Origin of the sequence: Paenibacillus vandeheii (assembly GCF_030433635.1) — a bacterium.
GTDB lineage: Bacteria > Bacillota > Bacilli > Paenibacillales > Paenibacillaceae > Paenibacillus > Paenibacillus vandeheii.
Genome location: NZ_JAROCD010000018.1, coordinates 1 through 57,671, shown reverse-complemented (window position 1 = coordinate 57,671; position 57,671 = coordinate 1). Strand labels below are relative to the sequence as shown.

Genomic DNA, 57,671 nt, shown 5'->3' with positions numbered 1-57,671 from the left:
GCATCCTGTGTATTAATTCTGCTGGCAAACTCGCCATCATCCACCTGCTGGGATTGCTCCTGAATCTTCTCGTTATCCTGCAAGTAGGCAGGTACAACGCTCCATTCCGAAGCCCGGGTATGACCTGCCTCATTACCGCACCAGCGAACATCCGGCCCACATACCGAGATTACAGCCTCTGGCTGCAGCTCCCGAATCAGTGCATAATAGGAATCCCAATCGTAGACCTGCCTTTTCCCATTCGGCCCCTCTCCGCATGCGCCATCGAACCACACGCAGAAAATTTCACCATATTGGGTTAACAGCTCACGCAACTGATTTTTGAAAAACTCGTTGTATCGCTCCGAATCTCCGTAGGATGCTTCGTGACGATCCCAGGGAGACAGATAGATGCCGAACTTCAACCCATCTTCCCGGCAGGCATCGGCAACCTCTTTCACCAGATCACCCGCACCATTTCGCCAAGGGCTGGCGGCTACCGTATGATCCGTATATTGGCTTGGCCATAAACAAAACCCATCGTGGTGCTTGCATGTGAAAATTAATCCTGTCATACCGGCGGACTTGCACGCCTGAACCCATTGCCGGGCACTCAGATGAGAAGGGTTAAAGATAGCGGGATCTTCATTCCCCGTTCCCCACTCCTGATCTGTAAACGTATTCACAGTAAAATGAATAAATGCATAGAACTCCATCTCCTGCCATCTCAGCTGGTGTTCTGATGGCACGACCTGCGCTGCCGCCTTCACCCAATCGGTGGTATTCACTGGATTTTTTTCTCCTCTCATGCCGGTTCTCTGCCCGCTCTCCGACAAATGCCATAAAGGACCGGCAGAGCAAAGCATCTCCAGCGGTCCTTAATATGTTCATCTCTCGTTGAAAGTCAGCTTCCTAAATGCAATTCGATCCCTATTCCACGAATACTCTGCCCATCTCAGCGGAACGGTCCACGACCCTTGCCGCCGTCCCAACACCCTGCTCGCCACATCCATTGCCTTTTCATGCTTGCCTGCAAACCATGCCGCCATAATCTTCATGAATGGGTCTCCTTTCGGAAAATGATGGGTGAGCCATTGGAGTGGGTCACTTGTTATTTTTGTTATCATAATAATGTTATTGTTTTATTCATAAACAGTCTAAGACGTTATGAATGAAACGTCAATACACAAAAAAGACACCCTAAGGGTGCCTCTCTCTTGATCCATATCGAATATTATATGTTCATTTTCGCTTTGCCTTTGTCATTCGGTTAAACATAATCAGTGCAGCAATCAACATGGCAACAATTGCGATATTACTTGCTGCATCATGCGACATGCCGAACAGAACGCCCAGGTTGGTAACCAGGCCTCTGACAATTAGCGCAACCGCAATCAGTAGAATGGGGCTCCAAAAATTATATCTTCTCATCCTTCGCAACACTCCTGACCAGATTGTTCAGAAATTCCGGATCTCATAACACAATCATAACAGTCGTCATGTTCAGTTACAACAGATCAGACGATCCTGCGTTACACTTGTTTGAATTCGATCCAGTCGATCTGCAGACCCGGTTTGGTGAAGTCCAGCTTCAATTCGTACGCCCCTGCTTCCAACTCCACTTTGACAAGTTTCTGTCTGATCCATTTACCTTCGGTACCATTGGTTTGAATGGTCGTCATCAATTGATCATTGAGAATGACATTACATGCGCTTTGAGCCAGTTCCGGCTCAGGAGACATGATCTGTACAATAATCCGGTATTGACCTGCTTCATCCACTTTCATGTAGACAGGCTCGCCCACAGCTGGTTTGACCTGTGCATTGTCAGCCAGCACTTGTGCCTGTTCTGTGGAAAGTGATGCATTCGCTTGGAATGAAGCGACATTCTCTACAATCTCATGTTTTCTGGAGAAGACAGGCGCATTCATGATAAATTCACAAATATTCATGGCTGAGCGCTGAAGCTCTCCGCGTGTCAATGTCCCATTTTCCAGAGATTCGATCGTGTTGTCATCCCAGCCGTTAATTTCCGCACCATAGTTAGGTACAACCATGTACAGATCGTTTTGAGCGCGAACCATCCAATTGGTGTTTTTCCGATCTGCTGGTCCACCATCAACACCGTCGTTCATAATAGCCCACCAGTCAGTCATCACGATACCTCGGAAGCCCCACTCTCCACGAAGAATGGTCGTGTTCAGATCGTAGTTGGAGGCCGCCCAATGTCCATTAATCGGATTGTAGGAAGTCATGATCGAATTCGCACCGCCTTCTTTCACGGCAATTTCGAACCCTTTCAGATAGATCTCACGCAAGGCACGTTCGGATACTACTGCATCCACTTTACTGCGATGTTTCTCCTGATTGTTGCAGGCGAAATGTTTCAGCGTAGCATTAGAGCCACCCTTCATGATTCCTTTCGTGCAAGCAGCAGCAAATACACCAGAAATTAGCGGATCTTCTGAAAAATATTCAAAGTTACGTCCATTCATCGGACTCCGGCGAATATTCAATCCAGGCCCGAGCAGTGCATCCACCTGATTTCTCAGCAATTCCTGGCCTTCCATCACATACAGCTCTTCAACGAGTTCTGCATTCCATGTTGCTGCCAGCAAAGTTCCAATAGAAACCTGTGTAGCCTTCTCCCCGCTATCCATACGAATACCGGATGGGCCATCTGCAGTACATGCAACAGGGATTCCGTAATTAAACAGACTGTCACTCACGCCGCCAAATGCGGAAGCTGTGCCCGATGTAACGAGTGGGCTGCTCATACCTTCGCCTCGCACGATGGCTGCCAGATCCTGATCACTCAGTTGGGCAATAAAAGCTTCCAGGCTGACTTTGCCATCCTTCACATCTCTCAGCTTGTAGCCCTGATTGCCGGTTTGCTCCAGCGTTTGCGGCAGGCTTTGTTCAATCCGTTCAGCCATGGATATCTGGCGCGTTGGTACATCTGCAAAGATCAGCTCGTAAGATCCATCTACTTTGCGAGCACCCGGCTTCATTCTCGTAAAGCTTTCAGTCGGTGCCATGGCCTCCTGAAGCTGTTCTACGAGTTGAATCGTTTCTACGACGTAACCATCTTGGCCATCAATGCTGATGTGTTCCACATTTTTGACACTGGTTCCCACGTACAAACGATATGTTCCTGCCTCAAGTACATATGCCGATGCATATCCTGTTACGCCAGCATCATCATAGGAAGCCATGGAATCTACAGGGAAGCTCACAGTCAGGCGCTGAGACTCACCCGGCTGAAGCAGATTGGTTTTTCCGAATGCTACCAAGGCTTTCGCAGGTTTCCCCAATTGACCTTGTGGGGCTTCATAATAGATCTGCACCACTTCTTTACCGGCATAGGTTGTGCCCGTATTGGTTACGGTTACATTCACCTTAATGCTGTTTTCTCCATCTTGGGAGATCCATTTTGCGTCTTCAGCCTTGGTTGTGAACGTGGTATAGGACAAGCCATATCCGAATTCAAATTGTACTTTTTCAGGTCGAAACGTTTCGAAATAACGGTAGCCTACGTAGATATCTTCCTGATACAGGTTCTTGAACTCATTACCGTAATTGCTTGTGGAAGGATAATCTTCAATGGAATACGCAATCGTATCCGTTAATTTGCCGCTTGGTGTAACGTCCCCTGCCAGTACATCAGCTATCGCATTACCACCCTCCATACCGCCATGCCACGAGTAAATGACACTTTGGATCGGATGAACGTAACTTTCATCATTCAACCAGCTCATGTCCATGATGTTCGAGACATTTAGTACCACAATCGTTTGTTCAAAATGATTCGTAACCTGCTTCAGCATCGCTTTCTCATCTTCCGTCAACCGATAGCTGCCTGGTGCATCCACGTTATCCTGATCTTCGCCTGCTGTACGTCCAATGACCACAATTGCTTTGCTAGATTTACTTCTGGCTTGGGATACCAATTCATCGGTCAAAGGCATTTCCTGCTGATTCCAAGGCTCTGCCGCCCATACTTTTCCACCATCATCGAACGGGTTTTCCTCAATCCATTTTTCATAGACAGCTGCCAATTCTTCATTGACCGTAAGACCTTTTTTGCTACGCAGACCGTCGAGCAAATTGGTTGTATACGCCACATGAACGCTGCCGCCCGAGCCTGTTCCACTGCGATAATAGTTGACTTGAATCCGTCCAAATACTGAAACGTTTTCGTCTTTTTGAATCGGAAGAGCTTGTCCTTCGTTTTTCAAAAGCACTGCGCCTTCCGCAGCAACCGTGCGGCTAAACTCTGCAAACCCTTCCAATGGAACTCCGATTTGATGTGTGCTCAATGATTTCCCTCCTGTTTGTCATCTCCATCTCCACGAATCGCTATGTATATAAAATGAATTTATGAAACTCACACTTGGGCCACTCCGATGACAGAACAACCTTCCGATCACTGTTACCCCCAGATTTCCTTAATACCTTTTTTTAAAGGTTGAAATCCGGTGATAAAGGTGAAGCGTATGCTTCCGATGTAGCTTTCTTTCAGAAAGCTTTTAGCTTCGCTTCTTCAGGTTATTTCCGTCCTCTCCGTTATCGTGTAACTCTTCTTTGGTTCATTTTATAAAAATAAAGATATCGTTAATCTGGTAGATTCACTTGTATCTAGATTCATATTAACAGATTCTACAGTAGAAAATAAATCAGGTTAAACGTTTTTTCTCACAGTAGGCCTGATTTTGTAATTATCCAACTTAAAAAGCCACGAACGTAACCGTTCGTGACTTTTCTTTCTGGCTCGGCCCGCGCATCAGGTCGTTAATTTGGCATAGACAAGGAAGAACACCATGTTCTCTCCCACAATTGCATAGTTAGGTACCCGATAGACCAGATCTACAACGATAAACGCGGCCATGATTCCCAGCATAAGCACCAAGTGACGCGGACGGAGCCGCAGATGAGCATGTCTGTATCGGTGGAACACCAGGGAAGTGGACGTAAAATACAACAGAACGGAGCCAAACACAAAGGCCAACATGAAACCATAATGAAGTTCGTTCAGATATAAAAGTTGAATGGAAGCGGCAATCATGCTCATGGATATATAAATGAACAGATGGCCGTAGATAATGGCTTGCCCGGCGGTCTGAATCTCCTTACTGACTTTCTTCTCAACGTTATCAAAATACTGCCACCACATCGCAATCACGAATATGGATGTAAACGCGGCGAACAAAACAGATTGTACATCCCAGTGATCCATTTGCAGCACGGCAATGATACTGACGACCGATTCACCGAGCAGGATGAGTGTAAACAGAGCGAAACGTTCCAATAGATGATGGGTGTGTATCGGCACCTTCACCAGATTTTTGCGTCCAATCAGTGGAAGGATGATATCCACAGCAATTCCCACGTACAAAATCGCATATCGCAGCCATGAATCGAAGAACAGGGAACCTGTTGAGATCAATATGCCGATGATGAAGCATAAGCCCAAATAACGGGCAGCCTTTTGCTGATGTTCGCTTTTGGAATTATGAATCAACAAATATTGAATGGCTGTCAGTGCCCTCGAACCAATATAACCCGCAAAGAAGGGGAGATAATATTGATCAAAATCAACCGAAAGGCTCGCCGTCATCACCAGAACGGAAAGGAGCTGAAGGATGAGAAATACGCGATGGATGAAGATATCCTGACCGTAACGGTTAATAAATAGAGTCTGACCGACCCATGCCCACCAGACAGGAATGAAAATCAATACGAATTTCATCAGATATTCAAACGGAATAACGCCGTGTTCGGCATGCAGCAGGACATGACCTGCTTTGGAGACCGCTGCTACAAAGAGCAAATCATAGAACAGCTCCAGCCAGGTAACCTTTTTCTCCATCATCCTTCAATGCTCCTTTAGTTGAACTTATATCAAAGTGATTAATTCTCTACAACTCGATCAATTGATTTACACAGGTTACTTCACAGTCAGGACTACTTAATGCTCAATGGGATCAACGCTTCACTACAGATGCCACAGGTTCCAGGTTTCTTACTTGGATGGGCTGCAAGTTGCCTTCGATTTGAGCACGGTATGGCTCAAACCATTCGGGCAGCATGAGTTTCTGTCCAAGCGACTCCGCAGGCTCATCTTTCGCGAATCCAGGAGGATCGGTAGCAATTTCGAACAGGATTCCGCCTGCTTCTCTGAAATAGATTGCGTTAAAATATTGACGGTCCCGAACCGGGGTTGGTTGATAGCCATACTGTTGCACAGCTTCTCTCCACTGTTCATGCTCTGCAAAATCTTTGGCACGCCACGCAATATGATGGACCGTACCTGCTCCACCCATACCCAGAGGCATCCGAGTGACAGGAACATCAACGACATTACCGATATCACCGTTGGACCGGAAACGTACATATTCCTCGTCCTCATTCACTTTGGTGAATCCCAGTATTTTAGCCAGCGCATCCATCGTTCTCTGCGGATTGACGCTGAACAGTACTGCACCTCCAAATCCTTTGATGGCTTTATCCGCTGGAATGCCTTCATGCACCCAGGTGCTGGCTGCACCCTCCTCACGTTCAACAAGCTCAAGACGCAAGCCTTCGCTGTCTTCGAATTGCAGCAGCTCTTCGTTAAAACGATTTGTTTTGGTTACCTCAATGTTATACTGCTCCAGCCGATCCTGCCAGAAGCCAATAGTCCCAGGCGGAATCACATATGAGGTAATACCAACCTGGCCGCCACCAATTTTACCTCGCGGTGATCCCGCTGATGGAAAGAATGTAATGATGGTGCCCGGACTGCCGTTCTCATCCCCAAAGTACAGATGGTACACGTCTGGTGCATCGAAGTTGATCGTTTTTTTCACAAGACGAAGTCCCAGAACTCCAGCATAAAAGTCGACATTAGTCTGCGGATCGCCCGCGAAAGCTGTAATATGGTGAATACCTGCTGTTTGAATTGTCATTATCATTTCCTCCTTGGTTTAACGAACATTTTGAATGGGAATGGTTATTTGATGATAATCTTATAGGCGCTTTATTTATATTTATGGTCTTTTATATTATCTTTAAATTAAGATATTAGATCGAACTGAGTTAGTTATTACTTTGTTGGGCCTGTTTCTGTTTCAGTTTATCCGGAGTAACGTCGTCGCCGTTCGGATCATAGATGGTTGCATTCAGCAGAATATCATTGATCGAACCACGAAAGGTTTGCAGATATTCCTGACGCAGACGAGTTTGTTCCACTTTCTCCATCTCCGTTAATCCTGCACCTTTGGCTTTTCTTGAAAGTTCATTAATTCTGGTCAATGTTGGGATCATCATCTGGATCTCTCCTCCTAAAGTGAATTTAAGATATTTGTAATCGGTTAGTCATAGATGTATTTTATATTCAAATTAAATATCTTAATTTAAAGATAAATGATTTGCGATGAATTGTCAACCGTTTTATCCCATTTAAAATAGAATGGAAAAAAGGGCCTACTCCGCAGTATGCACCTTGCACCTTTGAGTAAGCCCTTCTTATATTCAGATGTATTAACCCAACTTCTGACCACAGTTTGGACAGAAATTGGCCCCTTCATTCTTTGCGCCACAGTTCGGACAGAAGTTCGGCTTTTTGTTATCCCCGGACGAAGATGGTGCACCTGCATCGCTGTTTTGATTTGCCGTAGACTTTTGATCCGAATTCTGATTCTGAGATGGGTTAGCATTATTGTTTTGATTCTGATTCATGTTCTTCATCATTTCATTCGCCATGTTCATGCCCATCATCATGCCCGCCATATCCGAAGCAGCGCCGCCGCCCTTAACTTTACCGGATGAGATGCCGTCAGTCATGCTAACCTGCTGATACTTTTGCAAATTACCGATCATTTCATGTGAAGCCGTCTTCGTAATCATATCCTGGATTTCCTGCGGATAATTGAAGCTCATCACTTGGAAGCCTGTGATTCCGATCCCGATATCCATCATTTGCATATCCAGATCTTCCTGAATGCCTTTCGCAATATCTGAAGCATTCGCCTGTAGGTTGAACATGTCCTTGCCCTCACGACTAATCCACTTCATCAACAGCTGATCCAACACAGACGTAATTCGAATTTTGACATCCTCGACCAGATAACTTTGCTTAATACCCGCGATTTTATCGATCAGTGTGACATAGTCGCTCACTTTAAAATTAAACGTACCATTCGCACGAATCGGCATCCCGCCTGGAAGTTGAGGAGTCGGAATCAATACCGGACTTTGCGTACCCCACCGAACCGTAAACTCCTTCGTATTTACAAACAGCACTTCGACTCGCATGCCACTGTTAAATCCGAACTTGAATCCTTTTAAAGTAGACAGGAACGGAATAATTTCGGAATCGATATTAAACGATCCTTCGTCCTCGAAAATCCCTTCCACCTTACCGTTATTCAGGAAGATCGCATCCTGACCCGAACGGATAATCAGTTTACTTCCTTTCTTGATCTCACGGTTACTCCACTTCCAGAAAATCATATCATCTCTGAACTCTTCCCATTCCACCACATTCGAAAATTGATTTTTGAAAAATCCCATACTTGTTCCCATCCCTTCTATAGTAAGCATTTTGCAGCATCGTGATATAATCTAAATTGTTGTTTTTCCGCTAGAAAGATCCTCTACTACCACTGTGCGAATGACCGCCTCGGCTAGTACCTCCGCCTCCGCCGCCTCCGCCACCATTATTGTTGTTCTTCTCAATTTTGCGTTTGGTTACGGTAGTACGAATATACCGATCCTGACGATCGATTACGCTTGAAGTACTTGAATCCTCGTAGGTCGCTCGGTTCACTGTCACACGTCCGCCAGAACGGTAAGTCATAATCCCAACAACAACGCCTCCAATCACTACAGATACTCCTAATTGAAACCAGCCGTTAAATAAAATATTGTTCGGATTCACACCGGGTTCATACCCCATATATTCGTAGGAAAGTTTAATATACTTCTCAAAAGCGAGCTTGTAATCCCCATTCGATAATTCTGGGGTAATCTTGCTTCGTATTGATTGCAGCCGACCATTGTCCAAATAATCTTCGGCTTTATAGAATCCTGCTAAATATACTTCCCGATTATTCATGTCCATCGTCAGAATGACCGCGTTCCCGTGTGCTTTATCGTAACCAAGAGCATGCTCATCATAGAAATCCTCGGTAAGCAGCTGTACATCCTGATTCTCCGTATTATTCGTTGTCAGAATAACAAAGTCCGTCTGCCTTTCGGCTCCATACTCATTCGCCAGTGCATTCAGTTCACTTTTCTCCTGCTCATTCAACAGATTAGCTTCATCGTATATCAGGTTTTTGCTGTCGGCTGCCGATGCCACTGACATTGGAATCAATGGAGAAACGAGAGTAATCACTAATAAAATGAGCGTCGCCATCCATGCCAGATGTTTTCTTTTGCTCACAGGAATCCACCTCCCATCATCCAGGAGACCAGTTTCAATGACAACAAAGAAACGGCTGAAATTCCTGCGAACCATCCGGCAACTTTAGCTTTACTAATGGGCGGTTTTCCCACCACTTTACCTGTCTGACCATTCATGGCGAAAGTATACTGCGAACGGTTGTAGTCATAGTAAACCATCCATACCGGGAGCAGCACATAGTCTGCATTTTTTAACGTGGTATCAATCTGTTTGTCCGTGTAGCTGACACTGTTATAGCCTGAAACCGTTGAAGCAATATAAGAATCGATATAAGAGCTCGTTTTTTCCTTGGCACGCGGGTATAGTTCCTCATCGGTATAACTATATTTTTCCGCAATATACCCGGCGAGATACGGGGTTTTGAAAAGCTTTAACTGGTTATACGGAAAAGGTTCCAGCTTATCCATCAGTTCATCTTTCATTTTTTCCGAAGCATCAATGGGCAGATTCACATAATTAAGCCGGATTCTCCGGTAAATATCGAAATGCTGCGTTTCCGTGTAATGGTAGTCACCCTGCGTGTAAGTCCTGATTTTTGTGCCACGGCCATGAACTTCGATTTTGTTATGTAACTCATATAACCAGAAAGGCACGTATATCCCGGTAATGCTCTTGACCCGGTCAGCCGTCATGAATCCGCTAGGTGTCAGCAAGCCGTTTCTGCACCACTTTTTGAACGCCTGCTTGGCCTCATCCTTACTGATTGAAAAGGGAATGACCATGGCCGGTGCCAGATCTCCCGTCAGTCGATCACTCAGAACAACGGCAGCTCCACAGAAGCTGCATGTCGTTGCACTTGTCTCCGGCTCAGTCACAATATCCGCGCCGCAGCTGTTACAGTGATACTCCTTGACCTCATTCTCCGTGAACACTTGTTTCTTCAGCGGATCGGGGAGCTGTTCGATATTATCCTGTCGTCCGCAGCTGGGGCAGGATAATGCTCCAGTTGCACTATCAAAAAGCATTCCACTGCCGCAGTTGGGACACTTGTATTCGATTACCGGCATTTGCTCACCTCAATGTTTAACGAAATGTATGACACTATATATATGTCTTTATTTATCTTCCAATTTCTTCTGTATTGCTGCAAGCTCTTCCTCTGGACTCGGCGTCACCTGTGCATTATTACCCGCTTTGGCATTCATTTGTTGCTCCAACTGTGCAATTAACACATCCAGATCATCTTCGTGTGCCCCAGCACGCAGTTCAGCCAAAGCCTCAGCTTCGTTAAGCGCCTGATTCGCTTTGTCTTCCATAGCCTTGAAAGCAGCGTTCGCATTGGAAGCCGAGGCGTTCCGTTCATTGGCCTGTTGTTGCGCTTGGGCAGCCGCCATCCTGCCCTTCAGCTCCGCATGCCGTGATTCCAATTGCCCCATATCCGCAACCAGCTTCTCATGCATATGCTTCATCATTTTGGCTTTGGCAGAAGCCCGGTCATAGGCAGCTTGTAATTCATTCCGTTTCTCAGCCTGCTCTGCCTTCTTTTCGAGAAAACCCCGTGCTTTGTCTTCATCACCAGACTCCGCGGATTTCTCTGCATATCGCTGTAATTTCTTAAGCTCTGCGTTGCATTCGTCCAAAGCCCTCTTCGCCCTGCTCTCATCCGAGAGAACCGCAGCCGTCTCTGCCTTTACCTGACCCAGATCACTGCTCAAGCTCCGCATGTATTCATTGACGGTCTTCTCCGGATCTTGCGCCCGAGCCAGCATATGGTTAACATTCGCTTTCATCACGTCCCTAAACCTCGATAAGATTCCCACAACAAGTTCCTCCTTCGAATAGTTTACATTTACCCTATAATACATGAAATTTGTAAGGTACGTTTCACTTTTAACGATTGTCAGTTTAAGTCATTATCATTAAAAGTAGAGCAATAAAAGAAAAGGCGAGCACTTATGGCGCCGCCTTATTAACTAAACCTCTTTCGATATCATTGTATTCCTTTTCGCGTCATTCACAGTTCTTCTATAAATTCGATACTTTCTTCTGCAATTAGATCAGGATCAGCATCATGTACGTAGTGACCGTTATGTAATAACAGATAGCGCCCATTCTTCACAGTCTCAACATAATTCACTAAGTAATTTTGCCAGTTCTCGACAGGTAATTCCTCTCCATTAGATATAAAAAAATACATGGGTACATCCGGAATACCTCGTTCTAAAACTTGGGCTGCATTATTTTTAATCATTTTAACTTCTTCATTCATGTTCAGTGTTTGTGTTTTCTTATAAAATAATGCTTTATAGACTGCCTCCTCTTGGGAGGACAACCGCTTCTCTTCAATTGCGGCGGACGAATTAACGATGGCTGGGAAAAAGCGAGTTATTCCGACACGAGCCCCCAGGCCTGTAAGGCTCATCATACCTGCTGAAGGTAGAGGATACTCTTCATAAACTTCTGGAATAGCAGGATCAAGACCAATGATAGCCTCAACTTCGTTTGGATACATTTGTGCCCAATATAGTGCTTCTATACCCGACATAGAATGCGGAAACAACACATAGGGCGGTATCTCTCCCGCTAACGTGAGAGCTGTTCTGGTTTCTTCCAACATCGTATCGATATCACGTGAGACCTTTGCCGTTTCACTGAATCCGTAGCCTGCCTTCTCAACAACAGCAATCTTGTATTGATCCGACAATCTGGAATAGAGCGCCTTGAAATCCAACACAGGCGAAGAGGTCCCCCCACCTGACATAAAGACCAATGTACGTTCTCCGGAACCTTCCGTATAGACATGCATTTGGTGATTGTTAACATCAACCATTACACCTGGAGGTGATAGTATAGCCGATTCTTTCTTTGTTTCAATTGTATGATTCGTGAAACTAATCGCTATGAACAAAAGTAGGATACCCAATAAAACCGAGGCACCATAACCCATTCGTTTAAGTACAATTTTCATTACATTCCCCCCAACATTCTGTTCCATTTCCAATTATTATAGCATGTGTTCATAGTTGTATACTTACTAGGATTTGACAGGAAAGCTCTCTACCGCTGTGAAGAAGACATCCAGCAGATCAACGTCAAAATTAGTATGAACGTATTCGGCAATCTGCGCCAGTTGTTCTTCCCGCTAATATCCCGGACACAGACTGCTTTTCGCCGCTTCCGTAAACCTGAAAATCGGCATTAATTCCTCAAATATATAGAAAGTTCGTTGTAACCGCTATTAAGTCATGAATACTGCGCGGCATAGCTTTTGACCTTCCGTTAATTGCATATCCATTAACTTGGTGCTTGTCGAATCACTTGACGTTTGTCCAATAGCTTGAAGCTAGTCCAATCAGACAGCGTTTATTCATACAAAAAAGGGGTTGTCCCCGTCACAGTGGACAACCCTTTTCAACAACGCCAAGTCAACATCCTCATGCCATCCTTGGCTTTTTATCTCCTTCTTAGCCCTTGATCGCGCCCGCGATCATGCTCTTCTGCACCTGTTTGTTCAGAAGTAAATAAATAATAAGGGTTGGCAAAGTGGTTATCATGAGTCCCGCTCCGATAATCCCCCACTGCGTAATGTACGTCCCCACCATGGACATCATACCCACCGTGAGCGTCTGATACGCCTCATTATTAATAAACGTGACTGCAAACATCAACTCGTTCCAGCAGGCGAGAAAGGTAAAGATGGCAACCGTAGACACCGCAGGACGAACAAGTGGCATAATAATGGAGAAAAATGTTTTGTATACTCCACAGCCATCGATAACCGCTGCTTCTTCCAGTTCGCGGGGAACCCCCTTAAAAAAGCTGCCCAAAATAAACACAGCCATCGGAATGCCAAACGCAACATAAGGAATGATGAGCGACCAATACGTATTCAGTAATCCTACATTTTTCAATATAATAAACAAAGGCAGCAACGTCGCATGGATGGGAACCATAATACCCAGAAGGATCAGGGTCATCGTGAGCCCGCTCCATTTCCAGTTCATCCTCGTAATCGCGTATCCCGTCATAGAGGCGAGAATTAATACAAGAATAATGGAGATGATCGTCACCAACACGCTGTTAAAAAAATAACTCAACACATGTCCGTCCGATAACGCCCGGCTGTAGTTGCTCCACAGAAATGTTTTGGGAAAAGCTGCAACATCACCGCTGAATATCTCGCTATTATCTTTGAGGGAGAAGAAAGCAAGCCAGACGAGTGGATACATCTGGATGACGGCCACGATCATCAAAAACAGATGCAACAGGATTTTTCCCCACGGTTTTGGTTTCGGGGACGACAGTACCACTTCAACCGTACTCAGTGTTCTCACCCCCTACTCGGTCTTAAACCATTTATTGATAATTACAGTGCAGATCAGACATTCCAGAATGATAAAGACAGATATTGCACTTCCATAGCCATACCTGTACATTCCAAAAATCGTCGTATACATCAACGTGCTTGGCACTTCGGTCGTAAACAGCGGCCCCCCGCCCGTCAGTACATAGATCAGATCGAACACTTTAAAGGCCCCAATGACCGAAAAAATAAGACATACTTTGAGTATGGGCCTCATCAGCGGAATCGTAATCGAACATGCGGTTCGCAGGCGGGAAGCACCATCCATTTTGGCCGCCTCCACAATATCCTGCGAAATGGACTTCGCGCCTGCGTACATCAGCAGCATGTGATAACCGACATACTGCCACAGAGTTGGCACAAAGGAGGCTGTAAGGGCCGTGTCCTTCTGTCCAAGCCAGTCCTGGGCCAGATGAGACAGCCCTATACTCTCCAGCAAAGCATTCAGAAGTCCATAGTCGGCGTTATAGATTTTGGACCATAACTGTGCAATGACAACGGTTGAGATCAGAACAGGTATAAAGTAGACCGTACGATAAAACCCTTCTCCCTTTACATTTGAAGCCAGTACAAGCGCTAACACCAGCGAGATCGGCAGCTGGATGAACACCGATGCCCCCGCGAACAGCAGCGAATTTTTAATCGAATTCAATACTCGTGGGTCTTTAAACATTTCAACATAATTATCCAGTCCGACAAACACACCTTTGCCAATGCCGTTCCAATCCAGCAGACTATAATAACCGGAGACAAAAATCGGAATGAGTACAATACCGCAGAAGAGTATAAGTGTTGGCAAAACAAATATCGCAATCGTCGTTTTATTGGAAAATACCGCGTTCATGATCATCCTCCTCTCCAAGTTGCAGTCAGGGTGCAGCCCTGACTGCAATCTTGTTTTGGGTTTCCATGGATTAGAGACTTAATTCCGTTGGTTTCAGCTGTGCCATCTGTTCGCAGAATTCTTCGGGAGTCACATCTCCCGCCAATAGCTGTGCAATCAGGTTTTTATGCGCCTCTGCCGATTCCGCGGGTAAAATGTTGTCCCACCAGGCAATGAATGAAGTCGCCGTTTTCATGATTTCCGCACTGGATTGATCGAGCGCGGATAATCCCGATGTATCCAGATCGTCCGTGTTCCAGCTAGGGAGCCCTGCCCCTGCCAGATAGCCTTGCGTACCCAGCTGCTCACTCAAATACTGGAGAAACTCAACCGCTTCTTGGGGATGCTCGGTGTTTTTGCTAATGTAGAAGCCATCCACCGCTCCACCGAAAATCTCTGTACTCGTTCCTTTTCCATCTTCAAATACAGGAAAAGGAATGACCTGAACGTTGCCCTTGGTTGCCGAGGATGGATCTTCAATACCCGCATTGACCCAGTTGGCCTGGAACATCATTGCTCCATTACCTGCATTGAACGCACCTAACATTTCATCATAACCCATGCTGAACATGCTGCTGTTAAATGCCCCGACTTTGGCCAGTTCCTGCATCTTCGCAGCCGCCGCAATAAAATCCGGCGAATTCCATTTTGCAGGGTCCTTGAACGCTTCAATGACCGCTTCATTCCCTGCCTGCCGCATCGCAATGATGTCATACCAGTACATGCCTGGCCAGCGATCCTTTTCGCCCATGAGAGCCGGGGTGATACCGGCAGCTTTCAATTTTTCTATTGCATCAAGCAGTTCCGTATAGGTTGTCGGCAGCTTGGCTCCCGCCTGCTCGAACAGCTTCGTATTCACATAAAGATTAGCAATATGGGTGTACACCGGAAGGGTGTAGATTTTCCCGTCCTTTTCAATCGCCTCTGCCATGCCTGGAGCCATTCTTTTTTTGAGATCATCAGTAATGTACTTGGTTATTTCCAACACATTCCCGGATTGGATATAAGGCTCCATAAAACTTCCTCCACCCATACCATAAAACAGATCAGGCGCCTCGCCCGCGGCAATGGATGTCTTGATTTTCGTTTTATATTGTTCCCCGGTTGTGCCTGTCCGTACAATCTGGATGTCGGGATGTTCGTTGTTCCATTTCTCGATGATTTGCGGCAATAATTTGGCCGACGGGTCAGTATTGCCTACGGACTGATCCCACAGCTTCAAGGTTACGCTTCCACTTCCACCTGAGCCTGTCCCCTCCGTTGACCCGGATGAACATGCGGCCAAGCTGCCTGCAATACCCAACGCCATTACCATAGCCAGCGTTTTTTTTAATAGCGCTTTCATCTTGTGACCTCCCTAATCGTTTTGTTCTACTCGTATTATTTTAGGGAACCCTCTCCGGTATCACCATTTAGAAAACGCACAATCGCTTTTAAAATTCCAACATCTTTCAGATTATGATTTGCGTTGTCTGTATTCATTCATGGATCTGCCCACGCTTTTTTTGAATAAAACACTGAAATATTGCGGGTCCGTGATGCCAACCTGCTCCCCAATCTCATACCCCTTCAATTGAGTCTGCTTCAACAGTAGCTCTGCCCTTTTCATGCGCAAATTCGTAAGGTACTCCACAAAGGTTTTCCCTGTCTCCTTCTTCATCAACCTTCCCAAATGACCCGGACTGACAAAGAAGGCCTCGGCGGTACTCGCCAGACCTACATCAGGATCACTCATCCGATCTTCCAGATACTCTTTTACCTGACTAATCAGGTTGTCTTCCTTGATCTGGTTTTTGGAATGCACCATTTCGGTAACATCTCGGATGTAACGTTCCAACAATATATATAATTCCGGGAGATGATCCGCAGTAAGAATGGAAACCAGTGTTTCTTTGTTAAGGACCTGCTCATTTTCCATCTGCTGTTCCATGACTGCTCGCTGACATTCGGTAATTACGTCCATTGCCGCGAGGCGGAACTGTGACACACTTGAAAAGGACACGTTAAAAATATGATTCAGCATTTCAACAGCACGCTCAACAGAACCGACACTGATGTAAAATTGCAATTGCTGAAGAAGGTCGGCGTTGGATCGATAGGCCTGTTCCCTGTTCTCCACGATATCCTCGAAGAAGACAACCTGATTTTTACCGACAAAGGCTTGGTAATGCAAAGCGCGACAGGCTTCCTGATATGCCTCTGGTCCCTCTGCTGCACGGCCGTGTTTGCGTCCGATACCCATGCTCACAGAGCAGGGATATGCTCTGGTTAGAAGGGGGATGAGCACTTCGCCATGCTTAATTAAATCAACAACTGAATTCAAGGCGATGAGCACAATCCGGTTGAGCGTGTCCGTCAAACGAATAACGCTTGGTTCTCCCTCATAAAATGCGTCTAGCTCGTTTCTGCATTTCATGCTCAGCAAAATCAGTTGCTCCTCCGACTCCTTGGCCGACGCCGTGGAAATTTCGATAACCGCTATCTGGATTTCATTAACCTCCAGAAGCATCGGAATACTGAAATATACCGCTTTCTCCAGGATTTCAGCCTGCGTCATGATAGCGCCATTCAACCATTGCAGCATAAATTTTTCCCTGAGATATGGAAAATTACGTTCCAAATCTGCTCTGAGTCTTCGGGTTTCCTGTTCACGCGCCCGCTCCTCTTCGAACATGATTCTGAGCTTATCCGTCACTGTAAGAAGTTCCGCAGCACGAATAGGTTTCAATATAAAATCCACAATGCCAATCTGGATGCTCTTGCGTGCATATTCAAACTCATCATGCCCTGTGACCACCACGATTTTAATAGCCGGGTACTTCTTCAGAATCACTCGGCTTAATTCAATTCCATCCATGTTAGGCATATAAATATCCGTAAAAATGATATCCGGCTTCTGCTTGTCCACTAAAACAAGGGCCTCTTGTGCATTGGAGGCTTCACCCGCGATCCTCATCCCTTGCTTCTCCCAGTCGATACGCATACGAAGCAAGTTCCGTATAAGATATTCATCGTCCACGATTAATACGTTCAATGGTTCCATGATGCATCTGCTCCCCTCGGTATTTTTATCATGATCGTCGTTCCTTTCCCAGGTTCACTATGTATTGTTATGCAGTCTTGTATGCCATAAAACATTCGCAGTCGTTCCATCGTTCCCCACAGGCCAAAGCTTCTGATCTCGCCTTTTCGTTCCGTATGGAGAATCTGGACCATCTCATCATCCGACATGCCCACCCCATCATCGGAGATAGTCAGGCTTACCCCGTCTTTTGTTTTGCTCGCGTTGATCCAGATCGTTCCCTTCGTGCCTTTTGGGCGAATACCGTGGTAGAGTGAATTTTCAGCCAATGGCTGCAGCACCAGCTTAGGAATAGGCAGCAGCGAACAGTCCTCATCCACCCGGAATTCAATATCAAAGGTGTCCTGATAACGCGTACTCTGAATCTTCATGTAGTTTCGAACAATCTCGACTTCTTCTCCAATCGTAATTACTTCACGACCTTTGCTGACACTCATGCGATAATATGTACCCAGCGCTTCCAAAAGTTCGCATACCTGATGATTGCGACCGGACAGAGCCAGCGAAGTGATGGAATCCAGCGTGTTATATAAGAAATGCGGTTTGATCTGAGCCTGGAGTGTATTCAGCTCAGCTCTGCGGATAGTGTTCTGCTCTTCCATGATGCGCTTCAGCATTTGGTCAATTTGTTCAATCATCTGGTTGTAGCCCATGAATAGCTGTTTGAATTCATAACTATTCAGTTCCACATTCACTTTCCTGAAATTGCCGCTCGGTGCTTTGTTCATGGAACGTAGAAGCTTATGAATAGGTTTGATGATACTGTTTGAAATGATGAACGAGCTAACAAAAAAGACTGTTCCATTAATAATTAACAGAAGCAGCGCGAGTAACACCAGTGACTTATTTCGGGTATCCACCCTGTCATATGGATTCATACTGATGAACTTCCAATGCTCCTGCCCATCCGATCTGTACGAGACCGCATATTTCTGTGATCCGTTACTCAGCGTAAGCGATCCTGAGCTTCTCTGCTTGAAATGTTGCTCCAGTTCATCTTGGTGCGCAGCAAGAATCTCCTGAAAAGTGGTATTGCTTGGGTCCACGGTGGAATTATCGACAATGATCTGATTATGCTCATCCAGAATAGCGATCTGAAACGAATCCTGGGTGATCAGATTGGCGTATGCTTGGGCAAACGATTGCCCTTTAATATTCATAACCAACACCCCGAGTGGGGAAGTATCGTCGAGATCCCGAATCATTCGAATAAAGGAGACAAACTGTTCATCCTCCGGATCTGCAGGTACAGCATCGCTGGCATGGTGTATCAGCATATATTTTCCCTTATTGCTCAAGGCCTGCTTATACCACAACGCTTCCTCAACGTTCGCTTCCAGAAATGTAGGCAATTCCTCTGTCCCAACGGTGAATCGATGCCCTGAATTATCATAAATATGTACCGAATCAATCATTGGAACCGCTTGCATAAGATTGTACAAATATGTACTAACCTTGGCCTGGGTTTGCAGGTTGGCATATACGTCCCCTTGCCTTAGCAGGTCCTGCAAGTTATGATCCGAGAAAATCATTTTGGAATAGTTGTTTACATTCTCAATGATCAGCTCCACATTTGTTTGGATGGATGTAATGGTTTGCAACGACGTTTCATTAATCTTCTTCTGGGCCGAGTTCGAAGATAGTTGGCTGAGTACCATATAACTGAATGCAACTGTGAGCAATATGATTACAAAATAAGCAAATGGTATTTTAAAAGCTAGTTTCTTCGGCTTGTTGTGAATAAATGATCGCAATTCATCAATCCACTTTATGATCATTGTCGTCCCCCGCTCTATATGATCTGTATTGTGCTGACCCTATGTTTCATTATAGCCGTAGCCCTGTTTATCTCAATGGACGAAATAAAAACCAGCCTGCCCCATGTGGCCGGCAAGAGACTGACACGAACCAGGGATGCCATTCCTCTGCAAGTTGGCTATAATAAGGAAAGTCCTCTGGCCTGATGTACCAGCAGGAACATGAATGATTTTTATAAAAGGCAGGAAAATTATGCGTACACGAGTTCATATTATCGCTCCTTACGAATCCATGACTACTATTATAGAAGAATGCATTCCACTATTTCCCCAGTTAGCCATACAGTATGAGGTGGGCGACCTGATGAAAGGCGCCGAATTGGCGGCCCAGGCTGAACGAAACGGGGCGGAGATTATGATTAGCCGCGGCGGAACAGCTCAGCTAATCAAGGAAGCCGTGACCATTCCCGTCATTGATGTGCAGCTGTCCGGATATGACATGATTCGTTCGTTGACGCTGGCAAGCCAGTTCAACGGCCAAACGGCTATCGTCGGCTTTGCCAATATTACTTCAGGTGCACAGTCCATTATCGATCTAATGGAACTGCCTTTAAAGGTATATACCATACACAGCTCGGAGGAAGTGGCAAGGCTGCTGCTGGAGCTGAAGGCGTCAGGATACCGTCAGATTGTTGGCGATGTCATCACCGTGAATACAGCCAAAACCTATGGAATGGAAGGATTACTGATCCAATCTGGCAAGGAATCCATCCTCAGAGCGCTAGAAGATGCACAGTTGGTATATCGGTACTTGAGCAAAAATCACGCGATATCGGTTATCTTGAACAATCTGGTTACCAAGGAGCATCCAAATCTCATTATTTTGGACGACCAGAACGAGGTTGTATTCGAGAACCTGACTGATTTTGAGCAGAATCCGCTCAGTGATAATCATATTTATCTTACTAATACCAACCTGGATTTCCACCAGTCCCAAGTTCAAAATGTGTTCATCGTGGATGATTACCAACTTACGGTGACGGCCTATGAAACGACGTTAAGTAACAAAAACTATAAAGTCTACTCTCTTGAAAAAGGACAGCCTTATGCATTTGCACAATTTGGCATAACGGCGTATACCGATATATCCATGGAACCGATTGTTGCCGAATCCCCTGCGATGCAGGCGGTATTGAAGAACATCCGCACTCTTTACGAGAACCATGAACCTATCTATCTGCTAGGTGAAGCGGATTCGGGTAAATCTTTTCTGGTAAAACATATTCATCAGATGTATTCCAGCGGTGGGCTGATGCTCCAAATCGATCTTGCCCAGGTTCCTCCCGGTCATTTGCACAAAATCCCACTTTCCAAAGTCCGAAACGTGGAAATAAATCATTTGGAAAATGGCCCATCGGAAGAGGAACTAACCTCATTCATTCAGGCTTGTCTACAGAGGCAGATTGGGGTATTCATTCTGGGGGAACAGGGATTGAATCCAAATAGAACGCTGGATGTCGAGCTGAATACAATCATTATGCCAAGCCTTGTGGACAGGCAAGAGGATCTTGCTCCACTGATCCAGCATTTCCTCAGCGATTATTATCAGAAGTATGGAACGGTTGCGGTCAAAATGAAAGAGGACGCGTTGCAACTAATCAGAGATCAAGTCCCGCATATGACAGTGAACCAGTTGAGGCATCTAATCAAGCAGGCTGCACTGAATGAACAGGATTACGTGATCTCAGCCGAGACCTTGTCACATCTGCTTGGAGAACAACCCTCATCGAATACGATGAAGCTAAGTGGTACGTTGAAAGAAATCGAAAAAGAGATTATTCAATTCGTTCTGCATGAGGAAAACAATAATCAATCCAAGGCGGCCGACCGCTTGGGGATTAACCGTGCCACGTTATGGCGTAAACTTAAAGAATAACTTTAGGTTTACGCTTTTTTTTACGACTATGTGTGTTGCATTATTAAACACTTTAATAATTAATTTAAATTTACAATAATTAAGTGTTGCTAAAATAAACAATATGGGATAACATAATCCCTGCAAACGCTTTATAAAAACGATTACTTCATAAGGAGCCACTACTATGAACATTAAAGCAACATTAGATCGTATTCCTGGCGGTATGATGGTTGTTCCCCTGTTGCTCGGTGCAACCATTAACACATTCTTTCCGAATGCTTTGCGAATCGGGGGTTTCACGGAAGCCTTGTTCGTAAACAGTTCAAGCACGTTGATCGCCCTGTTCCTGTTGATTGCCGGTACGCAAATCACGTTTAAGACGGCTGGTTCTTCGGTTGGTAAAGGCGTTACATTGCTTGTGTTCAAGTGGGCAGTTGGTGCAATATTAGGTTTGATCGCTATATTCTTTGCGGACTCCAATGGATTATTCCTTGGTTTGGCACCGCTTGCAATTATCGCCGCCATGACGAATTCCAATGGTGGACTGTACATCGCATTGGCCGGACAATACGGCAAAGAAGATGACAAGGCGGCTTATCCTTTCCTCGCGCTCAGCGATGGACCGTTCCTCACCATGGTTGCTCTTTCCATTTTCGGTGCGATGGGCTTTGCCAACGGCATGTTCTCCCCGATGTCCTTTGTAGCTGTACTGCTTCCGCTTATCGTCGGCGTTATTATCGGTAATCTGGATCGAAACTTGGCTGAATGGCTGCATAAAGGCAGTGACAAGCTCGTTCCTTTCTTCGCTTTTTCACTGGGTATGGGAATTAACTTCTCGTCGATCATTCAAGGCGGACTCAGCGGTATCTTGTTGGGTGTACTGACTGTATTGATCACTGGTGGCGTTGGATTCCTGTTGTTCAGAGCTATTGGTTGGAACCCGATCGTTGGTGCTTCTGAAGGTTCCACAGCCGGTAACGCTGTAGGTACGCCTGCTGCCATCGTGGCTGCAAACGCTTCTTTTGCCCCGATTGCCGAGATCGCTACGGTACAGATTGCTGCAAGTGTTGTGACAACTGCCATCCTGCTTCCGATATTTATTGGATTCCTCTCCAAAAGGCTGGAGAAATCAGGCGGCGTCGAGAAATACAATCAAAGACCGTCCACATAAATGCATTAAACTTAGCTGACCGGACTTATATTTAATTTTGCTTTCCAAGGAGGGATGACTGCATGAAATTAGCCATTATTGCAGATGATTTGACCGGCGCCAATGACAGCGGGGTGCAGCTTGCCCGTCATGGATTAAAGACAAGCGTACTTTTCAACATGGATGAAGATAACATTCGTCATTACGATGCGGTCGTCTTCGATACCGATAGCCGTTCCATCATACCGGAGGATGCGTATCAGCGGGTTAGCCGAGCAGCCGAACTGCTGTTGAGGAACGGATTTAATACCATTTTCAAAAAAATGGATTCGACCATGCGCGGAAACATCGGGATCGAGATTGACGCTTTGTACGATGTGGTCAAGCCCGATTTTATGATGATCGCCCCGGGCTATCCCAAGAACAATCGCACCATTCTTAACGGCACGCATTATCTGAACGGCGTTCCACTGGCTGATACCGAAATTGCGAATGATCCGAAGACACCTGTGACCTTATCGTATCTTCCGGATCTGCTCAAGCTCCAGACTAAGTATCAAGTGGGCGAGATTAAGGTGAGTGATCTTGAATCGGGTAAAGATCACATAAAGTCGCTACTGGAAACCTTTAAGGCAAACGGCACTCCCTATATCCTCATCGACTCGACAGACGAGCAGCATTTGGAGCAGGTTCTGAGTATCACCAGTGAGCTGAATTATTCATTTGCCTGGGCAGGATCAGCGGGAATTGCCAACTACCTTCCCACTCATTACGGCTTGGGGGCCCAGTCCATGGAATTGACCATTCCGGTGAATCCGGGCCCCATACTCACCGTTGTAGGGAGCGTGAACAAAAACTCCCGTGAGCAGCTCAAGCAATTGCTACAAAAAACCAACATATCAGCGATCGCTTTTCATTCCTTCAAAGCCGTGTCGGGTTCAGCAGATCGTGAGCAAGAAATTGATCGTGTGTATGAGGAAGTGAAGGCCAAAGCCGTTGAAGGCAATGACGTTGTCCTCTATTCAACCGCGGAACTGGTCGATATTGAACTGGCACGCGCTACGGGGGAAGTCCGAGGGCTTAATCATACCGAGGTCAGCAATGAAATTGTACGGGCCATAGGTGAGATCTGTGCCAAGCTGTTGGAGAATGGGTATTTCAAAGGTGTATCCATGACCGGCGGAGATACGGCTAAACAAATCTGTATGAAGTGGAATATCAGCGGTTTCGAACTGCTCGATGAGCTTGAAATTGGTGTACCGATATCGAAATTTATTGGAATTGACGATCTGCACGTAATTACCAAAGCGGGCGGATTCGGCAAGCCCGACGTCTTCATCCATGCGATTGAAAAATTAAAAGGAGGAGTTACCGTATGAAACCAACCGTTGGAATTACAATGGGCGATGCAGCAGGCATTGGACCCGAGATCATTATGAAAGCATTGGGCCATCAGGAGGTCTACAACAACTGCAATCCACTCGTCATTGGCGATGCGAAAATATTGGAGCGTGTCCTGCCTGTCATCGGATCGAGTTTGAAAGTAAATGCCATTCATGAGCCATCCGAAGCCAAGTATGAATTCGGTACTGTAGACGTCATCGATCTGAATCTCATTCCTGCAGATCTGGAATATGGAAAAGTATCTGCCGTTGCGGGAGATGCAGCATTTCAGTTTCTGGCGAAAGCCATTGATCTGGCCAAAAAACAGCAAATCCACTCCATCTGCACGGCGCCTCTGAACAAGGAAGCCCTGCATCTGGGTGGGCACTTGTATCCAGGTCACACCGAAATTTTGGCTGATCTGACCGATACCGAGGATTTCTCCATGATGCTGACTACACCCAATCTGCGAGTGATTCACCTTACGACGCATATGGGTCTGATTGATGCCATTGCGAGCATCAACCCGGAAAGAACATACACTGTGGTTAAACTGGCTCATGATACATTGAAAAAAGCTGGCTTCGAGAATCCACGCGTTGCAGTATGCGGTATTAACCCGCATGCGGGCGAAAACGGATTGTTCGGTAATGGTGAAGAGGAAGAAAAGCTCCAGCCCGGCATCGAACGTGCGCAGAAGGAAGGCATTAACGTGGTTGGTCCACTCCCGGCGGACACACTATTCTTCCGCGCTGGCCGTGGTGATTTCGATATCGTTGTTGCTTGTTATCACGATCAGGGACATGCCCCAATCAAAGTCATGGGTATTGAAGAAGGTGTGAACATTACGGTGGGTCTCAAAGGCGGCATTATCCGTACTTCTGTAGACCATGGAACGGCCTTTGACATCGCAGGCAAAAATATTGCTGATGACAAAAGCATGCTGGCCGCCATCCGTTCCGCCATTGAGCTTGCACCAAAAACGCAAGTTTAAAGAAACAAAAAGAGCTATGTTAAAGTTACGACCGTTTCCCCTGCTTCTATCGGGGAAACGGTCGTTTTTGTGTATAAGTCATGTCGTGGTAAGTGGATATGGACTTTTCGTAAGCCTCATCACATACCTTAAAGTAAAAACGATTGAGGGTGTGTGAACTCCGTGAACAATACTCCCCCGCCATCTTCTACTATGGAGAAACCCAACTTTCTTGTCATTCTTGTAGATGAGGAGCGGTATCCTCCTGTATATGAAAGCAAAGAAATACAGGCATGGCGCAGAGAAAATCTGATTACCCAGGAACGTTTAAAGTCTCACAGCATGGAATTCCATCGGCATTATATTGGAACAACAGCCTGCTGTCCCAGCCGGGCTACCATTTTCACAGGTCAGTATCCATCACTGCACGGCGTCAGTCAGACTGTCGGCATTGCCAAGGAATCGTTTGACTCCGACATGTTCTGGCTGAATCCTAATACGGTGCCTACGTTGGGAAATTACTTTCGAGCAGCAGGATACGAGACGTATTATAAGGGAAAATGGCACATCTTCAATGCGGATATTATCTCTCCCGGCACCCACCAAAGTGTTCCCAGCTATAACCCCTTGACGGGAGTTCCTGAGCCACAGCTGGAAAGTCTGTACCTTCACGCGAGCCGTTTAGAGGAATTTGGATTCTCCGATTGGATCGGCCCTGATCCCATAGGCAGAAACCCTCGAAACTCCGCTTCTTCCGCCGCGTTTGGCTTAAGTGGACGGGACGAGGTGTACGCCGCAGAAACGGTTCATCTCATTGAATCCCTTGATCGCAGGAAGAATGAAAACCAACATGCTGAGTCCTGGCTCATTGTCTCTTCCTTTGTGAACCCGCATGATATTACGTTATATGGTGATCTCGCCGAGCGCCTGCCCGATTTCAAATTCGAGGTAGACCCAATGCCCCCTGTCGACGCCCCTCCGACGATACACGAGTGGCTGGGCACCAAACCACGTTGTCAGGCGAGTTACAGAGATTTATATCCCAGAGCTTTGCAGCCTATCACCGATCAGAGCTTCTACCGCCAGCTGTATTATCAATTGCAAAAAAATGCGGATCACCAAATGTCTAAAGTGTATGAAGCTCTTACGCGTTCCTCCTTCTATGACAATACTATTGTTATTTTCACATCGGATCATGGTGATCTGTTGGGGGCTCACGGTAATCTTCACCAAAAGTGGTACTGTGCCTATGAGGAATACCTTCATGTTCCTTTTCTGGTTCACAATAAACATCTATTTCCTGAGCAGCAACATGTGCATAGCCTGACAAGTCATGTCGATCTGCTGCCAACGATGCTGGGCCTGGCCCGTATTAACGTTTCCGAAATCCATGGACGATTGCAAAAGAAGTTCAGTGAAGCGCGCCCATTGGTAGGAAGGGATCTTACGCCTCTTATATATGGAAAAGATAATCCGGGACTGACACGGCAACCGGTCTATTTTATGACCGACGACGATGTCACCCGTGGTCAGCACCAAACGAATCCATTAGGCGTACCCTATTCGTCGGTTGTACAACCCAACCACATCGAAACCGTCATTACCACCCTTTATAAAAACAATAAACCGGAAATCTGGAAGTTTTCCCGGTACTTCGATCATGCTCAGTTCTGGAGTCAGCCTGGTGTTAAGGATGTCATCACGCAGCCTGTGGGAAATCCAACTTCAGGGCAATGTGTAACCACAACGAAAACACAACCGGTACAGGATGAATATGAATTGTACAACTTGACGGACGATCCGCTGGAGACCTGCAATTTCGCCCATTCTGCCTATGCTACTCCACAGACGACGACCATTCAGCACTGGATGATGCAACTTCTGGAGGAACAGCGGCAACAAAAACGTCTGTATCCTCATCAACCTACGATATAGGGGTATACAACAATTCTCACCCTATCGATCGTACCAATAGCCAGGAATGCCTCGTTCCAGACGCATCAGCGCTTCAAGATAGAAATAATCGCCCCAGATCGTGTAATCATCAGGTGAATCTCCACCTCTTACGGAGTATGAGCCATGCTTCAGCAGTCCCTCTGCTGTATCCGAACCTTGCGTGGAATAAAAATTAATTAAGGATTTCATGGACGATTCCGCTGCATTCTGAAAAGCCTCCCGCTCAGGATCAGCTTCATCAAGCTGCCCGGCAATTTCCAACAGACCGCAGGCAACAATAGCCGATGCAGAGCTGTCCCTTTTCGTATTAGGTGTCTGCGGGGCATCAAAATCCCAGTACGCTACTTCATCCTCCGGAAGATGGGCAATAAAATAACGGGCGAGACGCTTGGCTGTCTCCAGCATCTCGGCACTTTGCAGATAGCGGCTGCAGAGTGCAAAACCATAAATCCCCCAAGCCTGTCCGCGTGTCCAGGTAGATCCGTCATGGTAGCCCTGATGCGTACCGCCTCGAATAGCCTCTCCGGTAGCCTGATCAAAATAAAAGGTGTGATAGCTTGAGTCATCCCCACGAACGAGGAAACGGCGGCTTTTCAGCGCATGCAGCTCGGCAACGCGGCGATACTCCTCATTATTCGTCTGCTCATACGCCCAGAACAGCAGCGGAAGATTGAGCAGGCAATCGATAATAATTCGTCCTCCGTTATTCACATCGCCTTTACGACCCCAGGCCTGGATCAGTCCAGTATCCTCACGCCAGCGTTTCATCAGCATGTCGGCAGCTTCCAGCGTGAGTTTTTTGGCGGCGGCGTCATGCTCCACAATCCATTGTGCCTTGGAAGACAACGAATAGAGGAAGCCAATATCATGATGATCAAAAATGATTTTCTGATCCATTCGCCGACGGAAGTTATCGACGCTATTTACGGCTGCCTCACGGAACCTCGGGTCCTGAGTATACTCCGTGCATAACCACAGAATGCCTGACCAGAATCCTGCCGTCCACTCCGTATTATCGTTAAGCACATAATGCTCATCCCCGTTACTAACGTGGGGAAAGCGCCCCTCGAATCGATCTATGTTGCGCCGGGTGACATTCAATGCATCTTCAATAGCTTTTTTCCACATGGAACCGTTCCTCCTCTAGGCAAGTCATATTCTTCAATTCTCTTGCTGGACAAGTCTGCTATTTTGCTTATACTGGCCGGGTGTAATTCCCTCATATTTCTTAAATACACGAATGAACGAATTGCTGTTCAGGAAACCCACCCTCTCAGATACGTCCTGGATCGTCAGTTCCTCTGCCTGTAAAATTTTCTTGGATTGCTCAATTCGATAATGGTTGATGTAATCAATCACGTTGACTCCGGTCTGTTCCTTGAAGTACTTGGAGACATAGGTTGGATGGAAACGAAACCGCTCGGATAAATGGGTCAAACCCAAATTGACATCCGCATAACTCTCATGGATAAATTCCACTAGTTGATCCTTCAATTCCTCACTGCGGGACCGCTTGCGCTCATGCACGGTCTGGCATACCGTCTCCAGTATCCGAAGCAATTCGACCTCAATCTCCTCAAAGGTCTCACATGCATACAATTGCCGGATCAGATCGTTGCGCTGCGTCATCTCGTTCTGATCGTCCGTCTTGATCTGTTCGGTAGCTTTCAGAAAGGTACCAATCAACTCAAACATCAGACAGCGAGCCAGTTCAACCGACAAGGGCTCTCCGGCAAAATTGGTCATGAGAATTTCATTCATCACTTCCGTGGAACGGGCATAATTCCCAGTAGCGATATAATTGATGAGCTGTCTCTCCAGATCAAGAGGGTAATACAGCTCCTCCTTGGGCCGACGAATCCGGCTCGGATCAATAATCTGACCGATCCCCAGAATCAGCCTGTATTCCAGCGCTTCTTCCGATTCCCGGAAACAATCCGCGATCTCCGCCATACGGTGATGAACATGGCTAACGCCAACAGAGAAGTACACACAGAATCGGGAGCCAATGAAACGCTGGGCTTCCTCGACCGCATGAATTAACCGATGACTGGTATCCTCCGTATCCTCCGTATCCTCCTCACACTCCCGAATATTAATCAGGAACGCGATTCTTCCATCAATGTCGACAGAGTATACATGACCGATTGAGCCAATCATCTCCTCCAGCACATTGGTCAGGATCAGGTGCACAAATTGATGCTTCTCCTCCCGGTCCTGCTCACGAACTCTGGAACGGAACAGTCCTTCAACATCCTCAATGTGCAGGAGCAATACGGCAAATGAATTTGTCTCGAACCGAATGCCAGAGCGTTCCAGGGTCGAAGCAAAATCCACACCTACTTGTACCCTTCCCTTCATCAACTTGGAGAGCAGACTGCTCCGTATAACGCTTTGCTGATCCTTAAGCCTGTTCGCAAATTGATCCTGTTCTTCCCAAGCTTGGATCAGGACAGACTGCAAGATGCCATATTCATTATCTGGCTGCTCCAGTTTCCATTTGACCTTATCCGAGATAATGTTCATGATCCGTCCCAGCGGACGGTAATTCCGTCTGGTGAACCACCAGGCTGCCACCCCGCCAAGGATAAGTCCTGCGGCAACGCCTCCAAGCGTAATATCGCGGATGACCGTCAGCTTCTTGGCATAGATTCGGGTAGGTATGATGGATACATACTTCCAGTCCTGAATCTTGGAAGAAATCTGCGATATGGTCACGGATTCTCCGTTCCAATCGATGGTTTCCGTTCTTTTCTCAGCATCCTTGAAAAGGTTAAGATCCTCCCCCTTTATGTAAGGGGTTTCAAGTGATCCGGTAGAAAATAACGTTTGACCGTCGTGGTCCAGAATGAACACGGTGCTCTCTTTTTCCAAACGTACGTTATCAATAGCTTGCTGGAATCGGTTGGGGTCTAGGTTAACGACGAAGGTCGCAGGGCTGCCAGCGCCATTCTGAATCGGAAACGGCTGAATATAGACCAGCGTGTCCTCAATCCGTCGGTCCTCGCTCCGAACCTCCATCTTTCTGTACATGCTCTTGCTGGAATCATGCATAAGCCGGGTCCACGCTTCCTCGGAAACATTCGTGCCCTGATAGAATATGTCATATAGATACTTTTTTTGAATAAGTGAAGAAGAGGATAACGCGATATCGGACTGTTTGATATAAATATACAGTTCACTAATCAAGCCGTTTCCGACGCGTGTGGATTTCAGGTTTTTGATCAGATCAATCCCCATGAACCTCCAGCGGGCATCCTGTTCAGACGCGTGATTAATGAAGCTCATGAGTTGGGAGTCGGCCATTAATTGATTGCTGATGCTGCCAATATCGCCAATCTGGTTATCAATAGTTTCCTGCACCTGAGACAACAGCACCATGTTGGAACGATTAACTTCTTCCTCTAGCAGCATGCGAGACTCGGCAAAAACAGCAGCACCGATCACAATGGGAATGAGCAGAATGACCATGTAAGAAATGCCCCAGGACAACAGGATGCTTTTCCTCTTCATGCGTCTCCTCCTCACACTGTGTTATTGGGTATGGCATGGCCTAAAGCAACTCTATTCTTTGATTGCTCCGATCATAACACCTTTAACAAAGTATTTCTGCAGAAATGGATAGATGAACAATATAGGCAGGGTGGCTACCATGACCGTTGCGTATTTTACACTTTCCCCGATGGCCTCTTTGTCCATAGCGGTGGCTCCTGTTGTCATCGAATCCGTACTGTTCTGAATCAGAATTTCCCGCAGCACCAGTTGAAGTGGGAACAGGTTCCGATCCCGAATGTACAGGATCGCGCTAAACCAGGAATTCCAGTGACCGACGCCGTAAAAGAGAATCATCACCGCAATGACGGGCATCGACAATGGTACGACGATCCGCCAGAGAATAAGCATCTCCCCTGCCCCGTCTATACGGGCTGACTCTAGCAGACTTTCCGAGATTTCCGCAAAGGAGGTCCGCATAATAATCAGATTATAGCTGCTGATCAAACCAGGTATAATCAAAGCCCACAGGCTGTTCCCCATATGGAGCGTGTTATTGATCAACAGATAGGACGGGATGATTCCGCCGTTAAAAAACATCGTAAATACAATCGCCAGCATGATCGGATTGCGGAGCATGAAGCTTTTGCGGGACAACGTATACGCCCCCAGAATGGTAAACAGCAGATTCAGCGCCGTGCCCACCACCACAATAAATATCGTGTTCCGGTATCCGGACAGAATGTTAGGGTTGCTCAGTACCAGCTTGTAGCTGTCCATCGTAATGCCTTTGGGAAAAAGCAGCAGACCTCTATGGGCCATGAGCTGACTTGAGTCGCTAAGCGACGCATTTAACACATGCAGCAGTGGATACAAGGTTAGGATAATCAGCCCTGTCATCAACATTGCGTTCGCACCACCAAACAGCCGCTCTCCAATGGATCTTTTCATTCGCAAAGAAATCCCTCCCTTCACCTCGTTCTTGGCTAGAACAGCTTGGTATTGGATATCACCTTGGACAGGCGATTGGCACAGATTAGCAGCGCAAAGTTAATGACCGACTGGAAGAGACCCACTGCGGTCGTATAGCTGAATTCGGCACTTTCACTTATCCCTTTGCGATAAACAAACGTCGAGATTACATCTGCCGTATCATACACATTCGGATTATAGAGCAGAATAATTTTCTCGAACCCAATCTCCATCAGTCCACCAATGCGGAGTATGAGGAGAATCATAATCATCGGAATGATGCCGGGAAGCGTGATATGCCACACCTGGCGAAGCCGACTCGCTCCGTCCACGTTGGCAGCATCATAGAGCTCGGGGTTGATGCCGCTAAGTGCAGCCAAATAAATGATGCTGGAAAAACCAAGCTCCTGCCAGATTGATGAGGCGGTATATATGGTACGAAAATTAGCAGGATCGCTAAGAAGTGCGCTGCTCTGACCGCCAAAATAACCAATAATGGTATTAAACAGTCCATCTCGGGACGAAAAATCAACAATCATGCCGCAGATGACGACAATGGAAATAAAATGGGGAATGTACGAGATCGTTTGCACCGTGCGTTTGAAGATCTCATGCCTGAGCTCATTAAGCAGAAGAGCAAGAAGAATGGGAGCCGGGAAACCGAACAACAACTGATAAAAACTTAGCAAAAGAGTATTCTTCAGAATCCGCCAGAAATAATAGCTCTGGAAGAAATCCTGAAAATGCTGAAATCCGACCCAATCACTGCCCCATATGCCTTTGCCCACCGAGTAGTCCTTGAACGCAATGATGGCCCCGTACATCGGAAAGTATTTGAAGACGAGAAAATATAAAACGACGGGAAGAGCCATCCAATAGATGGCTTTATTCTTTTTGTAATTAAGCCATAACAAGGAAAGCTTGTGCGACATCTTCTCCATCCCCTTCCTTTTTCATTCCAAAGAGGGCGTCCACGGCGATAAAGCCGTAAAAAGGCTTCACCACCCGTGAACATCTCTTCCTTATCTGGCGTTATACCGGTCCAGGGCCGCTTGCTGAATTTCAATAGCCCGTTTCACGTTAAACTTGTTGATCTGATCGACAAACTTGTCAAAGTTCTCAATCGGCTCAACCCCAATGACGAATTTGACGAACATCTCATCCCGATAAGTTCCAATATCACTCATGATTTTGCTGTACTCCGTAGATTCTTCTGTCGTCAGACTGGTAGGAGGAAGGCCTACCTTCAGCGTATTCTCGCTGTATTTGGAGAACAGAACCGCCGCATCCTTCTGCTGCTGGAGCTGATAATACTGCTCATTGTACCGATCGTCATCCTCCCCTACGAAGGGATAGTTCGCAATAAAATGTTTGGCCATGGCCTGAGCGACCGACAGACCGTCCGGATTTTTCAAAATCTCATCCGTATACGTCGGGTAACCGTCCTTCATCGTATAGGTGAGGCCCTCCACACCGAAATTTTTCAGCATATGTCCTTCTTCACTGAAGAAATAATCGAGTGCTTTGACCGTTTCTTCCGGGTGTTTGTTGCTATTGGTGATCACAACGCCGCTACTGCTCCACTCCCAGGAACGTCCGGTAAACATCGGCTCATCCCCTTTGTTCAGCACCGGATATTGCACAGCTGTCAGATTGGCGTTCGGATCCGTTTCCTGCAGAGCGGGCAGGTAGCGGCCTACACCTCCACCGATATAGGTGAAAAACGCACCAGCTTGACTGCTCAAAATTTTGGCGTCATATGTTTTCTGGTCATTGGTAGCAAAATCGGGATCAATCAATCCCTCCTGATACCAGCGATGGAACATCGTTAGAAACTCCTTATATTCCGGCTCGATTGGTCCATAGACGACCTTGCCATCTTTCATAAATGTATTATTAGTGATGCCGTAAGCCTCCAGATACGTCGGTGCGGCTGGTCCCATCGTGGTCATTTTTGGGGGTGCACCAAACAACAGGGGCGCTGCTACGCCTTTTTTCTCCTTGAAGGCCTTGAGTACTGTCTCCCACTCCTCAATCGTTTCCGGTTTCTCCAGCTTCAGCTCATCCAGCCAATCCTGACGGATGAACGTACCGCCGAAGGTTTTGTATTCCCCCAGGCGCAGATGTGGTATCGCATAAATATCTCCGTTATCGGCTTTTAACTGTTTGGCAACTTCGGGATTCTCCTCCAGGATCTTTTTCAAATTGGGAGCGTATTCATCAATGAGATCATTAAGCCGGATAATGGTGCCATCATTAAACAGTTTGGCGTAATCACCATACACAAACATCGCATCAGGCAGCTGGTTCGAAGCAATCATGACATTGAATTGCTCAGTCTCTGCACCCACCGCAGGATGCTGGAATTCGATTTTGGTATTGGTTTTCTTTTCCCATTCCTTAATCGCCGTAATTTCATTCATGCTCTTGAGTGTGATGGAAGCATTGGTATTCATCGACATCCAGATTGAAATGGGTGTAGGTCCATCTCCTCCAGCTTCACTTGCACTTCCATTATCTGCCGAGCAGCCTGCAAGAGCAGTAGTAACCATCATCAGGCAGATTCCAATTGTCAGCCGTTTTCTCCATGACCGTTTCATCGATTCACGTCCCCCCATTGAATTCATATCGTTGATAAGCAGTCCTGTCATCGCTCCCCATAAAGTTACCGCTTGCCCGTCACAATGGCTATCTTCCATTTTTGCCGACATATCCAAAATTTGATATTTCCTTGTGCAGCGCAGGATTTGCACATGAAAGCAAGAGATCAAGATCATATTTCCGAGATTGAAGGGTAAGCAAAAAAAGTAAAGAACACTCTTTCCAAATAACCATTTGGTCAAATCGTTTAGAAGAATATTGAACCAGTCACACCTGTTTAGTAAACCATAAGTTTTGTAAAAACATACAGCGAAAAGCCTCCTATCTACATCTTTGTAGAATAGGAGGCTATATTTATTTTATACCCATTCAACTCACCGTAAGTTGAATCGAACTTTATATGATAAACCCTTTTAAAATTCTTCGTATTCACTCGGGTCCTGATTCCACAACCGTCCATCCTCACGACGATAAGAAGAAATGACTTCCATCTCCTTCTCGTTCAGCTCAAAATCGAAAATATCGATATTCTCTTGCTGGTGTTGAAGAGATCCTGCTTTAGGGATCGGAATTGAACCAAGCTGGGTATGCCAGCGCAAAATAACCTGAGTAGCCGTTTTGCCATGGGCTTCGGCAATCCGAAGGATCTTTTCATCTTTTACGATATCCTGTACCGCATCATTGCCACGCCCAATGGGACTCCATGATTCGTTCACAATACCATGCTGTGAATCCTTCTTCCGCTGATCGGCTTGGTCAAAGAATGGATGCAGCTCAATCTGATTCAGACTTGGCGCTACTCCCGTCTCCTTAATCAGGCGGTCATTGTGTTCCGGAAGGAAATTGCTTACTCCGATGGAACGGATATATCCGCGTTTCTTCGCCTCAATGAGTGCCTGCCACGCTTCCACATACATATCCTGCTTCGGATTCGGCCAGTGAATCAGATATAGATCATAATAATCAAGATCTGCTCTGTACAGGGATTCTTGGATAGCTACAATCGCCTTTTCAAAGGCGTGGTAACGCCCTGGCAGTTTGGATGAGATCAGTAGGTCTTCTCTGGAAACGGAGCTCAGCTTAATGGCTTTTCCGACAGTCGCCTCATTCTCATAGTTATACGCTGTGTCGATCAAGCGGTAACCTGCATCCATCGCGGATGCTATGGATTTGACGCCTTCTTCTCCTTTTAAGCTGTAGGTACCAAAGCCAATGGCAGGTACTTTCAAGCCATCATTCAACGTATATTCCGGGATTGTATGATTCATGTCAAAACTCTCCTTTGCGAAAATTATACTAAACGATATGGATAAAGTGATATGCCCTCTCGTTTATTCTACCCCTCCATACGCGGATGAATCAAATGAAAGCCACCAACCCGTTAAACGGGGTAGTGGCTTTCTCGTCTAATTTTAATAGAGGCAAGTTGCCTCTTTATTCAAGCGAAGAGATGGTCGTGGCCGATAACGACCGATCGCCCATAAATTTCTGAATGGCCATAGCAGCCTGCTTGTACCCGCCAGCATCGCGTAACGTTTTCCCAATAACCTCAGCATGTTCCTTGTAGGAGGCGTTGCCGAGCACCTCTAATACCGCGGTTCTCAGTACGTCGGGTGTAAGGTTATTTTTATCCACGATGACCCCCGCCCCTAGCTCCTGCACCCGGCCTGCTACACGCGGCTGATCCGAGGTTAACGGGAGCATAACCAACGGTACATTGTAATACAAAGCTTCGCTTGTACTGTTCATGCCTGCATGTGTCAGAAAAGCATCTACGCCCTGCAAAACCTCCAATTGTGGGAGATAGGGTCTGATCATGAAATTATCAGGAATGAGATCCGCAATGGGCTCCAAATCCGTATCCTTTCCCGAAGACAATATAAACTGCACAGGCAAATCCCGAAAAGCCGTAAAGCACAGCTTATAGAATTCAAGATCCTTGTTTAAAATGGTACCCATCGAAATATATACCGCCTGTTTATAGAGGGCATGCAGAGATTCCTTTGCAAAGGCTGGTGCATCCTTACGAGGTAAAATAGATGGGCCGGTGAACACATAGCTATCATCCAGCTTGTCCCCCATGGGTTGAAAATAGCGGCTGGTATAGACCAGCTTTAGTTGCCCGGGATGCCCTGAAAGATCCGCCAGGGAAGGCACAGCCACATTGAACTGGGACGCTAATTGCTGGGACATCTCAATGATGCCGTTATACAGCTCCTTGACCTCCTCATCGTCATCCTTCAGTTGATTACCGAATCCGAGAGGCTCCACAAAAACAAAGGTCGTGGTTGAGCATACCACTGGTATACCCAGCTTTTCGCCTAAAATTTGTCCTCCCCAGCCTATTAAGGAGTCAAAAATTAAATAATCATAGGTTTCATTTTCGATCAGATTGAGAACATCCGGAATAAATCGTTGAACAATTTTTTTCAAAACCATATATAAAAATTGGTAAGGGTGCTTGATTTCAAATGGCTTCATATCCGGGTTGTTGAGCAGGGTTGCCTCGTTGAAGGAGTATGCTTTAAATTGTGCGCCTAACGCTTCAATCTTCGTCCGGTATTGTTCCGTACAACAGTAGACAACTTCATCGCCGTTCTCCACCAGTTCCTTGATTATTCCGAGCGTCGGATTGATATGCCCTTCTGCAGGCATCATTACAACTAATACACGTGCCATGAGATTCACCTCCATTAAATTTTCCAATCTTCCAAGCGGGACATTGTATTTCTGGCTTCAAGATGATCATGTAAAATAAAATATGGAAATCATGCCCATATGAATATACTATTAATTATTTCCATTTTTGTAAATAGTATATATGTCACTTTTTAAACAAAAAAAGCACCATTACGGTGCTTCCTCTGTTTATTCCATATTGAATCGAGTAAAAACGTATCTCAATATCCTCTCGAATATTGCGGGCTTTCTTTTAATTGCACGATATCGTGACCCGTTGGATTCTGGAAAGCACGAAGGCCAAATGTCGGCGCAACGGCGAAGATGTGGTCAAAGATATCCGCTTGGACCGATTCATACACACCCCAGGTGATATCATTGCTGAATGCATAAATTTCAAGTGGTAGTCCGTTATCTCCAGGCGCTAATTGTCTTACGATCAACGTCATATCCTTATGAATTTTCGGATGATTCCTCAAATATTGATGGATATATTCCCTGAATACACCCACATTCGTAAGCTGTCTACCATTCACAATGCTTTCCGTATTAATGTGGTGTTCCATGTTGTATTCGTTAATTTCATTTAATTTGGTCTCAAGATAGTCCGTAAGATAATGGATCTTCTGAAATTCCCCAATCATTTCTTTGGTGCAGAAGCTTATGCTGCTTGTATCAATATAAACGCTTCGCTTAATCCTTCTGCCACCGGAAACTTGCATGCCTCTCCAGTTTTTGAACGAATCCGAGATGAGCGCGTAGCTTGGAATCATAGTGATCGTTTTATCGAAATTCATAACCTTTACCGTGTTTAACGTAATATCGATGACGTCACCGTCGGCATTATATTTGGGCATTTCAATCCAGTCACCAACACGCACCATGTCATTCGATGATAATTGCACGCCTGCCACCAGTCCCAATATGGAATCCTTGAAGACGAGCATCAGAACAGCTGATAAGGCACCAAGTCCACTGAGAATAATCAATGGATTCTGACCAATCAGGCTCGAAATGACGATTATGCCTCCAATGATGAAAAGCACGATCTTGGCCACCTGAATGTACCCCTTAATCGGTCTAATCTTGGAGACTTCATAGGAACGATATATGGTATCAAAGGCGTTGAGCAGCGCATTTAATACCGTGATGGTTATGACGATCATATAAGTTAAAGCTGCTTTTTCAATTAAAGCTTGATAGGACGGAAAGATATACGCTGAATAATAGATGATAATCGCCGGTACGAGATGCGAGAGCTTGTGAAACACTTTTTTCTCCACAATGATTTTATCCCACGTGTACCGGTTGTTGTTGACGATTTGGATAATAATCTTCAATACGATTTTTTTGGCTATAAAATTGGCCAGTATGGAGACCACAGCTATAAATACCACCATGATCATATTCGAAAGATATCCAATGGTTTGTTCACTCATGCCCGTTCCGTCTAGTTGATTTTTGATAAAGTCCATTGTATCCTCCTGACGCAGTTTATATTAACTTATTATTATAAATTACATCCTAGTACGAAGTAAAATTTCAAAATATTACAGCAATCGGCTGATGGGGTAAAGTGTAGGTCCCCCTTTCATGGGTATCACGTCACACAAATGGGCTAATGTGCATAGACTGGGGCTAAATATAACCCAGATTCTTGCATTGGAGATGTGAACATTGAGTAATCCGAAAAATAAGACTAAGACTCAGCAATTCCCCATGAAAAAGCTTTCTCCCGTAAGCATGGTAACCGAGCTTCCACCCGTCCGTGGCCATTTAAGAACCTCCGCCTCAAATCCGAATAAGCCCATCCATAATGAAAAGGGCACATCGGCTATCGATGCCTGTGTGGATCGCGCTTTTCGTATTCCTATATTTCTGAGTACAACCAACACGGTAAATGATCTGCAAGAGCAATTTTTGAACCGTCTGATTAGGGAAATTGAAGATGCATTGCTCTTTCCTCGCACATTGCCCGTTAGTGAACAATACCCGGAAAACATTCTGACGAATATACGACGCCTGGTTTTTTCAAGCTATGGATTGCTCGCGATCAACTTCCGCAGATTTTATGTTCAAATTCTTGAATCCAATGTGGGGGCTTCCCCAACAACCACTCCGTTCTGGGAAGGATCGACCTTTTCTCAAATTGAGCCAGCCATGGCTTTTCAATTCGGCATTCCAATCTTATTAGTGAGGGAGAAGGGAACGGACGTCAGTAATGGCATTTGGGCCGGAGGAATCACACCTCTCAACATCTTTGTTGACTGGGATTCCGAAAATCAATCCGTAGACGATTTCTTTAACAGTGTTCAATGGAGAGAGGTCTTTGCCAATTGGACGGCGGAGGTAAGGGGTAACTATTTGCTTCGCACGGAACCTTTGTTCAATAATTAAACTTCGGGGCTGGTGGATACTGGACAAGAAAGAGGACCCTATCATTCCAATGAATGATGGGCCCAATCTACAATACTCTGTTTATCGATTACGAAGAAAATCTCAACAATTCACTCACCGTGACCAATCGGTATCCTTCCGCAACAAGTTCATCCACCAGCACTCGAACCGCCTCCACTGTCTCGGAACGATCCCCGTACCCGTCATGGAATATTAACACGCTCCCGGGTTTCACCGCAGACCGGGTATGCTCCACAATGTGCTCAACGCCGGGATTGTCCCAATCCTTCGCATCACCGTTTACCGCACCAATCGTTTGATATCCGCGCTCCGCCGCCAGAGACAGAATGTCATCGTTTACGCCAAAATACGGCGGGCGGAAGCAGTGGGTGGGTTGCCCCGTAATTTCTTGAACAAGGCTTTCTGCACGTTGCAGTTCCTCTCCGGCTGCCTTCAGCGTCAGCTTTGTAAGGTCCGGATGCGTGTACGTATGGTTTCCGATCTCATGCCCTTCACGGTGCACCTCCGCCGCAATCTCCGGGTGGGCTTCCATCTCTTTGCCAATCATGAAAAACGTCGCCCGCCCACTCGCACTGCGGAATATCTCAAGCACTTGACGTGTATAGACCGGATGAGGCCCATCATCAAACGTGAACGCCACAACCTTTTCCTGAACAGATTCCTGCTCTACCAACGCGATATTGACCATAAAGCAATGCCCGCTCCTCTGCAACTGCCTGTCTACATTCTCCCTTATTATTCCATGATTATATGCTCCGGTCTAGTCCAGAGATCACAGTATGCAATTGAAATAGGATGGCGGTCAGTACCACGATTCGAGCATCAGGATTCCATTACATAAGCTGTCTGGCAAAGGCAAACCATCCTCCACTCTGCCAAAGTCGGCTTCGATTCGTCATCATATTTTCAGAAGATTGCCAAGGATGAAAGGGTAGTTTTCCGAAATATGAAGTCCGTTGGGTTTCACCTTGAACTGGGTAGTACTTTGCCCCATATGATGGATGCTGTCAGTTCTGCGAATCCATACAGCGGCTTTTGCTTACTCTAATGGAGGCGAGGGGAGTCGAACCCCTGTCCGAAGATAACGACACATAAGCTTCTACGGGTGTAGTCACAGTTTTGATGTCACCCGAGTATCGCCCCGTAACCGGCTATACGTTGGGTCAGCCTGATTATGAATAGTAATAATAGCATTGCTAATGTCTTTTTAAATTTAGATATGCTTCATTTAATGAGGTTACTAACGTATGAACATTGGTAATTGCATCTTCATACATCTCTGATTTAGCATACTTTTCATTCCAAATTCGCTCAGCTGTCTGAATGGCAACCTCTTGGAATGGTAAAAGTAGGTCATACATACCTCTAGTACCATGTGTATATCTAATTTTTAAAGCAGCATCTATTTTACGATCATACTCCTTTTTATCCACAGGTGAAGTTAAATTTTGAAAATGCATTACATACCACAATTCAAAACACTGAATTGAATAAATAGCCTTAAAACCTTTACTATCTGCTAGCCGGACTGCCTTTTTGAGAGAATCCAAGTCATTATCACAATCAAAGACGCACCATACTTCATCAGGCCTAATTGTTCCTAATTCTTTGCTATATTTTTTGTAAACTAAATCTGCTCTTTCTACTACTTTTGTATGTTGGCCCGCACCCCCTTCAATATGCACAGCCTTATGGCTAAATGTGCCGTGTCCTAAACTATGATAGTAAGGGAAACACTTAAAATAGTCTTCTTCAGTGACTAGCCCTTCACATACAATAATGAAAAATGGAGTTGGGCGTTTTAATCTGCTCTTTCGCTTATAGCTCTCACCGCTCCGCTTCTTCATAATTTTTTACCTCGTTACCTGATAATGGTGTAAACGAACCTAAGTATGGAATTGCTCCGAATCTCCCTGATAAGTAGTTATTTAAATAGTTGAAATTGTTTCTAACTTTAACGTCAATATCATATAAACTATAGAGGGTACTGCTACCATACACATCCTTTTCAGTGAATAAAATTTGATCCCTTCTCAAAAGACGAGGGTTCATGAGTAGAGTATTATGTGTTGTAAAAATCAGCTGTGCATTCATAGGATTTGTTATTTTATTGTTAAAAAGCTGGATAATTTTCTCGCACAATAAAGGATGTAAAGAACTTTCAATTTCATCTATTAATAAAATTCCACCCTTTTTGAGCACATCAAATATAGGATATTGCAATGCATAAAGTTTGATAGTTCCTCGTGATTCATAACTTAGCGGAAATTTTTCCTCGCCGACTTCCTTTTTTCCTTCATCATACTTTATATGATGCATAAAAGTTTCATAATTATCTTCATCAACTTCCCCTTGATGTCCAGGTAATTTCAAAGCCTCCATTAATTGAGATATAAACTCTGTCTCTTCCGCACTTTTAGACTCTTTCACAACTGATATATCACTAATCCCAATGTCTGCAGCTTTCAATAAAGCCATTATCTCTGATTTTGAAATAACCTTTTCATCAGAACCATCCGCTAGTTCCTCTTCAATCATGTGTCTGAATACTGCATCAGGCATATTACTTGATTTTATATTAACTCTTAGATATCTAATAATTCTTTTTGCCCATTCAAACTGTTTGACCGACTCTTGTCCCAAAGTGTATAAAAAAGGCTTGTGTGTATCTGGTTTAATATAATCCAATGCTTTTTTGTCTTCAAAGTACGTACCAACATAAGAAATATCATTTCTTTCTCTTACGTAATAGCACGCCTCCTGTCTTTTCGGAACAAAATATAAGGCCTCTGATACTATCCCCTTTTTATCTAACTCTAAGAGGTAGCGATGTCGCTGATCACCTAAAAAGAAAGAAATTTCAAATGAGATGGGTTTATCTTCACTTACATTATCAAGTTTAAACGTTGGAATATCATTGAAATCTTCCTCTTTTCTCATAGATGGCTTCATCAAACGACATAAGAAATTCATAGACTCAATTAAATTAGTTTTCCCACTCGCATTCGCCCCAAATATTGTTGCCATTTTTAATAATGTCATATTCCCATGTGTGAACACATTTGTATCAATGAGTTCCCTATTTTTATCTGCAACCATCGAAAGAACAATTTCATCTTTGTAAGACATAAAATTTTTCACTCTATATTCAATAAGCATGCAGCACACCTCCTCATTAATTGAATGATAGCAGTGTTTAGCACTCTTTTCAATAAACTTGCGAGATATCTGCATAAATCGCACCTCCACTTCTTGTATGTTTAATATTATGCCCATAATGAGTGATATTATGTCTTTTTTTCATCCGAATCTGATATACATGTCCTAGGCCACTAGCTCAATAAACTGTATCTTAGTAGTAGTAAATAAATATTCTCAATATACAAGTTACTGATTAACTATTCTTCCTTAAATTAGTCCAATCAAAATTCTGTTCTATTCCCAATTTATCACCTCTCTATTCCAATAAGAGTACTGCTCCCCTTACCTCAGCGAACTGTTAAAAGCCCCGTTCTGCTCATGATGAACAGAACAATAATATAAATCACCATTTAATTACAAATTCTGAATTTCAAAAGTTATGCCTCACGAAAGCATCACGTTTATTTATTTAGTGTCGCTCATTGAAACCTAAAGCATGTTCCAACTCGCAATTCACCATCTTCAAATCATTCAATTGTTTAGTGGTAGGATGATTGCTCTGCTAATCCTTCATTACATATCCTTCACTACATCCCTATAATACGAATTTCCTATACCAAAGTTTAATTCATTTCGATCTGGTTTATCATCCGACCAGTCAAAAAGGCGAACTCTTCTTGACTCAGATTCAGAAAGCGTGACATAGCTACTTTATTATGCCGTTAATTAACTTTTTACTGGATCTAAGTATTTTTATTCTTTTAAATTCGATTCTCTACTAACATAGAATAACTGTAACTGAATTAGACAAAGCAATTAGTGAAGGCAATATGGCTTGTGTCAATAATGTGTAGTTGTAGATAGCCATTCACCATCAACAGTGATTTTCAATAAAATTGATATGTGCGTCTACCACTAAAGCATGGTGCTGATCTGAATGAAAGTATAGTGGTAGATAAACTACACATACTAAGTTACTTGAGGAGGCAACATATGATAAAAAAGCCAGGGTAGGAGACACATAAGAAGTGGGCTAAATAGTAATGTTGTGATCTAAATGAACGTATGAGGAATGTTATCGTACTCTAGATTAACTTTGGTTTAAGACCCTTTTTTTAGAAAGAGTATACTAGATACATAATTCTTTAAGGGAGTTGTGTTACAGAATCATTATTTTGAGCATTATTTTGAGCATTATTTCAATCAATTAACGTTTTGAACATAATCAATGCTATTAAACTGAAATGCAATTTCAACAATCTATATAACGAAAAAAACCGCCTTTTCAGGCGGTCTTACTGATACTACTCTAATGGAGGCGAGGGGAGTCGAACCCCTGTCCGAAGATAACGACACATAAGCTTCTACGGGTGTAGTCACAGTTTTGATGTCACCCGAGTATCGCCCCGTAACCGGCTATACGTTGGGTCAGCCTGATTGTCTTCTTCAGCACACCCCAGGCGGAGATGTGACAGCGTATCCCACTACTTGTTAGCCCCTAATCCTGTCACATGGGCGATGCAGGTTAGAAGCACGCACACAGTTTCTTAGGCTGCGAAAGCGTAGTTTGTTTGTTGTTTGCCGTTTAATAGGCTTTAGCGTTGATGAAGTGGACGCGTCCCCACTACCCGCTACCCATGCTCGAACTATCCCCGTCGAATCCATAAACGCCCCCTCATATAAGAAGGGCTCCAGGATTAATCCGTGAATACGGAGCAAAGGTGCTGCACATCTTTTTCCTCCAAGGTAAAAAGATGCTTCTTTCAAACTCGGCATTCCTGTCTGCTACAATAACATCATAACACAGGACCAATCACCGATATAGTGCAGATTGCTGGAAGACGTTCCAGCAGGCTGAGCAACTGTGCAAGTTTAACCAACACACATATGAGGCTCAATCGTCTACATATTATACCGCGTCCCTCAAGCGAAGTAAAGTTGAGTACCGAAGTGCAGACAATTCATGAGCATGAACAGCTCTCTTAACTATCTTACCCACGATCCGAACAAAGTACGCAGCCATCAGCAAACTTACTCCCACGATTCTTTCCAGCAATCCTCACAAGTTTACCCGGTACCACTGCTAACATTTTTATTAGACAGGACGCGGCAACAACTGATGTATCTCATATCAGAACTGGCACAATAATCTGACAGACTTGGCCGTACGGCAGGTCAGCATGATGCGCCAAACCATTACACCGCTCCCCCGTAGCAAGGACTCTTAATCAAATAAAAAAATCCCAAGCTCTACCCCATTACGGGCAAAACTTGAGATTTTGTTTATAACATAACTCGCGTTTCTCATTAACTAACTTACCATGTACCATTCAACACATAGCAATCGCAAATCCAAATCAACGAGCAACCTTCTGCTTCTCGCGCAGAACCCGTTGAATATCACGTTGTGCATCACGTTTTGCAGCTGACTCCCGTTTATCGTACTGCTTCTTACCTTTACCCAGCCCGAGCAGCAGCTTTGCATACCCGTTACGAATATAGATCTTCAGCGGTACAATGCTGTATCCGTCCTGCTTCGACAGCCCAAGCAGCTTATGAATCTGCACTTTATGCATCAACAACTTGCGTGTACGGGTTGGATCAATTGGATTATGACGGTTCCCTTGTTCAAAAGGACTAATATGCATATTGTGAATATGAATCTCACCGTTCCGAATCGTAGCAAAAGCATCGCCAATATTCGCACGGCCGTTACGAAGAGATTTAATCTCCGTTCCGGTAAGCACCATGCCCGCTTCATACGTATCTTCAATGAAGTAGTCATGGGAAGCCTTTTTATTCTGTGCAAGCACTTTACTCTGTCCATCATTCTTGCCCATGTCCTCACTCCTTCTCCGTAAAATAAGCCGGTACCATGCTCTACAGCAGCGCACCACACATTTCTCTCGGTACCACATGCCAGACCTTAATTGTAGCAAGGACCGCTGTTAAAATCAAGAAAGAGGCGGTCTGCGCCGCCCCTTCTCATTACACTCATTTCATGCTCAGCGAAACGCGCTTACTTTTTCTTCTTCCGTACAAAAGCCGCCGTTCCGTTGGCAGGTGCACCTTTATTCTTTTTGCGCTTACGACGTGATGCTCCGCCTTCCTGAACACCGCCTGGTGTTGCTCCTTCGCCGATAAACACTCCGCTAGGTGAGGTGTTTTTGCGTCCACTACCACTTTTGCCACCTTTACCTCCGCCTTTACCGGATTTGAAGCTTCCCTCACCGCGACTGCTGCCGCTGTTCAGACCATTCTCTTGTCCACCAGCTGAAGTGCCTTCCGGGCCACCCGCTGTAGTACTATAGCCGCCTTTGCCTGAGCCAAAACCAAAGCTTACCGCTCCCTTGCTCCGACCCGCTGATCCGCCGGCATCTCCAGTACGACGCTCACCTCTCGGTTTACCGCCAACTTTGCCACCTGCGCTTCCTGCTGTGTTCGAAGCTCCGCTACGGCCGCCACGACCGCCTTTGCTGCTCTCTTCGGCTGATCTGCCACCACGGCTGCCTGCAGCACCAGTTGGAGCACCTTTACCACCACGCGAGCCACTGAATCCACCGGAACCACTCTTCGCTCCACCGCGTCCTCCGCCACCAGCAGGACGTCCACCTTTACCGCCGCGTCCACCACTGAAGCCACTTGGACGTTCGCCGCGAGGTTTCATGTCAACCATTTCAAAGTCAATCGTGTACTCTTCCATGCTCACACGGGCCACACGAATCTTCACTTCATCACCGATGCGGAAGACTTTAGAGGTGCGTTCGCCAATCAGAGCCATATGTTGATCATCAAAATGGTAATAGTCGTCCGTGAGCGCACTCAGGCGAATCAGACCTTCTACCGTATTCTCCAGTTCAATGAACATACCGAAGCTGGTTACACTGCTGATCATGCCTTCGAACTCTTCGCCGACTTTATCAAGCATGTACTCCGCTTTTTTCATTTTCTCTGTATCCCGTTCAGCTTCAACCGCCACACGCTCACGTTCCGAGGACTGCTGCGCAATATCGGCCATACGTCCAGCCAAATACTCCTGACGGTTCTCAGGCAATGCTCCATTGTTCTCAATCACTTCCCGAATAACACGGTGAATGACGAGATCGGGATAACGACGGATCGGTGATGTGAAGTGACTGTAGAACTCTGCTGCCAGACCAAAGTGACCCGACATCTCGGAGTCATACTTCGCCTGCTTCATGGAACGCAGCATCATTGTACTGATAACCGTCTGTTCTTTCGTTCCGTTAATATCCTCAAGCAGGGATTGAAGGGCCCGTGGATGAATCGCGTTGCCACGTCCTTTGACGTGGTGTCCGAAATTCGCCGCAAAGGCGAGAAAATTTTGCAGTTTTTCCTGATCAGGATCTTCATGCACACGATAGATGAACGGAACCTTCAACCAGTGGAAATGCTCTGCTACCGTTTCATTGGCTGCCAGCATGAATTCCTCAATAATTTGCTCCGCAATCGAACGCTCCCGTTTCACGATATCTACTGGTTTGCATTCTTCATCCACAATGATTTTGGATTCTTCAAAATCAAAGTCAACCGCACCGCGGCGCATACGCATCGCACGAAGCTTCAAAGCGATCTCTTTCATCAAGTGGAAATCGTCCACCAGATCCTTGTAACGCTCCAACAATTCAGGCTCTTCACCTTCAAGAATTTTGCGAACGTTGGAATACGTCATCCGCTCTTTGGTTTTGATCACACTTGTAAAAATGTCATGTTTCACAACCTTCATCTGGTCGTTGAACTCCATTTCACAAGATAACGTCAAGCGGTCTACCTGTGGATTCAAACTACAGATCCCGTTGGACAAACGTTGCGGCAGCATCGGAATAACCCGGTCCACCAGATACACACTGCATCCGCGGTTGTACGCTTCCTGATCCAACTTGGAGTTTTCCCGCACGTAATAGCCTACATCGGCGATATGAACGCCCAGACGGTAGTTACCGTTCGGCAGCTTCTCCACGTTGACAGCGTCATCCAGATCCTTGGCGTCTTCGCCATCAATCGTAACGATATTCAACCCACGCAGATCGCGGCGACCCTGTTGGACAATTTCTTCTTCCGTAATGGCGTCCGGTGCTTTTTCCGCTTCTTCCACGACTTCATCCGGAAAGGCTTCTGGCAGCTGGTGCTTACGGATTACGGACAAAATATCAATACCCGGCTCATCCTTATGACCGAGAATCTCGATCACTTCACCTTCTGCTGCTGCCCGGCCCTCTGGATAGCTGACGATTTTTGCAACAACTTTTTGTCCATCAACAGCCCCGTGGAAGTTCGTACGCGGGATGAAAATATCCCGGTTAATCCGCTTATCATCCGGTATAACGAAACCGTACACCTCGTGACTTTGGAATACACCAACAACCTGCGTAACCGCACGTGTAACAATACGGACAATCTCACCCTCCAAACGTCCACCGGAAGGTCCTTGAGAAGTCACTTTAACCAACACCGTATCACCATTCATGGCGCTTTTCATATCATTGGCGTGGATGTACACATCCGGGTGCTCCCGATCCTCAGGGATGAGGAAAGCAAACCCTTTCGCATGAGCCTGCAAACGTCCACGCACCAAATCCATGCGTTCTGGCATGCCATAGCGGTTATTGCGGGTCAGCAGGACTTTGCCGGATTCCTCCAGCGTATTGAGCATAATCAAAAAGGCTTTGAAATCAGCCGCGTCTTCAATCTCGAAGTGCTGTTCCAGTTCCTGATAAGTCATCGGTTTATAAGCGGTTTCCCGCATGAAGTCGAGCAATTGTTGTTCTGTTATCATTAATATTCACCTCGGGAAACATAAAAGTGTAATCTTGTCTCATCTCTCTATGTATCAGAAACCTTACCAATAGAAAAGCCGTCTAACTCAGGCCTCACTATCTCATACCCTAGTATACACGAATTCAATCCGGCGCATCCGTACCCTGCAAAATAAACTAAATATGCATGGCCCTTTGAATAAGCGCGCTTTCATGCATCATAACAGCATTTATGCTACATGTGTTTTTGCTCTCGAACAGACAGAAAAGAAGCGGCCCAGAACAGGGCGAATATGTAGGAAGGTAACCGAACGGAAGTGAGAAGAAATCGAAGATCAGAATCGTGTGGTTCATTGGAAAAGACTGGTCATGGATGAATTTATTAAAAAACCTCCGTTTCTTCTCGAAACGAAGGTTAATCATTTAAGCGATTACGCTCAAGCTATTGAATTGTTCAGGCATGTATCCGAGTCTTACTTGGACACAACCGTTACAACAATAGACAAAATGAAGAATCCTGCACCCAGTACAACCGTTGCACGTTGCAAGAAAAGATCCAGTCCGCGCGCTTTCGTTTTACCGAAAAGATGTTCCGCACCACCGGAGATGGCACCCGCCAAACCAGCGCTTTTTCCGTGCTGCAGCAATACTACAGTGATTAGACCGATCGAAAATACGACGAGCAGCAATTTCAAAGCAATATCCATTCATTCCACCTCCTACCCATGTGGGCATAACATCTCACCATAAAAACAGTTACTTTAATTGTAACACAGCAATTAGCGTGATACAAGTAGTGGCGATCTCTCAATTCACTGATACTCAAATATTCAGTGAACAGTATCCATATTTATGGGTATTGAAATGCATCTAACAAAAAAATAATAAAAAGGACAAGCCAGTTAACCCGGCTTGCCCAAGAGTTGTCAGAAGACAACTTATTTTTTGAGGTTGTAGAAACCTTTAAGACCATTGTATTGAGCCAGTTCCCCCAGTTGATCCTCAATGCGGAGCAATTGGTTGTACTTCGCGATACGGTCTGTACGGGAAGGAGCACCCGTTTTGATTTGACCCGCGTTTGTTGCAACAGCAATGTCAGCGATTGTGCTGTCTTCGGACTCACCGGAACGGTGAGAGATTACAGCAGTGTATCCTGCACGTTTAGCCATTTCGATTGCATCGAATGTTTCAGTCAATGTACCGATTTGGTTAACTTTGATCAGGATGGAGTTACCGATACCTTCTTCGATACCTCTACCCAGACGCTCTGTGTTCGTTACGAACAAGTCATCACCAACGAGTTGTACTTTGTCTCCCAATTTTTCTGTGAGCAATTTCCAACCATCCCAGTCATCTTCGGACATACCGTCTTCAATGGTGATGATAGGGTATTTCTCAACCCATGAAGCCAGAAGGTCAACATACTCAGCGGAAGTGTAAGATTTACCTTCGCCAGCAAGTGTGTATTTACCATCTTTGTAGAACTCAGTGGAAGCTACGTCCATACCCAGGAATACGTCAACGCCTGGTTTGTAGCCTGCTTTTTCAATCGCTTCGATGATTGTAGTGATTGCTTCTTCGTTCGAACCAAGGTTCGGTGCGAAGCCGCCTTCGTCACCTACAGCTGTGTTCAGGCCTTTGGAGCTCAGTACGGATTTCAGGTTGTGGAAGATTTCTGCACCTACGCGAAGAGCTTCTTTGAAGCTTGGTGCTCCAACAGGAAGAACCATGAACTCTTGAACGTCGATGTTGTTGTCAGCATGCTCACCACCGTTGATGATGTTCATCATTGGTACTGGAAGTACTTTAGCGTTGAATCCACCCAGGTAAACGTACAATGGCAGGTCCAGAGCGTCAGCAGCTGCACGAGCTACAGCCATGGATACAGCCAGGATTGCGTTAGCACCCAGTTTACCTTTGTTTGGCGTACCATCCAAAGTGATCATCAATTTGTCGATACCCAGTTGATCCAATGCATCCATACCGATTACTTCTGGAGCGATTGTTTCGTTTACGTTTTTAACAGCTTGCAGAACACCTTTACCCAGGTAACGGGATTTGTCGCCATCGCGAAGCTCAACGGCTTCGTGGGCACCAGTGGATGCACCGGATGGTACGATAGCGCGTCCGATTGCGCCGGACTCCAGGTATACTTCAACTTCAACTGTAGGGTTACCGCGGGAGTCGAGGACTTCGCGAGCGTACACGTCAGAAATAATAGTCATGAGTGATAATCTCCTTTTAATGTGGAATTTTATTTTAATACGTTCAGAACAATTGGGTTTCACCAAGCCACTCCGCGTGCAGTACCGTCTTCCGATCGCTGTTCTCCCCTGATTTCTTTGAACTTATTTTTATAAGTTGAAATCATGTGATAAAGGCGAACGCTTCGCTTCTACAGATCGGTTCTGCCCGCTTCGTAAAGGTTTAACTTTAGCCTTATTCAATAACCTATTAAAATTATATTATTTACGGGTAGCAATGACCGATGTACCTGTCATTTCAGCCGGTTTAGGTAATTGCATCAGGTCAAGAATCGTTGGAGCGATATCCGCGAGGATTCCGCCTTCACGCAGGGTAACATTCGCATCTGTAACGATGAATGGAACTGGGTTTGTTGTGTGAGCCGTGAACGGACGTCCTTGGTCATCAAACACCATATCCGCGTTACCATGATCCGCAGTAATCAGCACAACGCCGCCTTTAGCGAGAACGGCATCCACAACACGGCCCATGCATTCGTCTGTTACTTCAACTGCCTTGATCGTAGGCTCCAGCATGCCGGAGTGTCCAACCATATCAGGGTTAGCGAAGTTCAGAATGATGGCATCATGTTTGTCTGCTTCAATCTCGCGAACACATGCGTCAGCTACTTCATACGCGCTCATCTCTGGTTGCAAGTCGTACGTTGCAACTTTTGGTGAGTTAATCAGCACGCGTGTTTCGCCTGGAAGCTCAACATCACGGCCGCCGCTGAAGAAGAAGGTTACGTGCGGGTATTTCTCAGTTTCTGCAATACGCAATTGTTTCTTGTTGTTCTGTACCAGAACTTCACCCAGCGTGTTGTCGAGGTTTTTAGGCGAGTAAGCCACATAACCCTCAACGGTCTCGCTGAACAGCGTCAGGCACACGAAATGCAAGCCCACAGGGAACTTCGGACCACGGTCGAAACCACGGAAATCCTGGTTCGTGAATACTTGCGACAGTTGGATCGCACGGTCAGGACGGAAGTTGAGGAAAATGACGGAATCGCCGCTCTCCACCAAACCTACCGGCTGCCCATCCGGTTTAACGATAACCGTTGGTTCAACGAATTCGTCAAATACGGATTTTTCATACGATTCTTCAACCGCTCTGAGTGGGTCAGTGTATTTTGGTCCATCACCATAAACGATGGCACGATATGATTTCTCAACACGTTCCCAACGTTTGTCACGGTCCATCGCATAGTAGCGACCTTGAACCGTTGCAATTTGTCCTACACCGACTTCTTCAATTTTAGCAATCAGCTTCTGCATGAATTCTCTACCGCTATCTGGCATAACATCACGGCCATCCATGAAGGCATGAATGTATACGTCATTCATTTCTTCTTTTTTGGCGAGATCCAGCATAGCGAACAAGTGGTCGATGTGACTATGTACGCCGCCATCGGACAACAATCCATACAAGTGAAGCTTTTTACCGCTTTGTTTCGCTTCGCGAACAGCTTTAACGAGTGTTTCATTATCGTAAAACTCACCGTCACGAATCGATTTGGAAATACGAGTCAAATCCTGGTATACGATCCGGCCAGCACCAATGTTCAGGTGACCTACCTCGGAGTTCCCCATTTGCCCTTCTGGCAAACCTACAGCTTCACCGCAAGCAGTGAGCGTTGTATGAGGGAATTGGCTCATAAAACGGTCATAGTTCGGTTTCTTGGCTTGCGCTACCGCGTTGCCTTCCACCGTGTTCCGAAGACCAAAGCCGTCCATAATGATCAGTGCTACAGGTTTTGGAGCTGTCATTACTTCGCCCCCTCAACAAGCGCGATGAACGAAGCCGGCTGCAAGCTGGCACCGCCAACAAGCGCGCCGTCGATGTCGCTTTGTCCGAGGTATTCTGTTACGTTCTCAGGTTTAACACTGCCGCCGTATTGAATACGAACTGCATCTGCTACCTTTTGGTCGTACAGATCCTTCACCAGCGTACGGATGTAAGCAATAACTTCATTCGCATCTTGGGAAGTGGAGGATTTGCCTGTACCGATCGCCCAGATTGGCTCATAAGCGATAACCACTTGTGCTGCCTGATCTGCGGACAGACCTGCAAAAGCCGCTTCTGTTTGCACTTTGCATACGTCTTTCGTCTGATTGGCTTCGCGCTCTTCAAGCGTTTCACCAAGGCAGAAGATTGGAGTCAATCCGTGACGGAATGCTGCATGCAGTTTTTTATTGACAGTCTCATCGGTTTCCGAAAAATATTGACGGCGCTCCGAGTGACCAATAATGACATAATCCACACCCAGGTCTTTCAGCATAACGCCGCTGATTTCACCTGTGAATGCACCATTGTCTTCAAAATGAAGATTTTGTGCACCAATTTTGATGTTTGTGCCTTTAACGGCTTCTACCAGGGATGGCAGATTCGTAAATGGTGCGCAAATAACAGTCTCTACGCCTTCAACTTCCGCTTTTCCTTTAACTTCCTGAATGAAGTCATTGGATTCGGAAACCGTTTTGAACATTTTCCAGTTACCTGCGATAATCGGTGTTCTCATGGTTTTCAACTCCTTCATGCTATAGCTTAAAGCTTACTTGTCGTTCAATGCAACTACGCCAGGAAGCACTTTGCCTTCCATGAACTCGAGCGATGCACCGCCACCTGTAGAGATGTGGTCCATTTTGTCAGCCAATTTGAACTTCTCAGCTGCTGCTGCTGAGTCACCGCCACCAATGATGGTGTATGCTTCTGTCTCTGCACAAGCTTCAGCAACCTCACGTGTACCATTAGAGAAAGGTTCAATTTCGAATACGCCCATTGGTCCGTTCCATACAACCAGCTTGGAGTTTTTAATCACTTCAGCATAGATTGCACGCGTTTTCGGTCCGATGTCCACGCCTTCCCAGTCTGCAGGGATGCCGTCGATGCCAACGATTTGAGTGTTTGCACTTGCACTGAAATCGTCAGATACAACGATATCTACCGGCAGGTAGAAATTTTTGCCCAATTTTTTCGCTTTTTCAATAAAACCAAGAGCAACATCCAGTTTGGAATCATCCAACAAAGATTGTCCGATTTCATGTCCTTGTGCTTTGAAGAACGTGTAAGTCAGACCGCCACCGATGATTACGTTGTCTGCAATGTTCAACAGGTTGTCGATTACATCGATTTTGTCTTTAACTTTGGAACCACCGATGATTGCTGTGAAAGGACGCTCTGGGTTGGAGATTGCTTTGCCCAACACTTCAAGTTCTTTCTCCATCAACAGACCGGATACTGCTGGCAACAAGTGAGCGATACCTTCTGTCGAAGCGTGTGCTCTGTGAGCTGCGCCGAATGCATCGTTAACGAATACGTCAGCCAGTTCAGCGAATTGTTTTGCGAGTTCCGGATCGTTTTTCTCTTCACCTGCGTGGAAACGAACGTTCTCAAGCAACAATACGTCGCCGTTGTTCAGTTCAGCGATTTGAGCTTTTACCGTTTCGCCAACGGAATCATCCGCTTTAACCACTTTTTTACCGAGCAATTCGGACAAACGCTCAGCAGCTGGAGTCAAACGCATGGATTCAACCACTTCGCCTTTTGGACGACCCATGTGGCTTGCCAAAATAACTTTAGCGCCTTTTTCGATCAAATAGTTGATCGTAGGAAGCGTGGCACGAATACGTTTGTCATCTGTAATTTTACCATCTTCGAGCGGCACATTAAAATCTACACGGACAAAAGCCCGTTTTCCTGTCAATTCGATATCGCGTACACTTTTTTTGTTCATCTGTATTTCCTCCGCACCCATGTATTTGTTGGACCAATCAAGAGCTGAAATCCCTTGTCAATCCTGGTGTTTTTGAGAAATTTGCAAAATGTTGATATATAAAGAGCGGAAACAATAGCATCTGTTTCCGCTCTATGTTATTGCAGATATTACTTGATCATTTTTGCAAAGTGCTCCAAAGTGCGAACCAGTTGAGCAGTGTAGGACATTTCATTGTCATACCAAGCTACAGTTTTAACCAATTGTTGGTCGCCAACAGTCAGAACTTTAGTTTGAGTTGCATCAAACAGTGAACCGAAAGTGATTCCTTGGATATCGGAAGATACGATTTCGTCTTCTGTGTATCCGAAAGTTTGTGGATCGGAAGCTTCTTTCATTACTGCGTTAACTTCTTCAGCAGTAACTTTTTTACCCAGAACAGTTACGAGCTCAGTCAGGGAACCAGTAGCTACTGGTACACGTTGAGCTGCACCATCAAGTTTGCCTTGCAGTTCTGGAATAACCAGACCGATTGCTTTAGCAGCACCAGTTGTGTTAGGGATGATGTTTTCAGCTGCTGCACGAGCACGACGGAAGTCACCTTTAGGGTGTGGAGCATCCAAAGTGTTTTGGTCGCCAGTGTAAGCGTGAATTGTAGTCATCAAACCTTGAACGATTCCGAATTTGTCTTGCAGTGTTTTTGCCATAGGAGCCAGGCAGTTTGTTGTGCAAGATGCGCCGGAGATTACAGTTTCAGTACCGTCGAGGATTTCATGGTTTACGTTGTAAACGATGGTTTTCATGTCGCCAGTAGCTGGTGCGGAGATAACAACTTTCTTAGCTCCACCTTTCAAGTGTTTCTCAGCTGCTTCTTTAGTTGTGAAGAAACCAGTACATTCCAGAACGATATCTACGCCGAGGTCGCCCCATGGCAGTTCTTCTGGGTTACGGTTAGCCAATACTTTAACTTCTTTGCCGTTCACTTTGAAGAAGCCATCGTGTACTTCAACATCGCCATCGAAGCGACCTTGAGTTGTATCATATTTGAGCAAATGAGCCAGCATTTTAGCATCAGTCAAGTCGTTGATTGCTACAACTTCAATGCCCTCTACATTTTGAATACGGCGGAATGCCAAACGACCAATACGTCCAAAACCGTTAATACCTACTTTAATCATGAGTAAGTTCCTCCCAAGTTTTGATTGATTTTTTTATGAAGCTTATATATTCAAGACAGACGGTGAAGTCCGTCAAGACAACAATGATTGTGATGCAAAATAAAACCTTATTCCATTTCGGCGACGATGACTTCAGCAGCAGCCTCATCAATAATCAGAATATCTTCCTGACCAAATCGCAGGACGGAATGTATGGCAGCAGCCTTGCTTTTGCCACCTGCAATCCCAATCACAACATCGGTCCGCTCAATATCCTGAAGTCGCATGCCCAGCGTAAGCATGGTATGTACCACCTCACCCTGATCATTAAAGTAATAACCGAAGGATTCCGATACGGCTCCTTGCTCCTGAAGTTCATCGATAATCTCAGGTGCAAGCTTGCGTCGCCGCGCCATCTCTACGGCATCACCGATTCCATGAATGACGATTCGCGATTTACGGATCAGCTGCAGAATCTCCTGAACACTAGGGTCTTGGATTAGTGATTCGTAGGCGTGATCACTAAGCAAATCCGGTACATGCAGGAGTTTATATTGGGCTCCTACACGTTTTGCCATCGTGGATGCGATCGTATTGGCCTGAATTTCGAGGCTTTCTCCCAACCCGCCGCGTGCCGGTACGAACCAGACACCTTTCAGCGATGTTGGCGGAGTCAGTTGCTCTGCCACTCCAGCCGTTGTTGAACCGCCAGTAACGGCGACAACATCGTTATCACTCATAATATTACCCAGAGCCTTCGCTCCGGCTCTGCCCAGTTCCCGTTTGGCAAATGGAGAAATGTCCGAATCGCCAGGAACTACTACTACCTTTTGCAGACCGTAGGCTTGCTTGATGCGCTCTTCCAGTTCGGATAATCCAAACAGCTCTTTGGCGACGGGTTCCAACTGCTGCAGCAATTCATGCCCCGCCTCGCTGATCTTCATCCCTGCACTGTCAATTTCAATAAGTCCCTGAGCCTTTAACAAATCGGTCTCAGCCCTCAGAACCCGCTCGGTCATCTGCATGGAATTAGCTAACGTTCTTCGTCCGATCACATCCGATAACATGATCTGGTGCAGAATCGTATACCTCTTCTTCAAGACATCCATGAGATCAGGCAGAAGCTGCTTTTGCACTTCTAAAATCGTTCGCATGCTTTCCACTCCCGCAAGCTTCTCGTTCCAAGCTCTCTTTCATGGCCCTAAAACGTCCCGGGTTAACTTTTTAAGTCCCACGTCTATTCTACCTAAAACTGACGCGACATGCAAGTGTTTCGAAGCGTTAATTCGACACGTTTCAGGCGTTTGTACGCGCCTATTTTCACAATGTCAATCTCCCAAGATCGAGAACAACCTGTCCGATACTATATATAGAAGGAAAGTAAAAATCTCATCTACATATTGCTCGCTTTTGTTTTTCATATAGCATGTCCCAAACCTCTTTTAGCATTTACCTATTTGCGCTCTTTATCCACTTATCTTCATCATGATCCATTTCTGAGTAATCCAAACCAAAACAGCGAGCATCTGCTTGCAATTAAATTACTCATGAGCTATAATCATTATTGCTGTCACATATTTGAAACTTATATTTCATAAATGCTTTTAAGCAACTATACTTGCAGCAATAATCAATGTGCGCCCGTGGTCCAATGGATATGACGTAGGCCTCCGAAGCCTGAGATCCAAGTTCGATTCTTGGCGGGCGCGCCATTCTTAATTAGCAGCTCATAACCCTTTTAACCAATGAAACCGAATAGGTTTCTTTTTTTTCAAACTTAGTTTGACTTTCTTTGACTTTTTGTTTGAAATTGTTTATGATGTGGTTAATACGGTAACAGTTTATATATAAACACCAATTTAACATTTACATTTCCGAGGAGGTTTTTCACGTGAGTTATATTCCAATGGTCGTTGAACAGAGCAACCGGGGTGAGCGCGCCTATGACATCTATTCCAGATTGCTGAAGGATCGTATCATCTTCCTTGGCAGTGATGTAAATGACGTTGTGGCGAATGCCATCATGGCACAGATGTTGTTCCTAGCTGCGGAAGATCCGGAGAAAGACATTCACTTATACATCAATAGCCCAGGCGGATCGATTACAGCCGGTATGGCCATTTACGATACAATGCAATTCATCAAACCGGATGTATCTACCATCTGTGTAGGTATGGCGGCTTCCATGGGTGCATTCCTATTGAACGCAGGTGCCAAAGGTAAACGTTTTGCCTTGCCTAACAGTGAAATTATGATTCACCAACCACTTGGTGGTGCGCAAGGTCAAGCTTCGGACATCGAAATCCGTGCCCGTCGCATCCTGAAAATGCGTGACACCTTGAACCGCATCATCTCTGAACGCTCAGGCCAACCGCTGGAGCGTATCGAGAAAGATACAGATCGTGACTACTTTATGAGTGCTGCTGAAGCTGCCGATTACGGTATCATCGATAAAGTTATCGAAAACGTAGGTTCCCAAGGCATCTAAGCCGAGCGAATCGCCAATTAAACGGATATACCATATAGCCAACTCAAACGGCAACGCCCAGTTGAGTTGGCTATATGAAAAAAGGGGCTGTCTCAAAAGCCCTTAAAAAGCATCTCGATGAAAAGAAATAACACCCATACGTTCAAAAGGGACAAAGC

General features: G+C 45.6%; 44 protein-coding genes, 1 tRNA gene and 1 other RNA gene (1 of these 46 running past the window's edge). 8 read left to right on the top strand and 38 right to left on the bottom strand.

Going from position 1 to position 57,671, the window contains the following annotated elements:
* From P5G61_RS27960 to P5G61_RS27880, 17 genes are all read right to left on the bottom strand, one after another.
* A protein-coding gene (locus P5G61_RS27960; RefSeq protein ID WP_301249566.1) for an alpha-L-fucosidase crosses the window boundary here: on the bottom strand, positions 1 to 695 show its start. Its footprint begins 703 nt before the window's first position; the window shows 695 of its 1,398 coding nt (coding positions 1–695); it begins with the start codon at positions 693 to 695; the stop codon falls past the left edge of the window.
* 171 nt (positions 696 to 866) lie between these two features.
* Complete coding sequence (locus P5G61_RS27955; RefSeq protein WP_301249513.1) at positions 867 to 1,037, bottom strand: hypothetical protein; 171 nt, start codon at positions 1,035 to 1,037, stop codon at positions 867 to 869.
* Positions 1,038 to 1,221: 184 nt separating this feature from the next.
* The gene (locus tag P5G61_RS27950; protein ID WP_024629467.1) at positions 1,222 to 1,410 is read right to left on the bottom strand and encodes a hypothetical protein; all 189 of its coding nucleotides are present in this window, start codon (positions 1,408 to 1,410) and stop codon (positions 1,222 to 1,224) included.
* A 101-nt stretch (positions 1,411 to 1,511) separates the two neighbouring features.
* The gene (locus P5G61_RS27945) at positions 1,512 to 4,298 is read right to left on the bottom strand and encodes a glycoside hydrolase family 3 C-terminal domain-containing protein (protein WP_301249512.1); all 2,787 of its coding nucleotides are present in this window, start codon (positions 4,296 to 4,298) and stop codon (positions 1,512 to 1,514) included.
* Between the two features lie 464 nt (positions 4,299 to 4,762).
* Positions 4,763 to 5,851: a low temperature requirement protein A gene (locus tag P5G61_RS27940; protein ID WP_301249510.1), complete on the bottom strand. Its 1,089-nt coding sequence runs from the start codon at positions 5,849 to 5,851 to the stop codon at positions 4,763 to 4,765.
* Between the two features lie 112 nt (positions 5,852 to 5,963).
* Positions 5,964 to 6,926 carry a ring-cleaving dioxygenase gene (locus tag P5G61_RS27935; RefSeq protein ID WP_301249509.1) on the bottom strand — a complete coding sequence of 321 codons (963 nt, stop codon included), beginning with the start codon at positions 6,924 to 6,926 and terminating at the stop codon, positions 5,964 to 5,966.
* 130 nt (positions 6,927 to 7,056) lie between these two features.
* The gene (locus P5G61_RS27930) at positions 7,057 to 7,284 is read right to left on the bottom strand and encodes a DUF896 domain-containing protein (protein WP_301249565.1); all 228 of its coding nucleotides are present in this window, start codon (positions 7,282 to 7,284) and stop codon (positions 7,057 to 7,059) included.
* 216 nt (positions 7,285 to 7,500) lie between these two features.
* Positions 7,501 to 8,532: an SPFH domain-containing protein gene (locus P5G61_RS27925; RefSeq protein ID WP_024629472.1), complete on the bottom strand. Its 1,032-nt coding sequence runs from the start codon at positions 8,530 to 8,532 to the stop codon at positions 7,501 to 7,503.
* A gap of 70 nt (positions 8,533 to 8,602) precedes the next feature.
* Positions 8,603 to 9,379: a TPM domain-containing protein gene (locus P5G61_RS27920; RefSeq protein WP_301249564.1), complete on the bottom strand. Its 777-nt coding sequence runs from the start codon at positions 9,377 to 9,379 to the stop codon at positions 8,603 to 8,605.
* Positions 9,380 to 9,402: 23 nt separating this feature from the next.
* Positions 9,403 to 10,434 carry a TFIIB-type zinc ribbon-containing protein gene (locus tag P5G61_RS27915; protein WP_301249508.1) on the bottom strand — a complete coding sequence of 344 codons (1,032 nt, stop codon included), beginning with the start codon at positions 10,432 to 10,434 and terminating at the stop codon, positions 9,403 to 9,405.
* A 48-nt stretch (positions 10,435 to 10,482) separates the two neighbouring features.
* Positions 10,483 to 11,187 carry a PspA/IM30 family protein gene (locus tag P5G61_RS27910; RefSeq protein ID WP_301249507.1) on the bottom strand — a complete coding sequence of 235 codons (705 nt, stop codon included), beginning with the start codon at positions 11,185 to 11,187 and terminating at the stop codon, positions 10,483 to 10,485.
* 194 nt (positions 11,188 to 11,381) lie between these two features.
* On the bottom strand, positions 11,382 to 12,335 hold the full coding sequence (locus P5G61_RS27905; RefSeq protein WP_301249506.1) for an alpha/beta fold hydrolase: 954 nt from the start codon (positions 12,333 to 12,335) through the stop codon (positions 11,382 to 11,384).
* A gap of 496 nt (positions 12,336 to 12,831) precedes the next feature.
* Positions 12,832 to 13,701: a carbohydrate ABC transporter permease gene (locus P5G61_RS27900; RefSeq protein WP_301249505.1), complete on the bottom strand. Its 870-nt coding sequence runs from the start codon at positions 13,699 to 13,701 to the stop codon at positions 12,832 to 12,834.
* A gap of 3 nt (positions 13,702 to 13,704) precedes the next feature.
* Positions 13,705 to 14,574 (bottom strand): carbohydrate ABC transporter permease, encoded by an 870-nt coding sequence (locus tag P5G61_RS27895; RefSeq protein ID WP_079344910.1) that lies wholly within the window; start codon positions 14,572 to 14,574, stop codon positions 13,705 to 13,707.
* A 70-nt stretch (positions 14,575 to 14,644) separates the two neighbouring features.
* Positions 14,645 to 15,958 (bottom strand): extracellular solute-binding protein, encoded by a 1,314-nt coding sequence (locus P5G61_RS27890; RefSeq protein WP_301249503.1) that lies wholly within the window; start codon positions 15,956 to 15,958, stop codon positions 14,645 to 14,647.
* Positions 15,959 to 16,069: 111 nt separating this feature from the next.
* Positions 16,070 to 17,656, bottom strand: a complete 1,587-nt coding sequence (locus P5G61_RS27885; protein WP_301249502.1) for a response regulator — start codon at positions 17,654 to 17,656, stop codon at positions 16,070 to 16,072.
* The gene (locus P5G61_RS27880) at positions 17,644 to 19,473 is read right to left on the bottom strand and encodes a cache domain-containing sensor histidine kinase (RefSeq protein WP_301249501.1); all 1,830 of its coding nucleotides are present in this window, start codon (positions 19,471 to 19,473) and stop codon (positions 17,644 to 17,646) included. The genes P5G61_RS27885 and P5G61_RS27880 overlap by 13 nt, the downstream gene beginning before the upstream one ends.
* A gap of 205 nt (positions 19,474 to 19,678) precedes the next feature.
* On the opposite strand from P5G61_RS27880, the gene P5G61_RS27875 reads away from it, so the two are divergent.
* The 5 genes from P5G61_RS27875 (at position 19,679) to P5G61_RS27855 (ending at position 26,811) form a co-directional block, all read left to right on the top strand.
* A complete protein-coding gene (locus P5G61_RS27875) occupies positions 19,679 to 21,388 on the top strand; it encodes a sigma-54-dependent transcriptional regulator (protein WP_301249500.1) in 1,710 nt (569 codons plus the stop codon).
* Between the two features lie 166 nt (positions 21,389 to 21,554).
* Positions 21,555 to 22,541, top strand: coding sequence for a 2-keto-3-deoxygluconate permease (locus P5G61_RS27870; protein ID WP_024629477.1), 987 nt, complete (start codon positions 21,555 to 21,557; stop codon positions 22,539 to 22,541).
* Between the two features lie 62 nt (positions 22,542 to 22,603).
* Positions 22,604 to 23,899 (top strand): four-carbon acid sugar kinase family protein, encoded by a 1,296-nt coding sequence (locus P5G61_RS27865; RefSeq protein WP_301249499.1) that lies wholly within the window; start codon positions 22,604 to 22,606, stop codon positions 23,897 to 23,899.
* Complete coding sequence (gene pdxA, locus P5G61_RS27860; protein ID WP_301249498.1) at positions 23,896 to 24,897, top strand: 4-hydroxythreonine-4-phosphate dehydrogenase PdxA; 1,002 nt, start codon at positions 23,896 to 23,898, stop codon at positions 24,895 to 24,897. Before P5G61_RS27865 ends, pdxA begins: the two co-directional genes overlap by 4 nt.
* Before the next feature lie 192 nt (positions 24,898 to 25,089).
* Positions 25,090 to 26,811 (top strand): sulfatase family protein, encoded by a 1,722-nt coding sequence (locus P5G61_RS27855; RefSeq protein WP_301249563.1) that lies wholly within the window; start codon positions 25,090 to 25,092, stop codon positions 26,809 to 26,811.
* A 21-nt stretch (positions 26,812 to 26,832) separates the two neighbouring features.
* On the opposite strand, the gene P5G61_RS27850 is transcribed toward P5G61_RS27855, so the two are convergent.
* The 8 genes from P5G61_RS27850 to P5G61_RS27815 all read right to left on the bottom strand — a co-directional run bounded on the left by P5G61_RS27850 (position 26,833) and on the right by P5G61_RS27815 (position 38,051).
* Positions 26,833 to 27,960: a glycoside hydrolase family 88 protein gene (locus tag P5G61_RS27850; RefSeq protein WP_301249497.1), complete on the bottom strand. Its 1,128-nt coding sequence runs from the start codon at positions 27,958 to 27,960 to the stop codon at positions 26,833 to 26,835.
* A 33-nt stretch (positions 27,961 to 27,993) separates the two neighbouring features.
* Positions 27,994 to 30,345 (bottom strand): AraC family transcriptional regulator, encoded by a 2,352-nt coding sequence (locus P5G61_RS27845; protein WP_301249496.1) that lies wholly within the window; start codon positions 30,343 to 30,345, stop codon positions 27,994 to 27,996.
* 51 nt (positions 30,346 to 30,396) lie between these two features.
* Positions 30,397 to 31,281 carry a carbohydrate ABC transporter permease gene (locus tag P5G61_RS27840; RefSeq protein WP_143805280.1) on the bottom strand — a complete coding sequence of 295 codons (885 nt, stop codon included), beginning with the start codon at positions 31,279 to 31,281 and terminating at the stop codon, positions 30,397 to 30,399.
* A gap of 29 nt (positions 31,282 to 31,310) precedes the next feature.
* On the bottom strand, positions 31,311 to 32,228 hold the full coding sequence (locus tag P5G61_RS27835; protein ID WP_301249495.1) for an ABC transporter permease: 918 nt from the start codon (positions 32,226 to 32,228) through the stop codon (positions 31,311 to 31,313).
* 90 nt (positions 32,229 to 32,318) lie between these two features.
* Entirely contained in the window at positions 32,319 to 34,007 is a 1,689-nt protein-coding gene (locus P5G61_RS27830) for an extracellular solute-binding protein (protein WP_301249493.1), read from the bottom strand.
* 303 nt (positions 34,008 to 34,310) lie between these two features.
* Positions 34,311 to 35,165 carry an aldo/keto reductase gene (locus P5G61_RS27825; protein ID WP_301249492.1) on the bottom strand — a complete coding sequence of 285 codons (855 nt, stop codon included), beginning with the start codon at positions 35,163 to 35,165 and terminating at the stop codon, positions 34,311 to 34,313.
* 166 nt (positions 35,166 to 35,331) lie between these two features.
* Positions 35,332 to 36,576 (bottom strand): macrolide family glycosyltransferase, encoded by a 1,245-nt coding sequence (locus P5G61_RS27820; RefSeq protein ID WP_301249491.1) that lies wholly within the window; start codon positions 36,574 to 36,576, stop codon positions 35,332 to 35,334.
* A gap of 221 nt (positions 36,577 to 36,797) precedes the next feature.
* Positions 36,798 to 38,051 carry a mechanosensitive ion channel family protein gene (locus tag P5G61_RS27815; RefSeq protein ID WP_079344936.1) on the bottom strand — a complete coding sequence of 418 codons (1,254 nt, stop codon included), beginning with the start codon at positions 38,049 to 38,051 and terminating at the stop codon, positions 36,798 to 36,800.
* Between the two features lie 244 nt (positions 38,052 to 38,295).
* Here P5G61_RS27815 and P5G61_RS27810 point away from each other — a divergent pair, with 244 nt between their 5' ends.
* Positions 38,296 to 38,973: a hypothetical protein gene (locus P5G61_RS27810; RefSeq protein WP_301249490.1), complete on the top strand. Its 678-nt coding sequence runs from the start codon at positions 38,296 to 38,298 to the stop codon at positions 38,971 to 38,973.
* Positions 38,974 to 39,061: 88 nt separating this feature from the next.
* Here the strand turns inward: P5G61_RS27810 and P5G61_RS27805 are convergent, their stop codons facing one another.
* The 13 genes from P5G61_RS27805 to P5G61_RS27745 form a co-directional block, all read right to left on the bottom strand.
* The gene (locus tag P5G61_RS27805; RefSeq protein WP_301249489.1) at positions 39,062 to 39,682 is read right to left on the bottom strand and encodes a polysaccharide deacetylase family protein; all 621 of its coding nucleotides are present in this window, start codon (positions 39,680 to 39,682) and stop codon (positions 39,062 to 39,064) included.
* 508 nt (positions 39,683 to 40,190) lie between these two features.
* On the bottom strand, positions 40,191 to 40,841 hold the full coding sequence (locus P5G61_RS27800) for an RloB family protein (RefSeq protein WP_301249488.1): 651 nt from the start codon (positions 40,839 to 40,841) through the stop codon (positions 40,191 to 40,193).
* A complete protein-coding gene (locus tag P5G61_RS27795) occupies positions 40,822 to 42,153 on the bottom strand; it encodes an AAA family ATPase (RefSeq protein WP_301249487.1) in 1,332 nt (443 codons plus the stop codon). Before P5G61_RS27795 ends, P5G61_RS27800 begins: the two co-directional genes overlap by 20 nt.
* Positions 42,154 to 43,445: 1,292 nt before the next feature.
* Positions 43,446 to 43,810: a transfer-messenger RNA gene (gene ssrA, locus P5G61_RS27790) on the bottom strand.
* A 682-nt stretch (positions 43,811 to 44,492) separates the two neighbouring features.
* Complete coding sequence (gene smpB / locus P5G61_RS27785) at positions 44,493 to 44,975, bottom strand: SsrA-binding protein SmpB (protein WP_024629496.1); 483 nt, start codon at positions 44,973 to 44,975, stop codon at positions 44,493 to 44,495.
* A 179-nt stretch (positions 44,976 to 45,154) separates the two neighbouring features.
* A complete protein-coding gene (gene rnr / locus P5G61_RS27780) occupies positions 45,155 to 47,932 on the bottom strand; it encodes a ribonuclease R (protein WP_301249486.1) in 2,778 nt (925 codons plus the stop codon).
* A gap of 453 nt (positions 47,933 to 48,385) precedes the next feature.
* Entirely contained in the window at positions 48,386 to 48,619 is a 234-nt protein-coding gene (secG, locus tag P5G61_RS27775) for a preprotein translocase subunit SecG (protein ID WP_301249485.1), read from the bottom strand.
* Positions 48,620 to 48,850: 231 nt separating this feature from the next.
* Positions 48,851 to 50,137, bottom strand: coding sequence for a phosphopyruvate hydratase (gene eno / locus P5G61_RS27770; protein WP_024629499.1), 1,287 nt, complete (start codon positions 50,135 to 50,137; stop codon positions 48,851 to 48,853).
* 240 nt (positions 50,138 to 50,377) lie between these two features.
* On the bottom strand, positions 50,378 to 51,922 hold the full coding sequence (gene gpmI / locus P5G61_RS27765) for a 2,3-bisphosphoglycerate-independent phosphoglycerate mutase (protein ID WP_301249484.1): 1,545 nt from the start codon (positions 51,920 to 51,922) through the stop codon (positions 50,378 to 50,380).
* Positions 51,922 to 52,674 (bottom strand): triose-phosphate isomerase, encoded by a 753-nt coding sequence (tpiA, locus tag P5G61_RS27760; RefSeq protein ID WP_301249483.1) that lies wholly within the window; start codon positions 52,672 to 52,674, stop codon positions 51,922 to 51,924. Before tpiA ends, gpmI begins: the two co-directional genes overlap by 1 nt.
* A gap of 33 nt (positions 52,675 to 52,707) precedes the next feature.
* Positions 52,708 to 53,889, bottom strand: coding sequence for a phosphoglycerate kinase (locus P5G61_RS27755; protein WP_024629502.1), 1,182 nt, complete (start codon positions 53,887 to 53,889; stop codon positions 52,708 to 52,710).
* Between the two features lie 149 nt (positions 53,890 to 54,038).
* A complete protein-coding gene (gene gap, locus P5G61_RS27750) occupies positions 54,039 to 55,046 on the bottom strand; it encodes a type I glyceraldehyde-3-phosphate dehydrogenase (protein WP_056695277.1) in 1,008 nt (335 codons plus the stop codon).
* 107 nt (positions 55,047 to 55,153) lie between these two features.
* A complete protein-coding gene (locus P5G61_RS27745) occupies positions 55,154 to 56,179 on the bottom strand; it encodes a sugar-binding transcriptional regulator (RefSeq protein ID WP_024629504.1) in 1,026 nt (341 codons plus the stop codon).
* A 483-nt stretch (positions 56,180 to 56,662) separates the two neighbouring features.
* Here P5G61_RS27745 and P5G61_RS27740 point away from each other — a divergent pair.
* Positions 56,663 to 56,737: transfer RNA gene (locus P5G61_RS27740), tRNA-Arg, on the top strand.
* A 179-nt stretch (positions 56,738 to 56,916) separates the two neighbouring features.
* Entirely contained in the window at positions 56,917 to 57,513 is a 597-nt protein-coding gene (clpP, locus tag P5G61_RS27735; RefSeq protein ID WP_079344952.1) for an ATP-dependent Clp endopeptidase proteolytic subunit ClpP, read from the top strand.
* The last annotated feature ends 158 nt before the right edge of the window (positions 57,514 to 57,671 follow it).

Coding starts and splice junctions, on each gene's coding strand:
- P5G61_RS27955 (WP_301249513.1), bottom strand. CDS start 1,037: ATGAAGATTATGGCGGCATGGTTTGCAGGCAAGCATGAAAAGGCAATG.
- P5G61_RS27950 (WP_024629467.1), bottom strand. CDS start 1,410: ATGAGAAGATATAATTTTTGGAGCCCCATTCTACTGATTGCGGTTGCG.
- P5G61_RS27940 (WP_301249510.1), bottom strand. CDS start 5,851: ATGATGGAGAAAAAGGTTACCTGGCTGGAGCTGTTCTATGATTTGCTC.
- P5G61_RS27935 (WP_301249509.1), bottom strand. CDS start 6,926: ATGACAATTCAAACAGCAGGTATTCACCATATTACAGCTTTCGCGGGC.
- P5G61_RS27930 (WP_301249565.1), bottom strand. CDS start 7,284: ATGATCCCAACATTGACCAGAATTAATGAACTTTCAAGAAAAGCCAAA.
- P5G61_RS27925 (WP_024629472.1), bottom strand. CDS start 8,532: ATGGGATTTTTCAAAAATCAATTTTCGAATGTGGTGGAATGGGAAGAG.
- P5G61_RS27920 (WP_301249564.1), bottom strand. CDS start 9,379: ATGGCGACGCTCATTTTATTAGTGATTACTCTCGTTTCTCCATTGATT.
- P5G61_RS27915 (WP_301249508.1), bottom strand. CDS start 10,434: ATGCCGGTAATCGAATACAAGTGTCCCAACTGCGGCAGTGGAATGCTT.
- P5G61_RS27905 (WP_301249506.1), bottom strand. CDS start 12,335: ATGAAAATTGTACTTAAACGAATGGGTTATGGTGCCTCGGTTTTATTG.
- P5G61_RS27895 (WP_079344910.1), bottom strand. CDS start 14,574: ATGAACGCGGTATTTTCCAATAAAACGACGATTGCGATATTTGTTTTG.
- P5G61_RS27890 (WP_301249503.1), bottom strand. CDS start 15,958: ATGAAAGCGCTATTAAAAAAAACGCTGGCTATGGTAATGGCGTTGGGT.
- P5G61_RS27885 (WP_301249502.1), bottom strand. CDS start 17,656: ATGGAACCATTGAACGTATTAATCGTGGACGATGAATATCTTATACGG.
- P5G61_RS27880 (WP_301249501.1), bottom strand. CDS start 19,473: ATGATCATAAAGTGGATTGATGAATTGCGATCATTTATTCACAACAAG.
- P5G61_RS27875 (WP_301249500.1), top strand. CDS start 19,679: ATGATTTTTATAAAAGGCAGGAAAATTATGCGTACACGAGTTCATATT.
- P5G61_RS27870 (WP_024629477.1), top strand. CDS start 21,555: ATGAACATTAAAGCAACATTAGATCGTATTCCTGGCGGTATGATGGTT.
- P5G61_RS27865 (WP_301249499.1), top strand. CDS start 22,604: ATGAAATTAGCCATTATTGCAGATGATTTGACCGGCGCCAATGACAGC.
- pdxA (WP_301249498.1), top strand. CDS start 23,896: ATGAAACCAACCGTTGGAATTACAATGGGCGATGCAGCAGGCATTGGA.
- P5G61_RS27855 (WP_301249563.1), top strand. CDS start 25,090: ATGGAGAAACCCAACTTTCTTGTCATTCTTGTAGATGAGGAGCGGTAT.
- P5G61_RS27850 (WP_301249497.1), bottom strand. CDS start 27,960: ATGTGGAAAAAAGCTATTGAAGATGCATTGAATGTCACCCGGCGCAAC.
- P5G61_RS27845 (WP_301249496.1), bottom strand. CDS start 30,345: ATGAAGAGGAAAAGCATCCTGTTGTCCTGGGGCATTTCTTACATGGTC.
- P5G61_RS27835 (WP_301249495.1), bottom strand. CDS start 32,228: ATGTCGCACAAGCTTTCCTTGTTATGGCTTAATTACAAAAAGAATAAA.
- P5G61_RS27830 (WP_301249493.1), bottom strand. CDS start 34,007: ATGTCGGCAAAAATGGAAGATAGCCATTGTGACGGGCAAGCGGTAACT.
- P5G61_RS27825 (WP_301249492.1), bottom strand. CDS start 35,165: ATGAATCATACAATCCCGGAATATACGTTGAATGATGGCTTGAAAGTA.
- P5G61_RS27820 (WP_301249491.1), bottom strand. CDS start 36,576: ATGGCACGTGTATTAGTTGTAATGATGCCTGCAGAAGGGCATATCAAT.
- P5G61_RS27815 (WP_079344936.1), bottom strand. CDS start 38,051: ATGGACTTTATCAAAAATCAACTAGACGGAACGGGCATGAGTGAACAA.
- P5G61_RS27810 (WP_301249490.1), top strand. CDS start 38,296: ATGAAAAAGCTTTCTCCCGTAAGCATGGTAACCGAGCTTCCACCCGTC.
- P5G61_RS27805 (WP_301249489.1), bottom strand. CDS start 39,682: ATGGTCAATATCGCGTTGGTAGAGCAGGAATCTGTTCAGGAAAAGGTT.
- P5G61_RS27800 (WP_301249488.1), bottom strand. CDS start 40,841: ATGAAGAAGCGGAGCGGTGAGAGCTATAAGCGAAAGAGCAGATTAAAA.
- P5G61_RS27795 (WP_301249487.1), bottom strand. CDS start 42,153: ATGCTTATTGAATATAGAGTGAAAAATTTTATGTCTTACAAAGATGAA.
- smpB (WP_024629496.1), bottom strand. CDS start 44,975: ATGGGCAAGAATGATGGACAGAGTAAAGTGCTTGCACAGAATAAAAAG.
- rnr (WP_301249486.1), bottom strand. CDS start 47,932: ATGATAACAGAACAACAATTGCTCGACTTCATGCGGGAAACCGCTTAT.
- secG (WP_301249485.1), bottom strand. CDS start 48,619: ATGGATATTGCTTTGAAATTGCTGCTCGTCGTATTTTCGATCGGTCTA.
- eno (WP_024629499.1), bottom strand. CDS start 50,137: ATGACTATTATTTCTGACGTGTACGCTCGCGAAGTCCTCGACTCCCGC.
- gpmI (WP_301249484.1), bottom strand. CDS start 51,922: ATGACAGCTCCAAAACCTGTAGCACTGATCATTATGGACGGCTTTGGT.
- tpiA (WP_301249483.1), bottom strand. CDS start 52,674: ATGAGAACACCGATTATCGCAGGTAACTGGAAAATGTTCAAAACGGTT.
- P5G61_RS27755 (WP_024629502.1), bottom strand. CDS start 53,889: ATGAACAAAAAAAGTGTACGCGATATCGAATTGACAGGAAAACGGGCT.
- gap (WP_056695277.1), bottom strand. CDS start 55,046: ATGATTAAAGTAGGTATTAACGGTTTTGGACGTATTGGTCGTTTGGCA.
- P5G61_RS27745 (WP_024629504.1), bottom strand. CDS start 56,179: ATGCGAACGATTTTAGAAGTGCAAAAGCAGCTTCTGCCTGATCTCATG.